Below are 57,671 nucleotides of genomic sequence, written 5' to 3'. Positions count from 1 at the left end.
GCAATAGTGAAATCAGTTTGGCAGCATCCATTACCGAGCCGCCCCCGATAGCTACGATCGTATTGAAGTTAAACTGGCTAACCTTCTTAAAAAGAGCATCAACTTGGGTATAGCTTGGTTCAGGTTTAATTTCGGATTCAATTTGATAAGCAATACCATGTGCTTGCAGGTAATCTTCTAGCGGTTGAACCAAACCCGCTTTTAACAGTCCTTGATCCGTGAAAAGTAAAACATTCGTATTTTTTCTGGTTTGCAAAAATTCACCTAATTTGTCCAGTAAATTTTCACCCAGATATACCCTCTGGGGTAACTTTAAAAAAGCTTCTTTCATCACAGTCTTACTCCTTTTCTTCTTTGACCCAGTCTTCTGTAAACTCGACAAAAGCAATATTTTGTCTGAAATAGGTAAACGTCAAAGCAATTTTGCCGTTTATTGTCGGTTTAACTGAGGGATACGAAAATTCCTTATTCTTTTTATCTTTAGAATTATTAGTGAGGGCATAACCGCTGCCTTCGGCAATATTTCTTACATAGGGCCAAGTTTTACCGTTATCTTCTGAAATTGCCACGGTTAATGGTGCCCGGGGCGCACCCCAAAAAGCAGTTTTAGCAGCTTTTTTGTTGGACGTATCCTTGGCCGTGGTTTTTTCGGAAAATAATGATAGTCTTCTCACTGTTGCATCTTCAGCACTGGACTTATTAAAAGCTAAAATTATGTTGCCGTCAGGCAGCAGTGCTGCTTGAATAGATGAGTTATTATTCGGCAAGTCAATTGCCTTAGGTGGCGTCCAACTGCTGCCATCATTAGAAAAAGAACGGTAGATGTTATCAGCCCAGCGACTTCTAAAAAAGCCTACATATCCCGCGTTATTTTGCAGCTTGACAATACTCATTTGAACGCAGCCCTGACTATCGGGGACTTCGTATTCTTTCCAAGTTTGTCCGCTATCCTGCGAAACCCGGACACAACTGTAATCATAACTGCCATCCCACGGTTTGCCGTCATTTTTAACCACACAATGATAAAGGGGCAAAAGCCACTCTCCATTAGCGGTTACAACTAGCGGATGACGAATAAACAGACCACTTTCACCTGGAAATAGATTACTTTGCAAACTCCATGTTTTCCCATTATCATGTGAAACACGATATTGAATTATCGCCGTATCTTCATTTCCACCAACTTGGGAAGTGTAAAGTAGCCAAATATCGCCATCAGGTGCCGCAAATAAAACCGGATTTTGATCGGAACGACCGGGATTGTTCGACATTGGAACCGGCTTTGACCAGCAATCTGTTCCTGCTCTCAATTCAGCCATAAAAATGGTAATGTCGTCTGTTCCTTCTTCAGTACCTGAAAACCAAGTACACAAGGTATCACCATTAGGTAATATCAATAAGTTGGAAGCATGACTTTGAATTCCCGAATCTGGCAACAACATAGTTCTGTTAAATTTAGCAGTTAAGCTTTCTTGTAATTCCATGATATTTCTGCCTTCTTTCCTAAAGAACGTAATTTATTTAAACCAAACATAATCAAACTCGAATCTCCAAAAGCACCAGCTTTAGAAATCATATTAATGCCGTCAAACTCACCACCAACAACGGTTAATAGCGGCATCCCCAAAGCAACTTCTTCTCTAATTACCGTTCCCTGCGCCTTCACAATTCTTAAAATACTTTGTGCAGTTGTACCGCCAGTAACAAATAAGCCAGAAACGGGAAATGCTTTAATCACGCGGCGGCAAATACCTGCCAGTATCATTTGAATGGTGTTCTCCATTTCCGTACCAACTATGCCAGCATCATTAAAACTGGTCTTGGTTTTTATTAAATCTGCCCTTTCTAGTGATGCGGAAGATACCAGGGCCAAATTTCTGCCTTTTTTTAAAATGCGTACAGCCTGGTCAACGTATTCAGAATAATTTTCTGTTTTATAAATTTCATAAATCGGCAAGGCAATGATAGCCAGCCCATTTTCTTTGGCATAAAGAATCTGTTTTCTAGTTTTACTGCTGACGCTGCCAACCAAGGCAATTGCCGGTGTTGCCACACTGCTCTTTTTGACCATTCCTTCAATTAGACCAGAGGAGCCAACCCAGAGGATTTTGCCTTTTAATCCCTGAAATAGAGAAACAATCTTGCAAAAGTCCTCATCATTTTCGGTATCAAAGCCAAAGCACTTTTTGCTCAAATCCAAGTCTTTGTTAGACCGTAGATCTTTTAAAGAATAATATTGCACGCTATTAACGCCAAAGCTTTGGGCCAAGATTGTTTCAACATTATCCTGCAATACCGGTTTAACGGGATCGCAGGCAAATTCCGTTTTGCGCAGTTCTTTGCCACTAACCAGAACTTTCTTATTAATTACCTGCCTGCCTAGCGCCGGCAAGGCTGGTGCAAAAACAACGTAATCTGGTGCAAAACGGTCGTTAATCGCTCTCAATTCAGTAACAATATTACCCCTCAAAGTCGAATCAACTTTTTTATAAACAAAATCGAACTGGTTCATATCAATTGAATTTAAGATTGTTTTTGTTTTTTCATAAGCCGTTTTTTCTGAGTCATTTCGTGTTTCCGTATCAATTACACAAGAAGTGTGGGGAACAATATTAATTGCTGAGAAAAAAACATTTACTGGCATACCTTCTTCTGTAAGCTTAACACCGGTATCATTAGCACCAGTAAAGTCATCAGCAATTATCAAAAATTTAGCCATTTTTCCACCCGCCATCAGATATTCTTTACATAGATAATCTTAAAATGATTAAGAACAAAGCTGTAATATTTTTTGTTTCACTTTTAAACACTTATCAGGGAATTAAAAATGAAGTATACTAACTCTAAAAATACGTTCAAAATTGAAACGGAGGTTATTATGACTGCTAAAATTCTCTGCATCGTTCCCTATCCCGGTTTGAAAAACAAAGTCCAACACTTTTTTAAGCAATTAACAACAGAAAATGCTGATCTGGACATTCGAATTCAAATTGAACTAGCTAATTTAGCGAATAAAAACAATTTGGCCGCTTTAGTTAAAAATAATGATTTTGACTTATTACTTTCCCGTGGTGGAACTGTCGCTTTTTTGGAAAAACAAACCAATGTACCTGTAATAGATATTGGTATTTCCCAGTACGATATTATTCGGACGATCAAAAGCATTCCCGACTTGAGTAAGTCCGCTATCATCTGCTATGACGCCTTCGATCAAGCTATCTCCCAAACCTTGGCTCAATTTAATATTAAAATGACCAAATATGTAGTACAGAAAAAAATGGATATTAAAAATGCAATGGCAAAGCTTGCAGCAAGCGGTTATCACAATATAATTTGTGATTCAGGCATAATTGTCGCTTCCAACAATATCTACCACCTCAATTCTTATCTGATTGAATCGGGAGACGAAGTTGTCTATCAAGCACTTAAAACCTGTTTTCTCTTACTTAGGGAAAAGGAAACAAATATTAATTACTTCAATCTGCTTTCCGAAACCCTCGCAGCATTTCATAATTACACACTCTTTTTTGAAAAAGATAATTATTTTAACGTTCTGTTCAGCACTAATAAGAAAAAAGCCGCATTTTTGGCAAAAAAGGTGCGTAAAGCGCTCAGTGACGCCACACCGATCGTAACCTGGGCTAATTCCTCCTGGCACGTAGTAGTAACGCAGACAACCAACTTTTCAATTGCCACACTTGATTATTTAGGAAAAGCTCCATCAAGCAGTCAAACACACTTTGATGCGGACTATATCTCCTCAGTCTATTCGACCTGCTATGATAACCAGTTTTTCAAATTACTCAGGCACTATTCTCACCTCCAAGCGCCCGTTGCCATAATCGGTGCAGATGGCCTTGAAAAAGAATATTTAGGCAGCCTAATCTTTAAAGAAACAGACGCTGCAGCTCCAATACAGATTTCTCTGTCAGATCATGAAAGCTTAAGCAAAGCTCTTGCTGATAATGACTCGATATTCTTTGATAATCACCATCTTATTCAGATCACCGGCTTAGAGAAATTGCCAGCCTCTGACCAAAATGACTTCTTTGAATTTATCCGTAAATCCAATTTGGACGGCAGAAACAAGTTGATTTTCTTAATTACCCAGCCTTATGGAACAAAGTTGAATATTTCTTTTCCTGATTACCTCACAGTTAACGAACTCTTTTTAAAACCTTTAAACGCAATGTCTTATGACGTTTTTAATCAGTTGGTACACTCCATTCTCAACGATTTTAATTTAAATACGGGTAAAACTTTTTCAGGAATTTCTGACACAGCATTAGACCATCTATCGAGTTACCCGTGGCCCCACAACTACCGTGAATTTATTCACGTTTTGACTACTGCCCTAGCAGTAGCAGACGCGCCGATTTTAAAGGGCAAAGATATTGATCTAATCTTAACTCAGCTGGCTGTGAGTGAAAAATCACAGCCAGAACAAGCGGCTTTAAAGGCAGCCAGCCCTGCACATCGAGGACGTTCTTTGCATGATATTATCGTCCAAGACATTAAACAAGCGCTCAAAGAAAATAATGGCAATAAAACCAAAACGGCTAAAGAATTAAACATTAGTCGCGCAACTTTATGGCGCTATTTAAAACGGTAAAAACTGGGTTATTATCAAACTGCTGCCAAATTATGCTGGGAATAATACACAGCACATTACAGCAACAACGGTGATATAAATTATTGTTAACGGGATAGTATAGACAAATGTTCTGCCAATTTTATAGTGTCCCTGGGCAACAGCAATACCTATGGCAGTATCCATTGGCATAATAACTGCAGCATTAGACGCAATTACGGTTGCTAAACCTGCAGCACGGGGATCAAGTCCGGAAGCAACAGCCACTGCAATAGCGATTGGCGTTAAAATCATGGTTGTTCCCATGTTCGAGCCGGTCAAGTTGGCCATGATTGTCGCAGCAAAAGCAAAGACAAAGGTAATGACCCAAATGCTGGAATTATTGCCCAGAACTCCTTGTAGTGCTGAACCAATCATTTTGGTTACGCCTTTAGCAGCCATGATATCAGCAAGACCAAACATTCCGCCTAAAAGATAGATAATGGGACTCGACATGCCCTCACGAATTTCTTTAAAACTGATAATATTGCAAAAGTACATCAGGCCAATTCCTACTAATGGGATAACGTAGACAATATTTCCTAATTGATTGGTAAAAAACATGGCAATTGTAGTTACAACAAAAGAAATGTAAATCAAATTTTCCTGCCATGATTTTAAGTTATCAGTCGTTTCTTCTTCTTGTTCTTTTTGATCCTGCCCCGCATCAATTTTTAATTCCTTTTTTGGTAAAACACGATACGCAATTAAGGAATAAACAAATGCAACTAAAAGTGGCACTGCACCGGCAATAATCCAAGTGCCCATACTTACTGTATGGCTGAAGCCAGCGTTAGTAATAAAATTATTTAACGCTAACACATAAACCATGGTCATACCCATAGGAATTTTACGAGCGCTAATATCGACCATTGAAGCCAGCGGCAACAGCATTTGTCCCGATGGTATGCCGCCACCTGCCGGTAAAGTTGACAAAACCAAACAGATTAATAAGGTTGCAGGTCCTGGTTCCATTACTGTCATCAGAATAACAGTGAATAATAGCAAAACTACAAATAGTGTCAGTCCACTTTTGCCTTTTTGAATCTTTAACAAAAATGCCTGTAATTTATGAATGGCACGTGTCCGCGCAAAAAGTGAACTGATAATTACATATCCTGCAGTTAAGATAGTGTTATTGTTAATAAAGCCACCGTATGCTTGTTGTACGGTGGCTGTTCCAGTTAAAACCAAGATTGTACAGGCGGCAACTGGCGCAAATCCAAAATCAAACTTATCAGAAACCATTGCTACGATCATTACAGCCATTACAATTAAAACAATGTACGCTTGTGACATTTTAATGACCTCTCTCAAATAAAACATACCGGTTAATCGCTTACATTGTTTATGCTAATAAAAATCACAGCTAAACTACATTGAATATCGTCTTATTTTTAAACATTATTTACTGGATAAAAAGAAATCACTCGTAAATGAATATTTATCGTCTTATTTTTAAACAATAAACACTAAAACAATTTAATTGGGCAATATAGAATAAGATTAAAAGTATTTTTATGAAAGAAGGTTTTTTATGACTGTTAACGAAAATACTCAGATTGATCCAGAAAAATTCGCATATCATTTTGCGACAGTTGCCAGTCAGATGAATTATTCTCAACAAGACTTAATACCTGAAGCTAAAAAATTCTTGTTAAGTTATCTGACCGCATACTACTTAATAGGTGATTTCAATACTCTTGAAGATACTCAGTTTACTGCCAATAAAAAATTGAGCAGCCTTTCGTTTGATGAAATGGTGGATAAGATCCAGCAACTTAATTCAAAACAAATGCTAGATAATTAACTCAGAATTTAAGAAAGGAAAATGATATGATTTACGCTAATATTAATGATTCAACTACTGCTTTTATTCGTCAAAATCAGTATCTGGATAAGGCTTTTAAATGGCTGCAAGAAACCAATTTGACCAATTTGGCTGTTGGCAGGTACGACATCAGTGATGGCATTTTTGTCAAAATTCAGGAATATAATACGAAAGACGAAAAAAAGGGGCGCTTTGAAAATCATCAAACCCACCTTGATTTTCATTATTTAATTAAGGGTGCAGAAATAACAAGGGTAACTAAACCTGACGGCCTGACTGAAATAGATAATGCACTTGCAAGTCCGGATGACGTGGCGCATTATCAGCGCTTCACTGGTCCGGCAACTTCAATTTGCTTACATCCTGGAGATTATATTATTTTATTTCCTGAAGATGCTCATGAAGCTTGCTTAGATTTAGACGTTAATGAAAAGCCATGTAAAAAGGCGGTTATCAAGGTACCAATTAAGTTGGTGCAATAATTTATTAGACAGAAAAAGGGCTCCGAAAGCGACCATGCTTTTGGAGCCCCTTAATATTTTGTACTTAAAAAACTGTTATCAATTATAAATCAGCTAAATTCTTTTTCTTAGGAGCATCCTTAGGACTATTAGCGTCCTGCTCTTTATAACCAAAGAAGTAGGTCAAAGCAAATGCAGCAACAATTGTCACAATGGAGGCAATCCAGAAGTTCAGCAGGTTATTAGGATTGCCTTGCCCAGCTTTAGGCACAAAGGATGGAAATCCGATTAAACTGCCAGTAAAGCCATACATATCAACTTTAAGCAGACCGTTTACCAGACCACCAATGGCAGCACCAAGACTTGAAGTCATAAATACACGACCATACTTTAAGTTAACACCGTACATTGCCGGCTCAGTGATACCAACAGCAGCGGAAATAGCAGCACTTAAAGATAATCCCTTTAAGTCAGGATTATGCTTGGTCTTAAACCAAACAGCCAGGGCACCAGCACCTTGGGCAATCATAGTTACTGAAACAATACCGTTTAAAATACTATGTCCCGTTGCAGCAATATCATTGGCAATAATTGGCACTACTGCCCAGTGCAGTCCGAAGATAACCAGTATCTGGTAAAGACCACCGATGATTAGACCGGAAAGTGCAGTGTTGACAGTTAAGAGCCATTGCAATACTTTGGCAATTCCCGTAGAAATAAATGAAATTACGGGTCCTACAATAATTAAGACTGTCATCCCTACCAAAAATATTTCTACTAGCGGGGTAAAAATTTGTCTTAATGTAACTGGCATCCACTTCTTTATCCACGGTTCAATTTTAGCAGCCATCCAAGCCGCAAAAATCATTGGGAAAATTGAATAAGTATATTGTGGAATATGAATTGGAATACCGAAGAAGTTGGCATTAATACCAACGCCAGCTAAGTAGTAACTGAATTTGCCGCTGGCATAAATTTTTACTAAATCAGGGTAAATCAGAAAACCGCCAATAATAGAAACAACTACCGGACTAGAACCTAATCTTTGAGCAGCTGTAAAACCAACAATTAAAGGCAGAAAGTAAAACGACGCATCCCCCATCGCATTGATAATAGTGTAAGTTGGCGAAGCCGTAGACATGTGGCAAAAGTTAGTTAAAATGTTAAGAATACCTTTTAACATACCACTGGCGGCTAGCAAACCAATTACTGGCATCATAGAGCCGGTAATTACACCTATTAACTGGAAGAAACCATTTTTAATCTTGCCACCAATAGATTGATTAGTCTCCGGAGCAGGAGCAGCAGCTGTAGTCTCACCCTGTCCCGCGTATTTTGGTCCAAGTAGTTTGATTAATTCATCGTAAACGTCTTCTACCGTTTGACCAATTACTATCTGATATTGGTTATTTGCACGGGTAACATCTATTACTCCTTTAATGTTGTTAACCTCGTCATCCTGCGGAATACTATTATCATTTAAGGTAAAGCGCAGACGAGTAAAGCAGTGCATAACACTTTTAACATTATCAGCGCCACCAACTGCCTTAACAATTTCGCGAGCTGTAGTTTGGTATTTATTTTCTTTTTTGTTAGTGGCAACTGGTGCTGACTTAGTCTGTTTCAATGTAATAGTGGCTGCCGATTCACCGGCAGACTTAGTGCCCAGAGCAAGATCGATACCAGCTAAAATATCAGCGGTATTAGTAATCGCCAGAATGACGGTATCATCTTTTTGGGCATCTTTAATTGCCTGCAGATCCATTGTCCCTAATTGCTGCCCTGCTTTTACTTCAGAGCCGGCTGCCACTTGCAAATCAAACGGTTTGCCGTCAAGTTCAACGGTATCTATACCTAAGTGAATCATCACTTCCACACCATCTGCAGTTTGCAAACCAAGTGCGTGCTTTGTTTTAGCAACCATTACCACCTTACCGGTTACAGGCGAAACTATTTCTCCTGCGCTAGGTTTAACAGCAAAGCCTTCCCCCAATTTTTTCTGAGAAAAAACCGGATCATTAACATCTTCAAGATTAATGACCTGACCGGCAACAGGTGCCAGTATTTTAATCGTATTACTCATAATTAAACCTCCATGAAATTACTGCATAAAGGGTCGTCATATATTGATAACGCTTTCCTAAAAATTATAGTTCTTGTATAGACAAGTGTCAACATTTTGATTATTATACTGTTGTAATAGTATTTTTATATTTATTAACTATACTAGACAGGTTATAATTTTAAGCAAGGTGGTATGATTAAATAAAAAAAGGTGGATCTTAAATAATGGCAGTTAAGTATATCCAAATTGCAGCTGATTTAGCGAATAAAATTAAACACGAGCAATATGCAGCCGGTGATTTTTTACCAAGCGAACCGACATTATCACAGTTATATAATGTTTCACGTGAAACAATTAGAAAAGCTTTGACTGAACTGGCAGACGCCGGTTTAATTCAAAAAATACAGGGTAAAGGTTCAGTGGTTATTAATGCCGCTCGCATTGCCTTCCCAGTTTCTAATATTGAATCTTTTGACGAACTCAACAAGCAAAAACAAATGCACGCGGCAACTAAAATTATTGAGTTAACAGATGCACGTGTGCCGTTTACCATCAGTAAACATTTATCCTTAACAGAAACTGCTGCGACTTATGTAAAACGTTTGCGCTTGATCAATCATGAACCAATAGTAGTTGACGAAGATTATATTTTAAAAAAATACGTGCCCCAAATTTCGCCGCAGCAGGCACAAAGCTCGTTATACCACTATTTTGAGCATGATTTAGGGCTTGAAATTGATTATGCCACTAAAACTATTACGGTAGAGCCAGCTAGTGCAAGTGTAATCAAGCAGTTGCAGCTTACCAATACCAATTTAGTCGTAGTAGTACGCAGCTTAACTTACTTAAAAGACACATCTTTTTTTCAGTACACTATTTCGCAACATCGGCCTGATAAATTTAAGTTTGTAGACTTTGCGCACAGGAAAAACAAAAATGGGGGTCTTATTCTATGAGTTTGGCAGATAAAGTTATTTATCAAATTTATCCCAAATCGTTTTATGACAGTAATGGTGACGGTATCGGGGACTTAAGGGGGATCATCCAGAAAATTCCTTATTTAAAGAAACTAAATATTGATATGATTTGGTTCAATCCTTTTTTTGTATCTCCCCAAAATGATAATGGTTATGATATTGCCGATTATTATGGTATTGATCCGTTATTTGGCACAATGGCTGATTTTGAAGAATTAGTCGCTAAGCTTGCGCAAAACCATATTGGTGTGATGCTTGATATGGTGTTAAATCACTGCTCCACTGATCATATTTGGTTTAAAAAAGCTTTAGCTGGCGACGAATATTATCAAAAATTTTTCTACATTAGAAAACCTAAAGCAAATGGCAGTTTGCCTAACAACTGGACGTCTAAATTTGGTGGTTCCGCTTGGGCACCGTTTGGTAAAACTGGTAAATACTACCTTCATTTATATGATAAAACTCAAGCCGATCTTGACTGGCATAATCCAGCAGTTAGAACAGAACTCTTTAAAGTAGTTAATTTCTGGCGTGATAAAGGGGTTAAAGGGTTTCGCTTTGACGTGATTAACGTTATTGGCAAAGATGAACAGCTTACTGATGCACCTAAAAACACTGCCAGCAAGTTAATGTATACGGATCAGCCGGTAGTCCACCAATATCTAAAAGAATTAAATCAGAAGACTTTTGGTCAGGAACCCGATACCATTACAGTGGGTGAAATGTCATCAACGACCATTGCTAATTCTGTTGCTTACACTAAAAAAGAAAATCATGAACTCTCAATGGTTTTCACTTTTCATCATCTAAAAGTTGATTATCAAGATGGACAAAAATGGACCAAGATTCCCTTTGATTTTTCTGCTTTAAAGAAGGCCCTAAATGACTGGCAAGTAGGAATGAGTCAAGGCGGCGGCTGGAATGCTCTGTTTTGGAATAATCATGACCAGCCCTGGGCTCTGAGCCGTTTTGGTGATCCCGTACATTTTCGGGAAAAATCGGCTGAAATGCTGGCTACTGCGCTGCACCTTTTACGCGGTACCCCTTATATTTATCAGGGCGAAGAAATCGGCATGATTAATCCTAACTACCAGAAGATAACCGATTATGTGGATGTAGAAACACTTAATGCTTATGATGACCTTAAAAAACAAGGCTTAAGTGACGCCAAAGCTCTGACAATTATTCAGGTGAAGTCGCGTGATAACAGCAGAACGCCAATGCACTGGGATGATAGTGTTAATGCCGGCTTTACTACTGGTACTCCCTGGCTGAAGCCTAAAGATCAAGAACAAATTAACGTGGCGGCTGAACTTGATCATGGTGAAATTTTCCCCTATTATCAAAAGTTGATTTACTTGAGAAAACATTATCCCATTATCGCTAAGGGGAGCTATGAACCCATTGATTTGGATCATCCGCAAATTTTTGCTTATTGCAGACTTTATCAGGGACAAACCTTACTAGTAATAAATAATTTTTATGGGCAAAAAGTAACCTACGATTTACCCGGTTCTTATCAAGGACAAAAAGCGCAAACTTTAATTAGCAACTATAATAGGAATTTAAGCGCAGTACCAAAGACTTTGGCTTTACAGCCTTATGAATCGCTGGCTTTGTTAATATAACTAAAAGAAGGACTTTTTTTGCTATGAAAATCTAACTTAGAAAATACTGCAGTCAAAAAATTACCATCAGAATTTAAGATGAATTGCTCATGTAGCACTATTATTAATTTGAATAAAAATGAGGTGACTTAAAAATACTATTTAAGTCACCTCATTTTATATATAAGTAATACGCTTCAGCTTGATACGCCAAGCAAACCTAACCAAAATAGTTTGTTTAGCTCAATCAATTTTATATCTCTTATAAATTAAAAGTATAGTTACTCTTGATTTAACAAGATACTGCCTGACGCATTCTCTTAAATGCAATATCAATATCATCTGTATCTGCCGCCTGCAGCATTTGGTTAAGGTTACCTTGAAAAACACACTTTTTGTTGCCAACGAATACAATGTGCGCCTGCAAAGAGTTTAATTTAGCCAACTGGTGCAAAGTCATAATTACTTTTTTCTTTTTTTCAACAACTAAAGATTCAACTAAGTCTAAAATCAAATTTTCAATATAACTGTCAATTCCACTAAGAGGTTCATCGAACAAATATAATTCCCGTTCCATTATGCTAGTACAATAAACCATAACACATTGATATTCACCACCGGATAAAGACCTTAGTTTAGTATTTATTAATTCTTTTATGATCTCATTATAAAAACGAACTTGTGCATTAGTGACTGCAACAGTATGATCATTCATTGCTTTAAAAAAATTTATTACTTGTTTTACTGTCAGTTCATCAAAGAAAGACATGTTTTGAAATTTATAAATAATATTAGACATAGAAGGAAAATCAATCATAGCCGCAGCAGGACGATCAATAAAGCCATAAATTAGGTTAAGTAAAGTCGTTTTACCAGCACCATTACTACCAATGATCACATTTAACTGATCGCCAACAAATTTTGCGTTAAAATCGGCAAAGATTTCTTTCTTTTTATAAGAGAAGTTCAAATGCTTAATTTCCATATTGTCACCTTCCAACTATTTTTTTTCAAAAATTGTAGAAATATTTTGTTTTGCAATAAAAATCATTCCAAATAGGACATAAATTAAAATAACGAGCAATAAATTAATAAGATTTGCCCAATTTACTCTAGAAAACATCATTTGCATTATTACTTCATACCCAGTCATTAGGTATTTAACAGGCGTACATAGCAATAATAAATTTAATATTTCGTTTTTTGCTTCAAAAGCTGACACCATGAAAGAGAGCAAAATAATTAACGTAATCACAATATTGTAAGTTTGCAACCTTAATTTCACTGTAAGTAAAAAATATAAGCCCATAGTTAAAGGTAAAACAAATACAATCGCAGCTATTATTGTGGTCAATAGTAAATAGCCCAGATAAGCAAGGGACTTAAACATTAGTGTGGTGATTAAGTTAAAAAGGAATAATTCTATTATTAAAAACGTCCATTGTGATAAAAATTGACTAATCAGTACTAGATACTTTGAATTGGTCACCATGTAAATAACTTTATAATAACCATAATCACGATACTCAACCATTGCCAGAATCACTGAATTTAGAGTAGTTGTTAAGGCAATATAGGCAAAATAGTAAGCACTTGCGCTAATTAGTTTATCCTTACTGACATTATAATTATTAATCAAGACCGGAGCATTAGATATAGCAAAATATATAACTGGAAAGACAATGTTAAACATTAATGCAATTTTGTTGCTAAAAGCATTAATAAGGAAAATCTTGTAGAGCGCATAAAACTTTTTTTTCATAGAAATCTCCGTGAATATTACCTAACATTTTTGAAATAGATTAAACTTATCGCCTAAAAGATGTAACCCCAATTTAGCTAAGAATCAAAACTCAGAAAATTTTCATTTGAAATAGATTCTTAGTTTAGCAGCAATAGTCAGTTTACTCTTAGCCTTCAATGTACGATAAATTATGAAAATTATATGTTATTTTACCATATTGGTCAATTAAATCTCATATTTTTATTATTTAAGGTCCTAAAAAACTTGCTAAAAAGGCCGCATAATAATATTAGGTAGTCCAACCTGATAATGCCAATTTAATTCACCAGGACAAATTTGATAATCATACTAAAGCTGACAGTATATTGCTTAGATAATTTAGTCACAAAAATACCCCCAAATTTGTTTTAAATTTGGGGGTCATATCAATTGGGATAAAATTTTTTCTGTAATTCCAGTGGAATCGCTAAACTATTTATACATTTATATTTTAGCATAAGTTGCTTAAACATACTCTAGACCCACAAGGCTAAATTTTAGCCTTATTTACAATCAGACAACTAAAAATTACCGATTAAAAGAGTAGGAATATTAGCAAAAACTTTGTTATCAATCCATTGCTTCAATTGAATAATTGATTCTTGATACAATCGAGTCTTACTTTGATTAAGTGAAGACAGCGGAAGAGAATTCCATTTACACATAATTATTGACACTCCCAATTAAAAGGTAAAATATGTTTAAAAAGTAAAATAACAATTTTTAAAGTTGCGGGTCTCAATCATTTTTCAACCAATAAATTTAATTATTATTTTTTAGGAATGTATCATAATATCAAATTAAATATAAATTTTAAGTCTTGCCATCTTGTTATCTATCTTCATAAGAGGCTGCTACATCAGCTTTTAGCTTTTCACCAAAAAAGGACAAACGACATGCAGCCATTTGTCCTTTTAAACTGTTTATTATTTAGTTTGATAGTCATCAACTATGGTCTTAATATCCTTTTTATATACCAGCTTTTCAGTATCAATTATATCCTAATCCTTTACTCTATTTTCTTCATTTAGCCAGTAAATTCTACCATCATCCGTTCTCTTTAAAAGATGGTTTTCAATTAAATCACGTCTTCTGGTAACATAATCCGCCACAAACCGCATTAAAATTAAATTTACTTCCTGCTCAGAATATTTTTTTGTTGGTTCAAATTTAGTTGCCAAATACTTTAAAATTAACAACCGGTTTTTGGCTTTACCAGGCCATACTTTAACAACACCATCAGCGTCAATATAACGCATTAATAATTTTTTATTCTCCATTTTTTTCATTCAAATTAATTATTCGATCAAACAACGACTTTTCAGTGGCAGAAATTTTATGAGCCACTTCAATTACCGCTAAATTAGGCTTTTTTAATAACGTTTTATGAATTGCAAGTGACAGTTCTGGGTCAAGCGCGCTAGTAGCTTCATCAGCGAGCAATACAGGACGTTCAGACAAAAAAGCACGTGCAATTTCAATTCTTTGGATTTGCCCTCCGGATAAATTTGCCCCCTTTTCACCAACTTGATAATCCCAGCCTTTTTCATTCACGAGTTCAGTTAGTCCCGCCGATTCAACTGCTTCAGCCAAACTTTCTGGGGAAACCTTTCGACCTAATAGAATATTAAATTTGATTGTATCATCAAAGATAAACGGCTTTTGGTTAACGTAACTGAAATTATCGTGGGCTGCGGCCCAATTACCGGTGACGTCTTCATCATCAATAAAGACATGACCCGCATTAGGCTTAATTTTTCCTAACATTAAATTTAACAGCGTGGTTTTGCCCCAACCACTAGGTGCCATAAGTAAGATTTTTTCGTTCGGAGCAACTGTCAAATTAAGGTGAGTAAAAATCGCCTTGCCACCTTGACTGTAAGTTGCATCTTCAACTTTCAAACCAGTAAATTTACCAGTTTTCGCATTTTTAGTACTGTCAGCTGAAAAAGACAGAGCCTGCTCTACTTTATCCCACATCGGCTTAGTAGACTTAATAGCATTTAATTGCTGAAAAATATTAACTATCGGGTTAATAAATTCATTGGATAGTTGCACTATCATAATTAAAGTACCAACACCGAACTGTCCTTGCAGCATTAAGATGGCACCTACTAGAAATGGTAATATAAAGCTAAAAATATCCGCAAAAGCCATAATAACTTCTCCTGCAGCAGCTTGTGTGAAGTTTAAGTTCTTTAATGCTTCTTCCATTCTCTTGGCACTATTAACGACTTTAACAATAGTCGAACTTTGGGCATCGTATAAGCCGACAGTTTGCGCCCCGTTTAATCCGTCATTCACACTTTGGGTGTATGCGACGTTGTTCGTTTCCCAAACTTTTGCTTTAGCTTGAATTGTTTTGGTAAATGCTCTTTGCACTAGTCCAGGAACTAAAGTTGTTACCATAAAAATTAAAGTTAAAATCCAAGAATTGATTAGACCAACCACAACTGACAGTACAAAAGAAACTAATTCTGCAATAATCATTAGTTCATTTGTAGTCTTAGACGTCTCAATTTGTTTCAGATCGTTGGTCATCAGACTTAAACCATCCTTTTGTGAATCACTACGCTGCTCAATCAGATAGCTCATGGTTTTCTCTTTAAGATAAACATTAACATCTTGAATAATAGCGCATTTGATATAGCGGTATACAAAGTTGGACAGCATAATGATTAAGATGGTTGCAGCACCAATACCGGCAATCTTAATTAAATTAACACTATTACCCTGACGGTACTGCGCTGCATTTAGCATGATCTTAGTGACATACGCAATTACCACATTGCCAAATGCACTGACTATTGCTAAAAGTATGTAGGCACCAAGTTTCCATTTAGGTGCAAATTTTAACGAAGATTGCATTTTGTTACTCCTTTTTTACTATTAAAAACCGTTGTAATGTTTTAAATTAAGCATATTAAAGCATGAATTATTTTTGAGATTTTTTTACTTCTCATATATGAGAAAAAAGTGCCATAATATCTTAAAAAGGACAAAAACATCATGCAATCAGGGAATGAATTTAAACAGTTAAGAAAAATGCAGCATATTACCCTTAAAGAAGCTGCCGCAGGCATTTGTTCCATTCAAATGCTTTCTCGCTGGGAAAATAATCAAGGACACATGGATTTTAACCGGGTATTAAAATTGTGTGAAAGAATTAGTTTATCGGCAACTGAATATATTGCGCTTGCTAAACTCGACCCGCAGGATCATATTGCCCAAGTTTTAGAAGAGTCTTGGAGTAACCACGACAAAAACTATTTGAAAAAACTGGCTCAAGCGGCATTAAATAAATATCAGTCAAGTCAAGATCCTTTTGACTTGGACTATGCAGCAATTGCCTGCAGTTTGTATTATAAGAGTTCTCAGCACAATATTTTTCCTATTGCCCAACAAAATGAGTTAAACCGCCAATTAAACAAAGTAACAGTTTGGGGGCATGAATTTCTCTCACTCTTTGCCAACATCATTCCTATTATTAGTCCCAGAATTATCTATCAGACCGCTGCTCAAATCAGCAGCAATATTTCCTTTATTAAAAAAGCGGGAGAAAATACCTTCCATTTCGGTATAGCAGCACTTTTTGAAGCAGTCATTGGCTTAATTACCAGAAATCAATTTAAACTTGCAGACCAACTACTTACACGAATAAATCAGATTGACTTGTCAGATAATGAAATGCTGCTAATCGTTGGCCGCAATTTCCTAAACGCCATTTTGACATTTCACAATACCGCCAATGATACGGCTGCTATTTCGATTATTCACTTTTTAACTAGTATGAATATGCAGACTACGTCTACTTATTTTTTAAAGATATTAAACCAGGTTAGAAAATTTTAATTATAGAATTTGTTAAATAAGTCCTCGATATCAATTCTTTCAACTGAATATTGAATATCAGAGTCAACTAAATCCGTTAAAATTTGCGTTAACTTTTCCTGTTCAATTTTTGCTAAAGGTAACAAGATCAAGTTATTGGGCAAAGTTTCGAAATCATATCCGGAAAGTATTTTTACTGCTTTAGGACTGGACTGCATTTTCAAATAACGATTATGTTGTTCTTTATTATCTAAATCTTCAATTATTTGACCGTGACCCATAAACAAAACCCTGTCTGCATACTCCTGTAAGTTGGACAAAAGGTGTGAAGCCATAATGATCAACTTATTCTCACCCTTTAGATCAAGAAGCATGTGCGAAATTAAAGCTACATTCTGAGGATCAAGACCATTCATTACTTCATCTAAAAGCATTACAGGAGAGTTAGCCGCTACTACCATCGCAAAACAAAGCCGCTGCTTCATTCCTAATGAATAAGTTTCAACCTTGTGGCCAACATAGTCTGCCATTTGCAAGTCAGTAATTATTTGCTCGACGGGCTTTTCAGAATTATGCCAAAGATCGGCGTACAAGTTAAGATGGTCCCTTCCCGTCATAAAAGGAAAAAGGTCGTTTTGCTCAGGAAAAGAACAAATTTCTTGGTGCAATTTAATCGTATCTTTTTGAGTCTGATAACGCGTACCTTCATACTCAATGAAGCCTTTTTGCGGGGTCAAATTATGCAAAATGACATTAATTAAAGTTGATTTACCCGTTCCGTTAGGTGCAACCAAACCCACTATTTCTCCCTGTTTGAATTGCAAGTTTATACCATCTAAAACAACATTTTTGCCAAAAGCTAATGTAACATCTTTTAAATTTAGCATTTTAATCACCACGCCTAACTAAAGGTATACTTCTAATTTGAGTGAACAAAAATAATAATATTTCAATTGTAAGTGCCAGGTAAAGCAGCGGTTTGATACCCGCAGTAAAACCCCAGCCAGGTACATCCATTAAATATGCCAGATTTCCCGTTGTACTATCGCCAATAGAGAAATACGTCATAGGCAGCTTTTCTAAAACTGGATAAACAAAACCCATTCCTAGCGAAAAGTAAAGCATTTTCGCACTAATGGCAAACAAACTACTAAGTATTCCAGCAACATATTCATTGCGTAAGACAATTGATAACAGAATTGTAAGCCTGATAAAAATAAAAGTGATAATGACGGCAAATATCATAAATTGCAAATAATACATACCCAATGTTTCAGTTCTGAAAGTAGGTATGTAGTTTATTTTTCCTAAATAATCAACCGTATTCAACTTTAATGAACCTAAGCCATACTTAGGGGCAATGCAGAAAAGAGCAATTATGCCCGCTACAACAAAGTTCAGCAGAACTCCTACCTCAACGACTCCGGTTTTCAACCATAAAATCGTGCGCTTAGTTAAAGGAATATTTTCTAAAACAGTGTAATATTTGCGGTCATTAGTCACAATATCAGCAGTAAAGAAACATACCATCACCACTAGTAATAATACCGTCCAGCCCGAAAGAGAATTTTGCATTACTTGTAAAGCGGTGCGTTCTTCTAGAATATTTTTATTTAATGGTGTTTTTTTATCCTTATTACCTGCTAAAAGTGCATTATACAAGTGAAATGTCCGTTGATAGCCATAATGTCCTTCCATATTAAAGTTGTCATTTTTATTATATGCAGCTGGATATAAAAAGTTCTGATTGCCTTTTTCAAAAATCAAGTCGTCAATGTACTTGTAGCGCATACTAGCGTAGTGGGCATAGGCGTTCATATCATTTTTCTTTAAAGCTCCCAGCAGTTTGCGGTCGTATGCTAAAACTTTTGGATAAGTGTATACAGCATCAATTGCTCCTCTACTAGGAGAATAATGATATCCCGGCTTGCGCGCAAGTACGAACTCCTTACGCGCTGCTTTAAGAAAGGCTTTATAGTCAATATATTCTTTTTGAATTGGCCGGGGATCGACTTGTTCAATTACCGTATGGTTAGGCACGGAAACCAAGCCGAAATAAAACGATAAAACTATAGTGATAATAAATAGACCGACATTTTTAGGATTAACTAGGAACGCCTTTAATTGAAAAAGAAAATAACGCCATTTCATCTTTGTGTTCCTCCCTTATTGATTAAATATCTAAACCCTGCAACTAATGTCAAAGACCAGATTAATAAAATGATAGCTCCCGTTACCAAATTTAAACCGGCAAAGCCCGTTTTGCTTGCTACAGTACCATTAAGAACATTGTTAACATTAAGGTACTCGGATGGCAGCCAGACAATAAACTTAGAGAGCTGATTAGACGCATAGGATAAAACATATAGCGCAATCCCAATAAATATGCTTAAGTATACGTTCTTGGTTAATTGATTTAAAAATAACGTTAAACTGGTAACAAAAATGACTAATACTGCCGTATAAAGTAAAAAGTAGACACAATCCAGCCATACAGGGATTGCTCTAATTTTATTGAAATAAAAAACATTCGGGTAATTCAAACTCCGAAAACCGTTGCGAAAACCCGCGAAAAGATATGCCCCAATTAAGCCGATAAGTACGGGAATCAAGACTAAAACCAGATTAATCAGGATTTTGCCTTTCACTTCGTCTTCTACACGATACGGAATATTGCGTAAAATCGTATCATGGTCTAGTTTGATCATCCATACATCACTAGATATCAGCAAAACATAAAAGAAAATAAAAACAGCTACAAAATTTAAAATATAAATCAAATATGTTACAGATGACTTAGAATTCATCGCTGCTGGTATGTGGTGGCGGTAAAGGTATTTGTAAGTCACCAGCCTTTGATGTAATTGATACTTTGGTGGCACATTTAAAGTGCTGGCTCCCAAATAATTATTACGGTAACCCTTTAGCATGGTTTGAAATAAGTCGATTGAACTCTCTAAATAGGTTTGCGGTGTATTAAGGACTTCTCCATTTTGTAAACCGTCAATACAGGCTTCTTGATTATTTAGATTGTAATATGTCTCTTTATATTCTTTTTTATGTAATGAATTACTATCAAAATAGCTAATATTAATCTCCAGTGAATCATGGTATGACTGCCACTGTCGGTAATTATCTCCCAGATTTTGAGTTTCAACCACTAGGACAAAGAGAACCATAAATAAAACTAGTGCCACCATTAGCAATATGTTTTTCCTGGATTTCCGTGCAATATTAAAATTAGCTTTAAAATATGTTCTTTTCATAAAAAGCACCGCCTGACTTTATGAAATTAACCAGTGACTGTAAAAAGTTATTAATAATAATCTTATCATATTTTTATCAGCTTAATTACATGTATAGCATAATAATTTTTATTACACTATCACCAGAGCGCGTTTAAAAGCACTCTTTTATAAAAACCCAACACCAAAAAGCAGCCGCCAAACTGCATTTAGCGGCCGCTAAACAAACCAACACCAATCAAAAAAGTCATCAATTTAATGTAAATAGGCACATTATTACTAAAAAGCAAAATATACACGGCACCAAAAATCATGCTAAGCAATTAGCACAAACAGGGGAAAACAAAAAGTCTAATTTCTTGCTGGTAATTATTGGTGTGTTAATCACCATAACAGTTGCTGCAATCAAATGGTTTAAAAGAAAACAGCCAGCAGAATAAAAAACAAGTTCAGAATTGAACTTGTTTTTTTTTACTTAGTAAACTACTTGCCAATTAATAGTTCTGGAAAATCTCTCGCCGGGAACTAATGTAAAGGAAGATAAGCTATAGCCACTTTCAGGAGCGGCTTGTGCCTCCAACGTTATACCATCATGCCTGCCGATATTTTTAGCGGCGCCCTGATGGTTAAAAGTATTCGCGCTAAAAACGACCACCGCTTGTGCATCCGTAGACATGATTAACTTCCTGTTCGTTTTGGTAGAAGACAAGACAGCTGCTGGCTTATAACCATTAAGAATAAAGGGATGATCTAACCCATTACGATTTTTTATTTGCGGTTCTGCTGTAGAATTTATGATAGCGCCTAATCTCTTAGGCTTGCGGAAATCAAAGACAGTATCAGCTACCTTTGCCATTCCCATAATAGGCATAGTTGCATCATCAACTGGTACATAATAATCAGCGTTAAGCTGTAAATTTAAATCTTCAACATTACTCTGTGGACCATCCAACCTGAAAAATGTGTGGTTGGTAGGGTTAAACAAAGTCGTTTTATCCGTAAAAGCAGTGATATTATAATTCAGATTATTATCATTATCTAACTGGTAAGTAGCAATAATCTTCATGTTTCCCGGATAATTATTTTCTCCATCAGGATCAAATAGAATTAACTGTACACTAGCCGTATCTTTATCACTAGTTACTTTAAAATCCCATGGTTTGTTATCAAAACCTACTTCTCCACCACCATGAAGTGAATTCTGTCCGTCATTTAATTTAAATTGGGTAATTTGGTTTCCGTGTTGCCATTTACCATCCTTAATGCGACCTGCAACTCTGCCAACTGTCCCACCTAAGAAATTTCTCTCTGTAGCGTAATCTTTGGGAGTTGCAAGAGACATAATAATGTTTTCCCATTTATTATTGCCTGTAGGAATTTCCAACTTTTCTAAAGTGGCACCATAATTAAGAACTGTAGCTCTAACATCGTGCTCATTAATCAAAGTTATTTCACAAAGGTCCTTGCCATTCATTCTGTCATATTTCTGTACTAAGGTTTTCATTTAAACTACCTCCTTTACTATCTAGATAGTTAAAATTAAATCATTTAATATTGATAACTGTCCATGAATTTCTAGGTAAATTAATTTCCAACTTTTTTTGTTGCAAATCTAGCTTAATACTATCATTATCATTCAAAATGACGCGACTATTATTTTCAGCAGTATTTTGCGCGTAAAAATTGTCATCATGCAGTGTTTGCGCCTTAACAATCTCCGAATATTTATGATCAGCCGGTAAAGCTATTTTATAATTAATATCTTCATCTGTTGAGCGATTGACGATAAAGATAGCTAAGGAATTATTCGCGCAATAGACACTCACTGAGTCAATGACGTCTATCGTGCCATATTTTTCATTCTCTAGTTTAGGAAAAGTAGACACTTCTGTTAGCACCTGTCCGTTTTTGGTCAAAGAAGCTGTTTCAGCAAACGGATAGAAGGTGGTTTGGCGGTAAGCAGGAGCGTGTGCCGGCGCCATAATGGGTCCAATCACATTAACCAGTTGGGCAATGGATGCAGCTTTTACCCGATCAGCATGTTTCAACAAAGTGATTAAAAAATCTCCTACTACAACTGCATCAGTTACTGTATAAATATCTTCCAGTAAATGTGGTGCAACCGGCCAATTATTTAGACCTTCTGGAACTTTGCTTGGCTCTGATCCTTGATACCATACATTCCATTCATCAAAAGAAATATTAACTTGATGATTCGACCTTAACTTAGCTTTGCTGGCATCAATACAAGAAACAACCTCATCAATAAAGCGATCCATATCAACAGCTGAACCCAAAAAAGTAGCTAATTTACCGGGATCAGCGTGGTAATAGGCATGACAGGAAACAAAATCAATCTCATCATAAGCATATTGCAATAAAGTATCTTCCCATTCACCAAAGGTTGCCATCCCGTGATTAGAAGACCCACAACCAATAAGTTCCAAATGAGGGTCCATTTGTCTCATACCTGCAGCCACTCTTGCCACTTTTTTGGCATATTCAACTTGATCCAAATGACCAAGCTGCCACTTACCGTCCATCTCATTTCCTAAACAAAATAAACGAATATTAAAGGACTTTTGGGCACCATTTTTTATTCTCTGGTCTGCTAAAGCAGTACCGCTGGGAATATTGGCATACTCTAAAAAGTCGAGTGCACTTTGTAAACCGCGCGTACCCATATTTAACGCGGCCATAAGTTCTAAATTGCCTGCCTTTTGTAGCCATCTTTCCATTTCATGCAAGCCAAATTGATTAGTTTCTGTAGAATGCCAAGCCAAATCTAGTCGTCGTAGGCGCTTATCCTTTGGTCCTACGCCATCTTCCCACTTATAGCCAGAAACAAAATTTCCTCCCGGCCACCTAACAGTCGTTATCCCCAGTTCTTTTACCAGCTCTATAACATCTATCCTAAAGCCTTCTTCATCAGCATATTCTGAATCTGGATCATAAAGTCCGCCGTAGACACCTCTACCAAGCTGTTCTATCAAAGTACCAAACACTCTTGGCTCAACTTTGCCTACAATCGCGTTATCATCAATCTTCGAACTAGCTTCCAACATCTTTTCTCCCTCATCAGTTTAAAAATCAAATTTATTTTCTTCTAAATGGAGTAGTTTTACCAAAACAATAATGCCTAAAAAACCAATAAAGGCAGCCATTGCTACATCAGAAAGATAATGTTTTTCCATGACCATTCTGGAAAAACCACCGATAATTAAATAGGTAAAACCAATATATTTCCAAATTTTTTCCCATTTTGCGTTATTGGTATTAACAAACAGCGAAAAATAAAGTGCCATACTAAAGCACCTGGTATGACCCGATGGAAAAGATGCAAAATCATCAGAACCTAACATGCCGTTGACCATAAACCATGATTTAAACGGTTCGTTTTTAGTCAAATTCATAAATGGACGCGGTCTGCTAACAATATTTTTAATTTGATTAAGTATTTCTCCTGTTGCTGTATCAATTACAATTCCAGCTAATCCAACGATTACTAGTCTTGCAAGATCACGGTCACTGACTTTTTGGAGCCAAACCAGCTGCACGGTTTTATGAATGAGATAAAAAGCAATGATATATAGCACAACAAAATAGAGCTCTTTATTAGTAACTATAAATGAATAGTCATTGCCAGCACCTACCGGCAAGTTTTTAGCAGCATTAGCAAATGCTTGTCCCATTTGACTTCTGGCTTCGATAAAAAAATCCCAGGTTTTGGTTAAACCAAACATAAAACTAAAAAGCAGCGTCATATATTTCAACAGACGATTTTGCAGCCTGGTCCCTTTTTGGAAAATGACTTCTGCTCCTAAAAAACACAGCACTACATTGGGAAAAGCACCCATATCTTGGATAATAGCTGCCCACCATTCATTCTGGTTTCCCAGTAACTGAGAAAGTGGTTGATCCCAAACAGTACCAATAACAAATAATATTAAAATGACAATCAGGGTAACGATAATTGTTTTTTGGGAAAAAACTTTGTAATCTGACCCCAATTCCTGCTCAGTATGCATAATTAATCAATAACTTTTTTAACCTTTCTAGACTTCAATTATTAACTCTTTTGCCAATGGTTGGTTGCCATGGTAGGGAATTATTGCCAGTTGCTTTTGTCTGTTATCTTTGACGTAAATACTAGTTTTAAACGTAGTAGCAAGATAATGCCTTTCTTGGCCGCATTCTTTTACGACATAAAATTCTGCACCCTTAACTTCTGGCCAGGATAAATGAATCATACCAATGCGCTGGTCAATAATTGGTCTTAAATCTTGCTTAAACTCTTTTAACTCAAAGTATTTTGCACCGATAATACTGCTTAAATGCTGAGCAATAATTTTAGCCAAGGCGAAAGCACCAAAAGAACAAAAATGAGTTATATCATGCTTATCTTCACTAAGGTTGGGATAATCTGCTTTACTTGTTTGTAAATAAAGCATGTGTGCTGCATCCCAGCCTAAATAATTCAATAACGCTGTTGACTCTTTGCCCAAATCAATCAGCGAAATATTTTTTTGGTGACTAACTTGCAACATAACTTTGCGGTAATCATCAAAGCAGATACTAAAACGCTTTGTTTGGTCATTATATTTAAATTGCGCTGGCGGGGAGACTAAAATTGGAATTGCTTTTCTTGCCAATGCACTATCTATGTATTGCACTAAATATTCAGCGAATTTTTTCGGCGCAACATAGCGGTTAGGACGATACGACGTGGCATCGTTATCACCGAATTGAATTAGTAAATAATTCCCCGGGGCAATATCTTTTAAGATTGCCTCAAGTCTTGCCTCTAAGATAAATGACTTGGAGGACCTTGCTCCCATTGAGCGATTATCGACAAAAGCATTTTCCCATTCATAAATTGTCGCTTGCGGATAAAAAGATGACGACTTTATTTTTACCGTCTTTCCCTTTAATTGGTGATACAGTTCTGCTCCCCAGCCTGATTGCGGATATTCTGTTAAAGAATACGTTTGTGCAGTAGAGTCAGAGGCAATATAAATACCTATTTTGGTGCTTGTTGGCTTTAACGCCTGTTGCTTTAACTTTAAGTAATTCAAATAAACTGTTGCTGGATGCGCTTTTTGCGCATTATCAGGGCGATTATGAGTAATCAAGGATAAATCAAAAGTGGTCTGTGACAATGCAATTTCCAACTTCACCCTTACCTGCCCTGCAGCTGGAACCAATATGGTTTTTTCGTTAATTTGATTGATAACAATATCTACTTTCTGATCAACTTCTTCGTAATTTGCCACAGTTAAGAAAAGCTGATAGTTGGCATTAGCAACTTTAAGCACCAAATGTACTGTTTCAGCGTAAGTGTAATGCGGACAAGTTTTGACATCATCATTTAGCGCTGCGCCAATTTCATCCCACGATTTATTGGTCATTTTTAAGCCCTCTAAATCAGTCTTTACGGGATAATTATTAGTAATTTGAATAGATCTGGGATAATAAACCTGCTCGTGCCATCCTGCAGCGGGTTTAGGGTATTCACAACAATAATATTCCGGAATAGCAGTTAAACTTTTTTTCTCAAAATCAAGTACAATGTCTTTCATTTTCACCACTACTTTTTAATACTTCGCGTAATGTCCATAACTTTGTTATTTCCCCAACATCTTTCATACGGCATTCCGGTTAGATTCTCGACAACCGCCTTAGTATTAGGAGTGACGTCCTTTTTGGCGCCGCCATTTCTAAGCCGTTTAATCTCCTGCAGAATAATCTTATGATTTTCCACATTCAATTTACATATATAAGAAAAGGCTATGCCCAAAAGCAGCAGAACAATCGGGACAATGCAATATAAAATTAGCAGTGCCTTGACCGTGGTTGGCGCTTGTACTTTGGTACCGGCCTTAAAGCCGGTCATTTGTAAAATAATGCCGATGATTAAGGTAAAAAGTGAATCAAGAATAGTATCAATAGTAGTGTTTACACCGGCATATTCTCCTTCTCGCCTTTTGGCAGTGACAATTTCATCTACATCGGGCAAAAAAGTGAAGATATATTGCGAAGAATTGACCACGCCAGTAATCCCAAAGTTTAACGCTACCATGGCAATAATCCACCACATATTTAAATGTGCCGGTTTTAGAACGGCCAGCATGAAAATACCAATAAAGACAACGATTGCGCCCCAGGCACCCACACGGTATGAAAACATACCATTTGTTTTGGCCTGCAGCCACATGAAGAACACGAGAAAGATAATGCCAAAAAAGTAGCCTACACTCGTAGAAACAGCAACTTCTGTGGGGCTTAACAGTAAGACAAAGATAATGAAGTACGTATTAATGTCTCCCCGAATAGTCCGAAACAGTTCCTCACACTGCCACATTAACAAATACGTCCAATAAGATTTTATTCTGATAGCACTAATAAAATTCCAAAAAATATTAACCAGACGCTTCCACAAACTAATCTTTTTTTGTTCAAGCACTGTCGACTCATCAACCGGTCTTTCATAAACCGAATTGTAAAAAAGAATGAGCATCAATGTACCTACAATATCGTAGACTACAGCGGCAATTACAAAACTATTAACGTTATTTTGTCCACAAAGCTTGAATATCCAAGCAATAAATAAAGAAGCAAATATTCCGGAAGTAGCAGCTCCAGCCTGATTAAAACCTACTAGCTGTGCCCTTTGATCAGAGTCTTCCGACATTTCTGATGTCAAAGTTAACTGCGAAGTTGACAGCATCGGGGTAATAAGAAAATATAGCAAAAAGAAAATAAAATATAATGGTTGCGGCATCCCTGGAATCCACATAAAAATATAGGTCAAAGACTTTAACGGAATTCCTATTAAAAACATTGATTTTCTACGCCCATGTTTGCGCCCAAACTTTGTCTGATACAAACGGTCAGAGATATAGCCATAAATTGGGGTTAAGACAGCGCCAATGATCTTAGCAGACGTAAACATTAAAGTAACAACCACAATCGGAATTTTAAGAAAAGTCGTGTAGTAATACATCAACCATGTAGTCACCAGTGTGATCATTACATTAGACAATTGAAAAGCCGAAAAACCAATTTTGCGCCATAAAGGAATTTTGACTCCTTCACCACCTGTAGAAAGGTACTGGGTGTTTTTCTTTTCTTTACTCATAATTTGCCTCCTCATACCGAAAAAGCACTAATTAATTATTGATTTAACTAAACTTATAGTGTCATACATTAAGTACCCATCAGTTACAATACTAATAACATTATTATTTAAAATTGCAGCGGCAGGTAATTTTATCTGCCATAGATGATAACCGCCACTTTTCATGGCTGAACGGTAAGCGGCACGATCATTCGGGAAAACTTTAGTTGCTATTGTAGTACCATTTAAAGCGATTTTTACCGTGCAGCCATTATCATTTGTCATATCTTTTTGAGATGTCCCGGCAAAAGATAACTGCAATTCATAGTCCCGACCATCGAATTGCAGGGATTTTTTACTAAAGTGAATTTGCCATCGACCACGATCATTTTGCAAATAGTACCATTCTGCATCTTTTTCAATGTCGTAATCCCAGTTTGCAGGAACCAAATCAAGCCAGCTATAATTTCGCAGCTGCTCACTGAATTTCATCCCGGCTGTAGTATGAGTACACAGACCAATTTGCCAAATAGTTGTTGTTGTCCGCTTAATCTTTAACAAGCCCAGATTTAAATTGTGATCAGTAACTATTACCTCTTTTAAAAGATGTGTTGCCAAATCATCTGCATAATTTTCATAGACATATAGGAAATATTTGCCGGGTCTGATGTGAGCGATATTAAACTCACCCGCAGCATTCGTATCCGTATAGTACATAAAACCAGCCTTTTGCTGATTAAGCGGCACCTGATCCGCCCTGGTATCTGTCAGAATGACCGTACAGTTTTGATGACGATATTCTGAATAGATTTTGCCCTGTACCTGATAAAGAGTTTGGGCATAATCAGGGTCTTTAACCCAATCATAAGGCCAAGCCGTTTTTTCATGATCCGCTCTTTTTTTAGCATCGGCTAAGTCACCATTATTTAAATAAATGCACCAGGGGCCAAAAATTTTATTAAAATCAGGCTGGACTTCAAACACGCCCTTGCCGAAGTGCTCACTGACCATATAATTGAGAACTATCGCATCATAGTGGACCAGCAAATCTTGATTAAGGGGACCGCAACCATAAGCACTTTTATCTGGTAAAATTAGCCAAAAACCTAATTTTTGACCAAATTGGCCCCACAAATCTGTCTTGCTCAAATAGCCGGCATAATCATATTTTGAATAAATCATGCTGCTGTCATAAAGCGAGCCATCCGGCATGAGGTAAGTTTCATCTTGCAATTTTTGCCCCTGCATCATGTGCGCAGAAGTTGGTTGCAAGCCAGTTCGTTCGCCGTTATAACTCACAGGAACTAAAGAGCGATTTAAGCGGTAAACCGTGCGTAATTCATTAATATTAAAATTGCGGTGCACGTTATTCCATGCTTTGACATAAGAATAGATTGCGGGATCGTTATTATTAATAATAATATGATATTCAATACCTAATTCGTTTGTATCATCAATATATGCAATATGTATTCGTGCGGCAGATTTCTCAATAATTTTTAGGGCCGACGGCTGCAAGTTAACAGTTTTTCCAGCCTGATGATAGTCACAATAAAAGCTATGCCTTTTATCGGGATCACCCGGCTCGCCCGCAAGATTGGTAAGCAACTCCAACCCCTGATAACGTAGATGCTTTACTTTGCCTTGCTCATCAAAAGATACTTGTAATTGACCATTATCAATTAAAGCTGCGCGTGAATTTTTGCCACTAATTTTTAACCGTAGATTCGCTTTCATTTTTAATTCACCTTTTTAAAAAAGACCAGATAAAGCACAGGCTCTACCTCGTCTTTAAAAGCAAATGATCAGCATAACCCAGACCTATAGGCGCAGCTGCTATAACCAAAATGTGAATACTATTTATTTACTTTTTGTAAAACCAATTTTGCCATGCCTAGAATCCCTGCATCATTGCCTAAACTTGCTAATTTAATAGTAATGTGATTTTGAGCGCTAAAATAAAGATACTTATCCACAGCCCGTTCAACTCTTGCTCTTAAAAATTCACCAGCAGCAGCTACGCCGCCACCAATAATAATTTCTTCCAGATTAAGAACGTTCGCGACATTTGCTAAAGCCAAGCCTAAATAATCACAAGCTTGATCCACCACGTTTAAGGCTAAAGGAGAGTTTTGCTTTGCCTGGTCAAAAATTTCTTTTGCTGTGATTGAGACTTCATCTTGTCCGCTCTCTTTTTGATAAAGACGTACTATTCCAGTGGCTGATGATACCGTTTCAAGGCAGCCGCGATTACCACAAGTACATTTAAACCCCTTTGGGTCAACGATAACATGTCCTAGTTCACCAGCAGCACCAGCAAACCCATGAACCAGCTGATCATTTAATACAATTCCAGCTCCTACACCAGTCCCTAACGTAACGTACATGAGGTTGTCTTTACTGGTGCTATCTTGCCACTTCTCGCCAATAGTTGCAGCATTGGCATCATTTTCTATTACAAGCGGTATATCCAAACCTTTTTGCAGCAGTGCTAGGATATCCGTATCTTTATTCCAACCTAAATTGTTGCAGTCATAGACAGCTAAAGTATCGGGTCTTACCGATCCCGGAATACCCAAACCAACACCTAAAAGGTGCTCTGCACTACTTACTCGCCGTTTTATTTCCTGAACAATTTCTGCCATAACGGTTTCTGGTGCAGTTTTTGCAGGAGTAGCAATAGACCATTGCCTTTTTATGTGACCGGTTCTAGTAACCAAGCCGAACTTAATCGTTGTTCCTCCAAAATCAATGCCAATTACAACATCTTCCATATTTATCGCCGCTACTTACTAAAATTTTAATTTGTTAAACCACCAATTTTTAAATAGCTGGCAGTATTAGTCGGCACTTCTTCATTATCAACAGTTAATTTTTCTGGTCTTACTTTGAAGTGTCGCCCGTCAGCTACTACTACTCTTTTTACATCGTCTACCTTAAAACGTTGAAGTAAATCAGCGCTGGAGGGTAGCTTACCGTTTACTGTAAAACAAGTAATAAAAACAAAGTGGTTCGTGCCGTTACTAATAAATTCACGGTCCGTTTCGGGACCAAACTTAGTTTTTACGATCGGATTTGAAAAGTGAATAAAGCAAGCAGCATTGCCTTTACGAAAGGCTAACCAATTTTCACCAGCTAATTCTTCATCAAACTCCCAGAATGGATAATAGATATGAATAAAAGGTAAGTCATCCTTAGTTAAATTATAAGTCATAAACATGTAATTTTTATACTGATTGATTTGAGGTTCTCTATTATTACCTGCCCAGTAACTTGGTTTATGATCACCGCTATACTTACGCTCACCCGGATTTGTAATCCAGACGTTTGTAATCATGTCTTTCAAAGCAATATTCATATTATGCTGCTGCACTCCGTGCTGACCAACTTGGTAGTTAATCACGCTAGCCATTGCGTATGCGGGAGTTTTATAGATATATGAATGAGCCTGATTAATCCCTTGAAGATACTCAAATTTATATGGTTTAGTCGGAATAAAGTACTTTTTGAGGTTACCTTGTGGTACGTAATCCGAGAGTGAAAACGGGGCAGCATCTCTTAAGGCATCATTAAAACAGCCGATATTAAACGCGACTTTAGCTAAACTGGCAATTTCACTGAGAGAGATATTTTTTAAATTGTGTTCATAAACGCGACCATAAGTTGAGGCATAATTTTTACCAAATGAGTTGATCGCAATGATTTGGAAACAAAAATCCAGTCCTTTTTGCGCTAGATTTCTGATACTTTCATCCGGTGCCGCATTGTATAAACTAAATAGTCCAATTAAATCAATTGGCATGTAAGTTAACGAATTCCATTCAGCCAGGCCATACTTGAAAAACTCATCAAACCAGTCTTCAATTTGCTTTTTACCCAGTTCATATTGTTCTTTACCTTTATGACCACTGACCGTGAATTGTTCACTCGGATACAGATAACCGGCAAAATAGCGTGCAATATGGAATAAGAATGCGTGATTTTCACTGAAATACCACATGACGTCATTGCCCGGCTCATCTATCCAGTATCTGAACTTTAGTGCTGTTTCCTTAAGCGTCTGCTTAATTTCTGGGGACATCTTGTCCGGATACTTAATCATAAAGCTTAACAAAGGCGCCAAAATAAAGTCGGAACAATCCCCATGATTATTGACTAAATTAAGTGCACTTTCTAATTCAAAAGGCAGCTTATGCCCTTTTTCATAAGTAAGTGGCTTATTCAGATACATCTTTGCCATAGCAACATTAATATCATCAAGGTTTTGCCTAGCATAATATTCTAAAGCTTGTCTTTTACGTTCTGCCAGCGTTTTACCAGTAATCACATTTTCATAGTTTTTAGTATTATAAACTGTTAACGTAATAATTCTGGTAACCCACGAACCATCGGGCAACTTAACTCCAAATTCAACATTGGTTAAAGAAGCAAATTGAAAATCATACGTGTTGCCCATTACATATTCATGTGCACCTGGCGTAATTGTTACTTTGCGCTCATCCTGCTTGAATTCGGTAATATTGCCGCTTTGCATATCACTATACGGATCTTCAGCAGGTGGATTAAACCTAATTCTTAGAGCAGTATCTACTGGTGAATCTACAAAAAACTTTATGTCGCCTTGAGCGTAATAATCCTTCAAGAAATGAATAGATGCCAGTAAATGTTGTGCATGTTCAAGAGCAGCAGCATCTTTAACCGGAATATGACCATGGAGCTTTTTAGTGCCTAAATTGACCAGAGAAAAGATAAAATCAGCGTCTCTTTCAGCTAAATCATCAAAATAAACAACTATTTCATTAGTACCCTGTGCTAAAGACAATTCGCAGTTCTTAGCCTTAGTTGTATTCCGCGTATAATTTTTATAAGTTACTTCCAACTTATCATTAACCCATATTTTCATGCCGCCAGGTGTTGACATTTGGAATGGAACTTTAGCATCTTCATCCATATCAATATAAGTTTTAGCCCAACATCTTAAGATTGTCGGTACCGGAACTTCAGTCGATAAAGTAATAAAGTCATCCTCAAAGCCGGAATACACTTTAGTATATTTGATATTCTTAGCTAAATCTTGGTGGTCAATTACTTTATGAGTTAAAAAATAAGCTCTACCCGGATACTCATTATCAATGCCTTTCATTTCATACTCATAAGGGCTAGGCCGAAGCCCACTGCGAAATTTTCGTGGCGGAACTGTAGTTTGGCGCTCATAGGTAATTGGTGAAAGTAGAAAATTAGTTAAAGATTCATTTTGTGAAACCGTAAATTTCTTAGAATCCATTTAAATATTTCTCCTAACCTTTTTATTTTTTGTGACCGCTTCCATGTTTTTAATTTAGCATAGTAATTTTAGCAAAACAACTTTATTCACAGATAGTAAAACTAGACCGCTTTTAAAAAATAGTTATTTTATGGCTAAATTATTAAGCTTTTTTGTTATATTTAGGTCTAGACCATTTTCGCAAAAATGTTTTAAATAAAATATATAAAACCAGTTTAAGTATACTAAATTGCTATCCGCAGCCAGCTTATTTTACAAAAAACTTTTTAAAAACTTCTGGTTTTTTGAACAAAATATGTTTACAATTTTCAGTGGAACCGCTTCCTAATAGTTTAATAGATTCGATTTATAATAGATTTAGGGGTAAGAATGTAAAATGAATAAACTTTCGAAACGAATTTATACTAAGCGGAAAGTCACTCTTTGGACTGCTATCTGTTATGGTTTAACTGATTTCAGTAGTGGTGGGGCGCAAGCCGTTCAGTCAGCATGGATGCTCTACTTCTTCACATCATTCTGCAATTTATCTGCTACACAAGGTGCTTCAATTATTGCTATTGGTAGTTGGGTAACTGCAGTTTTTGGTTTGGTTGCTGGTGGTATTACCGACAACTTTTATCACACTAAACTAGGAAAAATATTTGGCAGACGCCATTTCTTTTTAATCTTTGGTTCACCATTAATTCTTTCCTACATTTGCCTGTGGTTCGGCGGTTTGAACTACTGGTACTACTTCTTTGTTTATCTAGCATTTTTGCTGATCCAACAAATGATTACTGTACCTTATTCAACTCTGCCAAACGAAATGACTACCGACTTTAATGAACGTACGTTACTTTCTACCACCAGGTTGGTCTTTGCCGCATTTTCAAACTTCTTTGCCAACTTTATTCCCGCACAACTCTTTAAGGTGTTTGGGCAACACAGCGCTATGGCGTTGACTCTTAACGCTGTCTTCTTTGGTGTAGTCTACTTGCTCGGCCTCTGGCTGACAGCGTTTAATACTTGGGAAATGCCAGTTGACCAAGTTGAAAATGTGGCTGACAAGGAAGCTGAAGAAAACAAACAAAAAAAGCATCAAAAAGTTCACGGTTCTTTCTGGAAGATATTGGGAAGACAACTATTGGATTATCTTCGCGTATTCCGGGTTAAATCATATACTCAGCAAATTTTGATTTACCTGCTGTCATTCACCGGCTTTGATGTTATGAGTATGGTCTGGACTTATTATGTTATTTTCTGTCTGCACGGCAGCGCCTCAACTGCCGGTTACATCATGTCATTTGCCGGTTTCGGTTTTATTGGTACTTTAATTGGTGGCTGGGCTGTTGTTAAATTCGGTCCTAGAAAAATTTATGGCGTAACTTTAACAATTGACTTGGCTACATTTATCATTCTTTATGCTCTAGGCAAACTGCAACCCAAGAACACATTCGTATTATTATTTATCATCATGATGCTCTTCATAATTTCCAGAGCTATTGACTGGTTCCTTCCTTGGAACATGTACCCATTTATGCCAGACTTAGGCGAACTGCTCACTGGCGAAAACAAGGCTGGTACTTTCCAAGCAGTTGTTAGTTTTGTCCGTGGTTTAACTTCAGGACTATCCGGTATATTTGTTGGTATGTATCTTGATAACAACGGCTTTGCCAAAAATGCAGCTACTCAGCCAATTGCTACTCAAAATGCAATTTTAAATGTCATTTTGTTTGGCTCTGGTATATTGATTTTCTTAGCATTACTCATCTCATTTGGTTATAAACTAAATAAGAAGAGCCATACCATAATAATCAACGAAATTGCCAGACTTCGTGCCGGCGGTTCTAAAGCTGATGCTACTGATGAAGTAAAGCGCACCACTAAAGACATTATTGGTGTTGATTACGATAAAGTTTGGCCAGAAGCTAAAAATTCAAATAACTAAATTTTAATGATTTAAGAGATCGGAAAAACTTTTTCCGTCTCTTATTTTTTATAAAAATAGAGAAAGTGTTAACAAAATGACGGCAAAAATTAAAAACCCTACTTTAGATTGGCTCAGCGATCCGCAAGTTTTTCAAATTAATCTCCTGCCAGCGCACGCGGATTTTGCCTTTTATCAAAATCAAGCAGAATTTCAGAGTAAAAAAACCAGTTTAAAACAAAGTTTAAATGGTACTTGGAAAGTGCATGTTGCTCAAAATCTTTCTACTGCACCATTAAATTTTTACAAGAATGATTTTAATGATAGTGGCTTTTCATACGTTAAAGTCCCTGGGCAATTAGAATTACAAGGATTTAATCATCCTAAATATGTTAATACGCAATATCCGTGGGATGGACATGAGCAGCTGGTGCCTCCCGCTATTCCGCAAAAATTCAATCCGATCGCAAGCTATGTAAAGAGATTTGAACTCAAGGACAATCTGAAAAATAAAAAAGTTTTTCTCTCTTTTCAAGGTGTCCAAACAGCTTTCTATGTCTGGTTGAACGGTCATTTTGTGGGCTATAGTGAGGATTCATTTACTCCCAGTGAGTTTGATATTAGTGATTATTTACTATCTGGTACCAATCGCTTGGCAGTGGCAGTATTCAAATATTCCAGTGCCAGCTGGCTAGAAGACCAAGATATGATTAGATTGTCTGGGATATTCCGTGACGTCTACCTTTACGCCGTACCCGCTACCTATATCAAGGACCTGCATTATCAGCCTATTCTTAACGCCGACTTTTCAGAAGGCAAGGTTAGTGTTACTGCTGAAGTTGAAAATAAAAATGAACAAACCAAGTTTCGCTTTGAATTATTCGCTCCAGACAAGCACAAAGTGCTTGAGCAGACTTTATCTGATAAAGAACTAGCCCAAGCAGTATTTAAGGTGGCTCACCCTAAGTTATGGAGTGCAGAAGAACCTAACTTATACAACGCTGTTCTTAGCATTTTTAATCAGGAAAATCTTGTTGAAATCACATCTACTCAAATTGGTTTTAGAAGATTTGAAAAAAAGAACGGCATTATGTTGTTAAACGGAAAAAGGATTGTCTTTAAGGGCATTGACCGCCACGAGTTTGATTACCGCTTTGGTCACAGCGTCACCAAAGAAGATATGATATTCGACGTTAAGTTTATGAAGCAGCATAACATTAATGCCGTCAGGACTTCCCACTATCCTAACCATCCTTTCTGGTATAAGCTTTGCGACCAATATGGTATCTACATGATTGATGAAGTTAACTTAGAAACCCATGGCTGCTGGTTACAAATTAATGCTTTAGGAAAATCTTGGAATATTCCCGGCGATCATCCTGAATGGCTCCCAGCAATTATTGATCGGGACAATTCTATGTTTCAGCGGGATAAAAATCATCCGGCAATCCTAATTTGGTCTTTGGGAAACGAATCATACACAGGTAAAGATTTAGTCGCAAGTGCCAACTGGTTTCATCAGCATGACCAATCAAGATTAGTTCACTATGAAGGCTTCTTTAGGGGCGGCGCAAACCAGGAGTATTCTGACATGGATACCCACATGTACTGGAAACCCCAAGATATTATTAATCAATTGGAGAAACACACTGACCGGCCCTTTATTCAGTGCGAATACATGCATTCAATGGGTAACTCGACTGGTGGTATGAAATTAGATACAGAACTTGCAGACAAGTACCCCAACTACCAAGGGGCGTTTATCTGGGACTTTATTGACCAAGGTCTTTTAACAACCGATCCGCGCGGGCAGAAATGTATTTCGTACGGCGGTGATTGGACGGATCGACCAAGCGACTATGAATTTTGTGGCGATGGCATTCTGCTGGCTGATCGGACCCCTTCTCCTAAAGCGGCTGAGGTTAAGCAAGACTATTCCAATATCAAAATTAAAATTGATCAGGACGGTTTTACCATTAAAAACAAAAATTTATTTATTAATACTTCTAATTTGATTTTTACTGCCAAAGTACTAAAAGACGGCAAGCTTTTAAAAGAACAAGACTTTAACCTAGTTGTCGAACCAGGAAAGAGTTTGCAGCAGTCTTTGCCATGGTCAACTGGTACCCAACCCGGAGAATATGTTGCAGAAGTTGCGGCTAAACTTAAAAATGATACTCTGTGGGCGCCAAAGAATTATGAAATCTGCTTTGCCCAAAAGTTAATTAAGTCTATTAACAAACCAGCAACTCAAAAAAGCAAACTTAATTTGGTTAACGGCAGTACCAACATTGGTGTCAGCGGAGAACACTTTAGCTTACAACTATCAAAGGCCAAAGGCGGCTTGAGTTCCTATAAATATGACGGACAAGAATACATTTCCGAAATTCCCCAGTCCAGTTATTGGCGCGCATTGACCAATAATGACGATGGCTACAATGGTGGCTTTGAACTTGGTATGTGGTCTATTGCCGGCAAATATCAAAAATTAATTGATAGTGACATTGCACAAACTGAGACAACAGTTACGATGAGCTTTAAATATCAATTGGCTCTGCCCGAAAAAGTGTTTAATACCATCACTTATACGGTAACTCAAGACGGGGCGGTAACAGTTACTCTTTCTTATCCGGGACACAAAAATTTGCCTAATATTCCTGCTATCGGAGTGGATTTCAAGTTACCGTTACAATTTAACCATTACGAATTTTACGGTTTGGGACCAGATGAAAATTATAGTGATCGTAATAATGGTGTTAAACTTGGAATTTTTAAAGGTAATGCTCAAGATAATTTCACCCCGTATCTAGTACCGCAGGAAGCGGGAAATCATGGTGCAACACGCTGGCTCAAAGTGTACGACAACAATGGCCGCGGGTTAAAATTTACTGCACTCAATGAACCATTTAAGCAAAGCGTTCTGCCTTACAGTGAATATGAAATTCAAAATGCATATCATCATTATGAGTTGCCTCAACCATACTGCACGAGAGTCAGAATTCTGGCCAAACAAATGGGTGTTGGCGGGGATGACTCTTGGGGTGCACCGGTTCACGCACAATACCAAATTAAGGCTGATAGCCCAATTACACTAACTTTTAAGTTCCAAGGTTTCAGTGACAGCCACTAAATATTTGAACTTAATAATTTTGGTTTTACATAAAAAACAAAAACTTATTTTCTATCGTAAGAAAATAAGTTTTTTTATGATGTCATATCTTAAACATAATCATTAAAGTCGATTACAGTATCATACCGCTTTAATTCTGCCGGTTCATAGTGGTGAATAACCTCAATGAAAGTGAAGTCTGAAGCAAACAAGTAATCATGAATTGCTTGAGAAGTTGCCTTATCTAATGAGGCATTGACTTCGTCTAGTAATAAAATTGGTCGTTTGGCTAAGATAGCCCTTGCCAGTTCAATTCGGGCTAATTGCCCACCCGATAATTGATCAGCATTATCACCTAATTGATAGTCAAAACCTTTTTCTTTAACCAGCTGCCCCAGTTCCAAATGTTCGCAAACCTCTGTTACCTTTTCTCGTGGTATATTCGCACCTAACGTAAGGTTAAACCATAATGAGTCGGCAAAGATGACCGCACTTTGGCTTGAATATGCAAACAGGTTGGTAAAAGTGCCTGGTTGTACTGCTTTTTGATTAAGCAACTCTTCTTGTGCCTGGCCGTAATCACCATACATTAAATATTGAAGCATGGTGGATTTACCAGAGCCGGACGGTCCAATGACCGCAACTTTTTGTCCTTTTGCAACTACAAAATTAATTTGACTAGCTAATTCTTTACCCTGACGCTTTAAAGTCAGATTTTTCACTTCTAATTGCTTAAAGTCATCAGTAGCAACACCATTTTGGGGTTTTTGCTCACCTTTAGCAATAAACTGCTTGATCTTGTTAAAAATACCCTTAGTGGTAGATAAATTGTTTCGTTCATTTAAAATTTGCAGAATAGGATTAACAAAAGAGTTAGAAAGCTGGGTGATGGCAAATAATGCTCCCAATGTTATTTGACCATTGACTACCAATAATGTCCCAAAAGCAAATGGTAGTAAAAAGGCACTGGCAATCGCAATAACATTAAGATAGGTATTAGTATTATTATTCAGCACATTCATTTTGGCCAGTTTTTCTTCCAAGCGATCAACGACACGCTTATTCTGCTTAACAGCATTGTCTTGCTTGCCGTATAAGTTAAAAGTTCCGGTACCAGCTAAAATATTTTTGGTTTGGCTAACATACTTGTCGTTAGCCTTAGTCCAATCACCTGAAGCCTTTTGAATTGGTTTTTGGAAAAAGTTGGAGACGATTGTAGGGATTGCTGAGCCCACGAAATAAATTAAGGTAACAAACCAGTTTAAATATAAAGCATAACCCAGCGCCAAAATAACGGTATAGGCATAGATCAGAATTTCAATTTCAGCTTCATAACGATTAGTTTCTAATAACTTAAAGTCGTTAGTTAAAAAACCTAAATCAGAGCTGTCTTCTTCTTTATTTAGCAGCATCCCCTTTAACACTTTAGTTCTCAACTTAGTGTTAATTTGCTTAACTGCATCGGTTTTTAAGTAATTAAATAGTAAGCCTGAAATTAAGATTATAGTCAGCGCTACTATGATCTGCGTTACTAAAGAAGGTAAAGCTGAAAATTGTCTCTTAGTTGCCATATTGATCAAATTACTAAGCATATAAGCAGCAAAGATATTTAAAGTACTGTATATCAAACCGAAAACATTGAGCCAAAAGAATTTTAAATGTGAATAGTTATGGTAAATCATTATTTTTCTCCCTCAGTTTTGTTAATAATTTTTTCATTCATAAAGATGATAAATTAATTAAACTTGAGAAAGGCTTTGATTACAATACTATTTAACTAAGAGGTCACTATCAGGAAAGCAAGTGGAAAAAATATTGTACTAAAATACAATGCCTTTTTTGCTGTTTTTAATTTCTAAATTCATTAGTAATACCTATAATTATCTCAATTAAAAATAGTATGTTCCACAATATAATCAGTGTACAGCATACAGTAGTCAAAACAAGTACCAAATCCGTAAAGCCTTGAGTTTCATACATGAACGCCGCCCCAATTAGAAAAGCCAGGCTCAAAATATAAATTAACCAGCTAGCTATTTTATACATTTGGTGATCAGTTTTCACTATAATAAACTCATCACGCTCATCTTCATCATCGATCTCTCCATCTTCAGTTTTAGCCTTATAAAAAAGATAAACAGCAACACTAATAGCAAAAACTGCATAAATAATATTTTTCGGTATACTGTTTTGCCTTTGGTGCTGCAAAACTGCTAAACTGATCAGCACCAACTCAAGAAGTGCTAGTAATACAAAAAAACACGCTGCGCAATAATATTTGATCTTTCTTTTCTTATTCTTTTTCATTTTCTAAGTACTCCTCTAAACAAAACAAGGTTGCAATATCAGTTCTAAAAACTTGCGCTAGTTTATACGCCAAGATGAGTGAGGGTTTATATTTCCCCTTTTCTACTGAGATAATCGTTCGTTCAGTGACACCCACTTTAAGAGCAAGCTCACGCTGCGTTAAGTGCAGCTTTTTCCTATTTTCCTTAACTAAATTTTTGATAATCTCACCTTCTTTAAAATATGAAGTATACTTCATGTAGTTAGCTTCGTATTATGTTACGACAAAAAAGCCAAGCAAAACTTGGCTTTTAATTATTAATAATTATAGTAACTACTTATTTACCTGATTTATCAATCTGTGATCTCGGAAATAGGAAATGAGGTTCTGAGCAGCTTCAGCAGTAACGGATATGCGGGCTTCTTGGGTTCCTGCACCCGCATGCGGTGACAAAACTACATTGTCTAAAGCACGCAAAGCTGATGGTACTTCCGGTTCGGTTTCATAGACGTCTAAGCCTGCCCCGGCAATATCTCCGTTTTGCAATGCGGCAATCAAATCAGTTTGTTTAATCAATTTGCCCCGAGCAGCATTGATGATATATGCTGTCTTTTTCATTTGCTGGAAAACTTGTTTATTGAAAACGCCAGTTGTTGCAGGTGTTGCAGGAGCGTGCAAGGTTATTACATCTGCTGTTTTGACTAGAGTAGCAAAATCGACATAATTAACTTTCATTTTTGCTTCTTTTTCAGAACTTAACTGGTGCCTATTATGGTAAATGACTTTCATGCCAAAGACTTGCGCGTATTTTGCTACCTGAGAGCCAATGCGTCCCATACCATAGATGCCAAGTGTTTTTCCTTGAAGTCCCGTACCCATATTTTCTGGTTTGGAAACACTAACCCATTTTCCTTCACGAATGGTTTTATCATAAAAATGCAAACGCCGAACAGTTGCTAGAATTAGGGCAAAAGTCATTTCGGCAGTAGGAATCAGAACGCTTTGGGGACAATTAGTCACCACGATCTCTTTCTGTTTAGCATATTCGATATCTATGTGGTCAAAGCCGACACCAATAGCAGTAATAATTTTTAAATTGGTGCCCGCATCAATCAGTTCCCGATCGCCTTGCAACCCCATGAGTATGAGCCCATCATATTCTGGTAAATGAGCTAAAACCCAATCTCTGCCAGCTTTTTCTGGTTTACAGTCTACGGTAAAATTCTTTCTTAACTCAGCTAAACCAGCTTCTGGGACAACACCCGTTACCAAAATTTTTATCTTACTCATTTTCTAACCCTCCGTTTCTTAACAGCGTGAGTCTTCTATTTGTTTTCAGGTGAACGCATTTTAGTTTTCAGTATTTTAACGCCTTAACTCATTATTAATATAAAAGTTAATTATACTTTAGTAATAACTTACATGCAAAATACCCAGTAAGATTTAAGCGTACCGGGTATTCTACTTCTTTAGGTTCTTTTGCGCGCTCAACTTTTGTAAAAATAATTACTGGATTAGCAATAGCCAATTTAGCGGTGCTTTGCCAAAAATAGTCATTTTCATTTGCTTCTTCATCAAAGTGGATGTTACTTTTTACAGTTATTGCCCCCAAAAAGTTATTGGTGCAGGAGAAAATGACAATTGTCTTTGCTGATTGCCTACTCAATTTGCCCAATCATAGTCGCACAAGTTTATTTATGTCTTATTTATTTCTGGTCAATCTTAAAATTACACTGACTGCCGTTATCGCAATAGCAGCTACAATTAACCAGCCAAGAGCATTTTGCGGTCTATTATGTGTTATAACCGGTCCCATGCTCCACAGCTGATTGTTAGCGACGGCCATAACAAAAATACCAATCACGACAACCCACAAAATAATCGCTAATATAGTAGTTAGTCTTTGAATATTTTTCATTATTATTTTCTCCTGCCTAAAAAATTATTTTACTATTTTTCTAGCATCACGTGCTGGACTTATATCTGTTTTAGCACAAAGCAGGAATTAATTTTCTTAAAAAATACTTAATTTATAGTATCAAATTTTACCAGACTTGTACCCGCTTATCTGGATCAAGCCACATACCATCATCCTGGTTAACATTGAAAGCTTGATAAAACTCATCTTGACATTGCACCTGCACATTTGCTCGAGCCTGAGAAAGTGCATGAACATCAGACGCAGCAATTAATTGCCAAAATTCGGGCTTAGCGTTTGTTGCCCAAATCCGCGCATAGTTTTCAAATAAAATTTTGGCGTCTCCCCCTTCTTGCTTGTTAGCTGCAACGGCTACTGTTAGACCACCCTGATCCCCAATATTTTCCGAAACTGTCAATTTACCGTTGACTTTGCTTGTACCGACTTCAACGCCATCAAACAGCTTAATTTCGGCTTTGATTCGTTTATTAAATGCAGCATAATCCTCATCAGTCCACCAGTTTTTCATATTACCTAATTCATCAAACTGTGCCCCGTTGTTATCAAACGCATGTGAAATTTCATGTCCTACCACTGCGCCAAAACCGCCATAGTTAGCTGCACGATCTTGGTGTAAGTCATAAAAAGGCTTTTGTAATAATAGTGCTGGGAAAGTAATGTCATTACTTTGTGGATTATAACAAGCATTGGCTTCTACTGCTGACATTTCCCAAAGTGAATTATCAACTGGTCTGTTAACATCTGCAAAGTTAGCCCTAAGTTTAACTTGATTATTGGCTTTAATATTGCTGTATAAGCTGCCACCTGCTAAAGCTGCTGTTACTTTGAACTCGTCATAAAATCTTTGAACATGCTCTGGATAAGCAATTTTTAAGACTAAAGTATCTAGCTTCTTTAATGCCTTTTTCTTAGTGGTATCTGACAGCCAAGAATTGTTTTTTAAATGGTCTTGATAAACCGCAATCATATTTTTAACTATTTTAGTAGCATCAGCTTTGGCTTCAGCGCCCAAATATTCTTTGCCATAATACTGACCAATAACATCACCAAACATTGCAATTGTTTGGTCATACGCAAAACGCTCATCTGCAGCTAAAGAATCTATGCCATACATTGCTTTTCTTAGTGGTAATCTTGCTTTCCGAAATTCACGTGACAAATACCGCGCTGCTTGATTAATAAAATGACCAATTAGCCAACCCTTTAATTCGAAGAAATATTTTTCATTAAACAATTCATCAAATTTATCTAAATAACCTGGTTCAGTAACATTAACTTTCTTAGTGGTCTCAAGACCAGTTTCTTTCAGTAAATCAGCTAAATGAATATTTTTACTCTGGTTTGTAAATTCTGCTACACTCAGAGGGTGATATATGTTTTCAACTTCAGAGTTATATTCTGCTGATTGATAAACCTGCGCCAAACGCTGGTCCAGCTTAACTGCTCCGTTAGCGTATTGTTCTGCTTCAGACTGCTTAACGCCACTCATTACCAATAGATTAGCAGTTTGCTTTTGCCAAACACCAAGCAGGTTAGTGGTTTTTTCATTACCATAATAACTGGTATCAGCCAAAATCAAATTTTGCCGGTAAAAAGTGACAATATTCAACTGTGCATTTTTGAAATCTGGCTCCACTTCAAATTTGAACGGCAAGTTATCCATTAGTAACAGTTTCGTTAAATTCTCATTGACATCAGCTAAATTATTGAGGCTGGTTAAAAAGGCTAAATCTTTCTTAATTGGGGCAGCACCTTCGGCCGTTCTTTTTTGCTCGTCTTTAGCTACCCGGTAAAACTCTACCGCTTTATTAAAATTTTTAATGTGCGGAATTGGCTTTTGCCCGCTTAAAAAATCAGTAAAATCTTTTACTAAGTTTTTGCGAGTCTGCTTCTCTGCCACGCTAAAGCCATCAATGATTGGTCTACCAGCAGGAACAGGGTTTTCTTGCAGCCATTTTGAATTAACCGCTAAATAAAGGTTATCTTGCTCACGAATATTTACATCAGGTTTAGTAGAATCGCCAAAGCCACCACGAATATTAAATTTAGTCATTTGTTTTTCTCCTTATTTTTAATTTTTTATTAGCTTAATGTTACATTCAGATAGAAAAGCAAAGAGGAAATTGTCGTATTCGACATTTCTAATTTTTCGTTATGGTAGTTTTTAAAAAGATTGGACGCTATGCTGCTAAAGTTAGACATCTTGCCAAATATTTTCGTCATTACTATTAATTTGGTTCATACTAGTGATTAGTAGTATATAATACAATTTAGTGGTAAAAATAGGAGAAAGAAAATGAAACTAAAGAAAAGAATTTTCACAATATTGGCATTAATCGCTGTAGCTGTTGGCGTCGGAAGTGTATGTAACACTCCAAATACTGCTCAAGCAAAAGGAGTTCCTACTGTTTTTCCTAAGAACATGCGCGGAACTTGGTACCAGTATTATACTGACGGAGTTGAGAAAGATCTTAGTAAAGTAAAAATAACTAAAACAACGTATATTTTAGGTGAATATACACCTAAAGTAATACATAAATATATACCACATGATAAACCGGATTTTGAAAGAGCTGATTGGATATTCATCCCCGGTTATCAGAAACAAAGAGGTATTACTTGGTTAAATGTAAAGCAATGGAACGAACCTGCTGGCATCGGTATACCAGATACTGGTGATGATGGTGAAGACGGCGGCTGGGGTGAAAATGGCGGTGAATTTTTCAACGTCTCCAAACTTAAGGGCCACCAGGTATTATCAATTGCAAACACGATTGATGGAACAAGTATACATAATACGTCTCACTGGTATCGCTCAGTTAAACTTGCTAAAAAGTTGAACAAGCGCCACTATAAAGGATTTTTATATTAGTAAACGTTTTTTTAAAAATAGGAATTAGAACAATAAAAGGCAGATAGTTCACTTAACTATCTGCCTTTACCTTACTATATTGTGATCTTAGCAACTTAACTAGAAACTTTATTTTTTCTTTTCTTGAAAATTGCAATTTTAAGTTGAACACCCTACTTGATCTGATAGATGCAATCTAATCTTCTTTCATATAATTCATCGGGTGTGTGTAGGCTAAGATCTTGCGGGGCAGGTTATTGCACCAGTCCTCAATGCCATAGATTTGCCTTAAGTCATAATCCTTGATGGACTGACCTTTAGGAATGAAGCGCCGGATTAGCCGGTTGTGCCGCTCAACCCCGCCCTTCTCACAAGAAGTATAAGGGTGCGCGTAGTAGACCAGCGTCTGCGCTGCTTCTTCTAACTGGGCTAAATCCGCAAACTCAGAACCATTATCCGTGGTAATGGTCTTAAAGACTTCGTGCCAGTGTTCCTGGTATTGGCTGCGCAAAACTTGGATAATTACGCGGTCTTGCAAAGAAAGATGTTGGCCCTTTTGGTGACTAGATATGGTAGAATTAAGGGAGTTCATTGGTAACTTCTTTCTAGAATTGATTGGGTTAATTACATTCTATCAAAGAAGTCCAATGGACTTCTTTCATTTTCTAATCAGGGCAAGTGTTCAACTTCATTTTACAATTTATCCTAAAATAAAATTAAGCTAAAAAATCAATATAAAAATGACAGCCTTTTTAGACTGTCATTTTTATATTATTCGCTCCTAGTTTACTTGAGTTTGACTCAATTTTAGCTTACAAATATCCTTAAAATAGTATAAATAATCAAAATAAGTCATTGATTTGGCAATAGTACTTTATAGTTATTCAATATGCAAACAGTATTTGTTATAATTAATTTAGAATTCAAGCAAATTGTTTTGAGGGCGGTTGGCTGTTGATCCGGAAAGGAGATGGTGCCTATGGCACGAAATCTTTTAGAAAGAGAAGCAGTTAATGAGCGTTTACCAGGCATTACAAATAATGTTGGCATTCGCCACGTTTATTATTGTGTTGTTGGATTATATCAATAATCACAAGAAATAAAAAAGACCGTCCCAATAATACTTTAGCAAGTTGGGGATAGTCTTCTATCTCTCACACAGCTAACCGCCTTTTGAGCGGCTGCTTGTTTTCAAAGAGGTCTTGTTAGTGGCAAGACCTCTTTTCTTTACAGTTACATTATATCATGACTGAATTAATTTTGCACAACGGGCTGAGTAGTGATTGCGACTAGCTCTGTCCAGCTCCTGATCGACATGCGATCAATGCCGTCTTCTTTGCTTAAGCCAGTCCATGAATTTTGGCGTGTTAGATACTTACAAACAACTTCAATTTTAAAGTAGTCAAATATTTAGTCATAAAAAAGTGCTCCTAATAGTCAGGTTATTGACTAACTATTATGGAGCACTTTAGAATTTTGATCGTCTTTTAAAATCTAGAAACTATTTTTAGATAAGTTTTATATGATAAGGCTCGTTATGGATCAACTATTTAACAAGATCAACTTTATAAAAGTTTACGCTCTTGATGTATTTACCTTGGCCAACTCTATAAGCTGTCTTCTTGTACTTCTTTAAAGCCTTATATTGATCACCGTAGAAAGTCACAGTTGTACCCTTCTTGAGAATCTTACGTGATGCCTTCTTACCATTAGACTTGTAAATGTAAGAGTTTCTCTTCAACTTAGCCCTGGTACCAGTAACATTTCTTACACGAACATATTCATCCTTATCTACTACCTTATAGAAATGTTGACCATTAAATGTATAAACCTTTAGCTTATCATTTTCAACTACAAAGTTAAGGAAACTATATGCTTTGGCAGTCTTAGAGGTCTTCTTAATGTCCTTAGTGTAAAGAACGGACTTGAACATTACCTTAGTTGATTTACCCTCTTCTTTGGCACCCTTATTTTCCTCATTAGCCTTATTCTTATCTGAAACAGTTGTATTTGCACTTGCTTGTGAACTAGAATTATTAGAGCTTGGAGTGACATTAGTTGACGGAATTGATTCAGTACTCTTAACAGTTAATCCTTTTTCTGCTTTAGCTAATGCATCAGTTGCAGCCTGAACATTTTCCAATGTAGCATTCTGATCTGCTAAGACTTCCTTAGCCTTGTTTAAAGCTTCTTCATAAGCCTTCTTAGACTCATCAGTATAGCCACTCAAGTCCTTCTTTTCGCCAGCAGCAACACTTGCTTGAAGCTTTTCTTTAGCATCGGATAAATTCTTGTCATCTGCGTTAGGCTCAGTTTTTTCATTAAGATCCTTAATCTCTACAGATTTCACATCAGATTCATTGCCATATTTATCAACTGTCTTGAATTCAACAGTTCCATTTTCAGTGACTTTGAGTCCGTCAGCTGGCACATCCTTGAATGTCTTGCCAGCATCAACACTGTAAACTACCGTTGCATCAAGTTCCTTGGTAGTAGCTTCAATGATAGCAGACTTGCCATCTTTTGCTACGGTTTGCTTAATATCAGGCTCATCTAAGACCTTTTCTGGTTCATAGTAAACAACTAAAGCTTGAGTAGTTTCATTGCCCTGAGAATCAGTTACTTTAATATTAAAAGTATTTTTACCCTGCTTCAATTCAACTTCATGCTTAAAGTCCTTCTTGAAGACTTCCTCGCTGTGAAAATCTACATCACCCCAGGCAGATTCAATGTTATTATCATTGATAGATAGATCATAGAACTTGTAGTCATCAGTGACAGTACCAGAAATTGTATATTTATCCTTGTTAGTGTAGACAGGACCATCATTATCTAGGGCTAAAACAGGTGATTCCGCATCTACATAGAAGCTTAGTCTCTCTTGAGTAGTTTCTCTAACAGTTGAATCACCAATCAAAGCAGATACAATTTTAGCACCGTGAGTACCAACATTTAAAGTTACTTCAAATGTCTGATCAGAATTGATCTTGACGTTCTTACCATCGATTTGCAAAGTAGTAGTTGGTCTCTTTACCTTACCAGTAATAGTCAACTCGCCAGTTTTAGGGTCATAGTTTTTGGCATCAGCACTAACGTAGTTGGTACCCCATCTGATGCCGTCATCGAATGTAACGTCACTACTTTCTACAGTTGTTTTACCACGATCACTAGACTTAACTTTTTGTTCAACACTGGATGAATTACCATCTTCATCAGTTGCCACAATATTAAAGTCATTTTCACCAAAGCTTACTGCTAAATCAGTAGAAAAGGTATGGTCATCATTCAGATCAACTGCTATGTCATCTTTGCCATCTTGCTTAATTACTAATGACTTAGTATCAGCACTGACCTTACCTGAAAGCTTAACAGTATCTTCAGAGGTTTGTGCCAATTCAGCTGTTGAATCCTTGCTTACATCGTAAGTATCAGTCTTATCAACGGTTAAGCTTTCAACCTTAGCTGGGACAAGACTAACTGTAATTTCTTTTTCTTTAATGACGGTCTTATGGTCAGCATCAGCATAGAGGGTAACCGTTGTGTTGTAATCATCGTTAGTAAGAGGAAGCTTAGCAACAAATGTCTTGTCATCATCACTTTCGATATCTAAGTCGTGGGTCTTGCCATACTTATCAGTATAAGTACCATATACCTTGCTTGAGTATGTACCTGAGAAGACAAAGAATTTAGTGTCAAGGTCGTATCTGTCAGTTGTTGCAGAGATCTTATCTGGTAAACCGCCATCTCTAAGAACCAAGCCAAAGCCGGTTTCACCTGGCTTATTGCTTTTACCTGAAGCAGTTTCTGCATTTGAAGCATTATCAAATAATGCTACAACAAAGTCATTACTACCTGCTTGTAAAGCTTTTACCTGTTCAGGAGATAAGTCGATTTCAACCTTTTGGAAGCCATCCTTATCTGCCTTAGCAGTTGGATCATATGTTAATTGACTGAAGACACCGTTTACGGAAATATTTGCTTCACCACTCAAGCCACTAAGATCATCCTTAGCTTCGACAGACAAGTAGTAGCGCGTCTTTTCTTGGCCATTGTCATCCTTTTCTGTACTTGATTCTAGCTTGAGGTTCTTTAATACCGGTTTAACACTGTCTACCTTAACGGGAATATCGTAATGCTGCTCCGTGTTTGTGCCATCAACAGTAGCAGAGATTCTGTAAGTATATGTTCCATCAGGTACTTTAACTGTCTTGTTAGCTTGTTGGTCAAAGTATGTACCATGCCACTCGGGAGCTTCATCAAAGTAATTGTATGTTTGAGCTGGTGCATAGTAGTATGACTTAGTGGCATTACTCAATGAAGCTAAAGTATTAATTACTTTACCATCTTTATCCAAAATTTGAGCCTTAACGTTATTAGCATTTCTGTATAAGTAATAAGTTGGTTTAAACCATTGGAATTGAGCATGATCCGCTGTAGAAATTGCAAATTTTGAAGAATCAAATACATAATTACCGTTTTCATCAATGCTTAGACCTGGATTACCATTAAAGAAGTCATTACCGACGGTTACAATAGTACCCAAGATATTATTGTATGGTTGGAATACGTCTGGATCATTTAGGCTAGCAAAAATTGGCAGGTCTGAACTTGCCCAGTCGCCAAAGAATCCCATGTATGGTAAGCGTAATTGTGAACTGTCTGATCCATTAAAGGTCAGGAATCCTTCAACATACTGATTTTCTTTAAAATCAGTCGGTAGTGTTAATGTAATAGTAAGTTCCTTAGTTGAATTTGCAGGTATAACTATATCACCATCAGCTTGAACTGAAGCACCATCGATTTGCTTGTCATACAAAACTGAACCACTATCAGTAGCAGAAGTATAAACATCTGATTCTTTACCATTATTGGCTAACTTATAAGTTAAATCCTTATTGGTTCTATTGATAAACTTAACTTGAAATTTAAGATTTCTATCTGTGAAGCTCTTAAGCTCAACACCTGGATAGCCGTTGCTACCAACAACGGTTGAAGGATTTTTAACTAATGCCTGAATAGCAGCTTGTGCATTGATGAATCCTGCACCTTGTCTACGAGGTGAAACAATCACATTATCATGACTAACATCAGGTTGAATACTTGCAGTATTCATTTCCAAAGTTTTGATAAATGCTGTTCTTTCATCTGGACTCATTTTTTGATAAATTTCATAGAAAGAACCCTTTTTATCATTCATTGCTTGACTAGCAAGTGCTTGTGTACCAGCAATAAACGGAGAGGCCATAGAAGTACCTGACATGTTAGTATAGCCATTATTGTTTTGAGTAGACCAAAGATTTCCACCTGGTGCTGAGATATCTGGCTTAAAGGCCAAATTAGAAACAGGACCATATGAAGTAAAGCTGGACATTAAATCTGTCTTAAGGGCTGAATTATCTAATGGCTGGACAGCAATGCTTACCTTTAATGTTTCATCAGGATGTTTATCAACATATTCTACTAACTTGCTTCCAGCATCCCCTGATAATCCAACAGTAGGGAATCCAGCATTAAGCTGAATGTTAGTTAATGCACCAGCTTGATTATTAACAATAACTAAACCCGCAGCACCAGCTTCTTGTGCAAACTTTTGTTTATCTGTAAAAGCAAGGGTCCCACGCTTAACAATGGCAATTTTACCCTTAACATCAGATGTATATTGATTTGCAGAACCTAGACCTAATTGTCCATTTTTATCTTTAACAACGTAGAATTGCTTGTCATTAAAAAATGAACGATCGGTACCTGCTGAAAGTTGTGTAGTTTCTGGACCTGCTACTACAGTTTTACCATCAGCTGAAGTAAAAGTTATACCATCAGTAGTAACTTTACTATTCTCCGTTGATGCTACCGTTGTGGCAGTTCTGGCAGTACCCGGACTGCCTATAGTTTCCATGTCTGGATTGCCATAATATGCCTTGTTGTTGCCATCAGCCTTTGAGTTTGAGGTCCCGGAGTTACCAGCAGAAATTACAGCGGCAGTACCTGTCTTAGTGGCACGGTCAACAGCAGCAATTTCTGGATCATCATCAGTTTGCTGACCAGAAGTAGAACCTAGAGACATGTTCAAAACATCAGCACCAAGTTTAGCTGAATCATCAATTGCTCCAATGATGTTAGTAGAATCAGTAGTAGCAGAACTAGCTGAATTAGAAAAGGCTTTCATTGCTAACAATTGCGCTTCTGGAGCAACACCTACAACCGAATTAACAGAATCTGAAGTACCATTGGCAGCTACGATACCCGCAACGTGCATACCGTGTTGTTGACTAAAATTATTATCAGTAATATTGTCATTGTTATCTGAATAGTTATGGCCATATGGGACCTTTTCAGTAAAGTAGTGCCCATAACCAGCTTGTTTAATGAAGGCAGCAACCTTTGCTCTAGTTAATTTCGCTTTAGATTCATCACTCAACCGTAAATCCTTATGATTAGGATCAATACCTGTATCGATGATAGAAACTACAGTGCCTTCACCTTTGTATTTATAATTATTCCAAACTGCTGAAACATTGGCCATATCATCAGCTGAAGAGTCATTAGCATAGTAGACTTTTGCCAAAGTTACTGATTTAACGCCTGGAATGGCTCTTAATTTTTGAATATCTTTAACCTTTGCTTTAGTAGCAAAACCGTTAACTACATAACCATAGCTTTTGCCAATTGCTTGGTTGGTAATTGCCTTTACTTTTGCTTTAACTGAACCCTGTTGTGCAATTACTTCTTTTGTAGCCTGTTCAATTTCTGCACTACTTGAATTTGTGCTTACTGAACCATTTGTAGCTGCAGGTGCAGCAGACAATTGAACAATTACATCAACATACACAGTTTGCTTTTCGTTAGAAGTTAAATGTTTAAGATTAACTCCTTTTGCAGCTAATTGCGCTTCAATTGCTTTGTTTGTTATGCCCACTGTAACTGATTCTGTTGCTTTAGAGCTGTTTGCAACAGTTTTTGTTTGACTGTCAACACTGGCTTTAACATGCTGTTCAGCATTAGAGAATACAGATACGACAGATAGTGCAGCAGCGCAAACTAGCACTCCAACATACTTATTTTTTTTCATAGCTAGTCCCCCAACCTAATTAATAATAGTGTGTTTGCCTGATTAAATTAATAACATCATCAATTAATTAGATATTATATAGTATAAAATTAAAAATAACAATCGTTTTATTAAAATTTGTTATTTTTAATTATTTTAATTCCTTCTTTTCGTAATTTATGTGCTGCTTTGCCTGCTATTGTAGTGGGCTCTAGTTTATTACTTGTTATTTTTTGTGATTTTATTGAATTAAAAGTTGCAATCTGTTTTAATATTTTTAATAATTAGATAAAATCTTCATTGGAGGAGATAAAATGAATAAATTATTAAAAGGGATAATAGCTGCCGTAACTGGTATTTCCTTACTAATCTTAGCAGGCTGTTCAAAATCAAATAATGCAGAAGTTGCTCAATACGGAAAAGACAAGAAAATTACGCAACAAGAGTTTTATAAGGAACTCAAATCAGCTCCTTCAAGTAAAAATGTTTTAGCTAATTTGTTAATTTATGACGCTCTAAAAGCCCAGTATGGCGAAAAGTTGAATTCTAGAGAAGTTACTCAGGAATACAATAACTATAAAGAGCGCTATGGCTCACAATTTGATGAATTTTTAGCACAAAATTCATACACTAAGTCATCTTTTAAGAGGATGATTCAAATTAACCTACTTAGTGAAATTGCATTGCGGTCTCAAATCAAACCCACAAGTAAACAATTAAAGGCAGAGTGGAAAACATATCAGCCGAAGATTACTGTGCAGCATATTTTAGTAACTAGTCAATCAACAGCTAAAGAAATTATCAATCAATTAGAAAATGGTAAAAGTTTTTCAAGTTTAGTAAAAAAATATTCTGTAGATAGTTCTACCAGCACTAATGGCGGAAAATTAGCACCTTTTAATCAAGAAAATAAAAATTTGGATTCTACTTTCAAAAATGCTGCATATAAGCTTAAAAATCGTGAATATACCAACACCCCAGTAAAAGTTACTAATGGCTATGAGATAATAAAAATGATTAACCATCCAGCTAAAGGGAGTTTTGAAAACAATAAAGCAGAACTAACAAATAACCTTTATGCCAAATGGGCTGCAAATTCTACTGTTATGAGAAATGTAATCAGCCAAGTTTTGAAAGACCAAAGCGTCAAAATTACAGACAAAGATTTAAAATCTGCACTAGATCAATACAAAGGATCTACAAAATCAGGGTTAAATTAGAATCTAATTGCTTATAAAATCAACTTGAATACTTATTAAAGAATCAAAGTTTCTTTAAACAACTCATCAATCAGTTCTCTATCATATGAACTGATTTTTCTTTTTCTCAAATAACTGTCTTATCACTAGTCGTGTAGCGTTTGTGAGTGACAACAATGCTTTTGGTACGCTTGTTACTAAAGCTGGGTATATCGAAAGACACAGCATCCTTGAATAACAAAAAGGCAGATAGTTCACTTAACTATCTGCCTTTACCTTACTATATTGTGATCTTAGCAACTTAACTAGAAACTTTATTTTTTCTTTTCTTCAAAAAACGAGTTATTGCTGTATATATAGCAATGACCATAACTACAGACACATAAACTGTACCCAACATGATTTCTGTGAACCAAAAATCCTTTATTGCGCTTGCCTCATGAACTCCAAAAATCATTGTGCCAAAACTATAATATGCAGAAAAAAGTGTGATCAAAATCAGTCCGACCACTATAATCAGTAATAAACTTGTTAGCCAATCTAAAAACTTTTTGATGGAATTCATATTGTCACACCTTCTATTCCGCTAGTGTATATAGCCAATGCTTACTTAAAATAGTTTAATTGCAAAAGTTTATTACTGCTTTAAGATTTTTCTTACCAAAAGTATTTTTTTACTGAATTACTTTAATTTTATCAAAAAACACTTTTCAGACCAACCTGTATTTAGACATAAGCCCCTTTTTGTAAATTGTACATCTTACGATAATCAGCATTCGTTCTGATTAATTTTTTATGTGCATCAAAGCCCAGAACCCGACCATTTGGTAAAAAGAGAATCTTATCCGTGTATTTCACGGCTGACAAGCGTGAGGAAAAAGTGCTGATGCCCATCTGCTTTTTACGGACTTGATCCACATCTTTTCTAGTATTCTAAAAGTAACGAACTTAAATAATCCAGCTTTCTCGTATTTTTACTACGGGTGACCATTGTTTCAAAGGCTCTTGTTGAATACGGTAATAGTTCAAACTTTGAGGAACCATGACTAATAGCAGTAAAACTGCAATCCATCAATTATAGCGTGCCAAAAGAAACAGCATAAAAAGTAGAGTTAAAGCAGGCTGGATTACTGCCACTCCAAACACGATCAAATTTGCTGGTCACCATGAAGCATCATCTTTTAACATCTTTAAATCACCATAGTAGGAGCTGTCATCAAAAATACTAAGAGACGGTAGATCCTGGGATTTAGTCATTAAGCTGACATTGATAAAACCCGTTAATTTATTGGTTAAAATGTCTTGAACAGAAGTAGCTACAGGTGTCAATAGCTGCGTTAAAGCGGTAGTTATAAGCCAAATTATTATATTAGCAACAAAATTTTGGTGATTGGAAACATCATTAATGACATTTTGCCCCGCATTGACTACAAAAACGGATGGAATTGCTTGAATAGGAGCCAATAAAAAAACAAAAGCAGTTAATATGCGAGCTGCCTTGAAAAATAATTTATAAGTTGATAAAAGCAGACCGAAGTAGTGCTGAAAAAAGTTATTATAGAAAAAATGATTTATAGAAACATCAGAAAGTCTCTGATATTATCGGTGCAAAATAATTAAATTCTGCACCGATAACTTGTTTATTACACTGCTTTAGTCATTTGCAATATAGCGACTTGTTTTTCCTTTGCCTACTAAACCTATTTTTCCTTCTTTACGCAACCTAGCTAAAGCATGTTTAATAGTACTTTCACCATATTGCGGTACCAAATTCATTAGTTCTTGTCTAGATAACGGTTTTAAACTATTAGTAATTTTACTCAATAGCAATGATTCCGGATCCTTTTCCGTATTACTAGTGAAATCAATTCGTGAATCTAATTCACGGTAAGCTTGCAATACGATACTCAAAAAGTAGTCAACATATGGTCTATAATCGTTTTCATTATTAATCCATGCTTTTCCTGAACTTTCTAACAAAGTCCGGTAATATTGTGCTTTAGTCTTTTCAATTAATCGTTCTAAACTAATATACTTACCGACTCCGAAGCCTAATTGTTGTAATTCAAGTAACATTAACAAGCGTGACATTCTGCCATTACCATCTCTAAATGGGTGAATTGATACAAAATCCAACATAAATGCTGCCGCTAGTATTAATGGTGGGAGGGAATTATCACAAATTGCATTATTATAAGTTTCACATAAACTTTGGACTAATTCAGGTGTGATATATGCTGGTGGTGGAGTAAAGCAAGTTTCTTTATGACCATCTGCAAAGGTAGTAATAATTGCATTATCAATGTCCTTAAATTGACCACCCCAGTTGCTTTCAGTAAAATCGAACAATTGTTTATGCAATGCCAATATATTATTGGGCGTAATCTTGATATATTTATAATTATCATGAATTACTGCTAAAACATCACGATAGCCAGAGATCTCTTCTTCACTCCGATCTTTCGGAGTCGTTTTTTGCTCCATTAATTTCTTAAGCCGTGCATCACTTGTTGCAATTCCTTCAATTCGATTTGATGAGTCTGTACTCTCAATCTTTGCGACTACCAATAGCTTATCCATTGTGTCTTTTGACTTTAAGGAGATATGATCCGTTTTACCTTTGAGCTCATAGATCAGATTGAGTTTTTCAATCATCTTCGTGGTTACTTTCAAACCATTTAAAGTTTGATAATCAAAAACTTTCAAAATATTATGTCTCCTTTATAAGCTAGTTTCTTCCTACATATTTTATACCAAGTATCAGTGCATTGAAAAGATTGTCGGTGCAAAATTCAATTATTTTGCACCGTAAATTTGTTTATTGCTCCGAAAATATTTGTCATTGCACACAAAATTAGCCTTAACTTATCTGCGTGAAATGCTGATAGGTCAAAGCTAATCGAGTCAAATGATTCTTCTGAATAAGACTATTACTCTAGCTGACATTATCATATAATCATCTGTTTTTTTATCTTTTTAAAAAAATAAAAGGCAGACATAAAAAATAATATAAATACGAAATACGAAATTAACACTTCCCATGTTAATGAAAAAGTAGTGTTTAAGGAATGCTCATTCATATTTGTAATTATTTTCAGTCCTAATGCGGTAGTCTTGATACTTGAACTGTTAATACTAAACAGCTCTATAATATAATCAATCATAAATGCAACCAGATATATACTACTTCCCGCATTAAAGGCTTTATAATAATTCATGATTTTTCACATCCCTTTTTTTAAAACAAAGATTAAAATAATTAATAAAAAGACTGTTAGTGTACAGTAATCTGATTTTTGCTATAAGCAATGTCAAAAGAACTATCACACTTGCTATAAGCTAAAAAATATAGTTTCATCACACTACCATAAGCTTTAGGTACAAAAATCCTAAAATAAATAAAATGAAAGCCCATTGGCATTATTAACCCATATAACACGTTACTAGTTATAAAATTTGTACCAACTATTATTTATAAATTTATATGTATTTAATACTAGCATTAAGCAAATCTTAAATCAACAAAATAAAATTAACAATAATACTATTAATTCAGCTAGTGACAGCATGTTTTTATTAATATAACTATATCTATTGGCTACTGGATTGAAAAATATAAGTAAGTAACTATCTACTTGATTATGATATTGCTACTCCAAATAAGCCTAATTTTTAAAGTGAATTATTTTGTTAAATATCGTCTTTTCCTTAGGAATAAGATGATGCGCTACTTCAACAACTTTTCAAAGATATTCATGCAAAAGAGTATTATGAATTTTCCTTGAAAGTACCGGATCAAGCGAAGTTGTTACTTCATTTGCTAACACAACTGAGCGCCTATAGAATAAGGCTCTAGCAATCTCTATTCTGAACTCAAAGAATTTCTTGGTATACAGCGTTTTTACCACGCACCGTATATCTTTACCGTATATCTTTAATGAACAAAAAATAACCTTAATTTATCAACAGAGAACATTGATATTTCAAGGTTATTTTACTAATTTTACTCTTCCGAATGCGACTAGAAGTGTAGAGGCTTATTACCCATAATTCTGTTACAATAATATTTTATAGCCATAGTCAGTGAGACTTTGTGTTATAAATTGTGGTAACAACACTTGAGCTTCAATTCTAAATTAATGAGGTGTTTTTATGAATTTTTGGTCAATGACATCCGTAATCATTGCATTTATAGCATTACTACTTTCTCTTTACTCTGCAATTAATACTTGGATAGAAAGGCATCGTAAACCAGCTATCCAACTAAAATGGATGTATTCAGTTGCTAATCAACTAAACATTGACCTTGTAATTTCAAACATGGCTTCTATTCCCGTTGCCGTGACTAATATACAATTAAGCTATAAATCGAAAAAAATAAATTCAACCATGTACCCAGTTTTATTTACATCAATACAAGCTCCCAAAGAAACTCACAGCTTAGTTGCTTTTTCTGATTCTGTTCCATTTAATGTTTCACCTCATTCAGCAAAAGAATTCA

At 36.3% G+C, this 57,671-nt stretch carries 44 protein-coding genes and 2 pseudogenes (2 of these 46 running past the window's edge); 13 read left to right on the top strand and 33 right to left on the bottom strand.

What is annotated here, in order from left to right; translation table 11 throughout:
• The 3 genes in view from H3T47_RS02305 to H3T47_RS02295 are tightly spaced (at most 7 nt apart) and all read right to left on the bottom strand, a layout consistent with a single transcriptional unit that may run on beyond the window.
• A protein-coding gene (locus H3T47_RS02305; RefSeq protein WP_199282417.1) for an iron-containing alcohol dehydrogenase crosses the window boundary here: on the bottom strand, positions 1 to 331 show its beginning. 824 nt of this gene lie to the left of the window's left edge; 331 of the gene's 1,155 nt are visible here — the first part of the coding sequence; the start codon lies at positions 329 to 331; the stop codon falls past the left edge of the window.
• 7 nt (positions 332 to 338) lie between these two features.
• A complete protein-coding gene (locus H3T47_RS02300; protein WP_199282416.1) occupies positions 339 to 1,484 on the bottom strand; it encodes an exo-alpha-sialidase in 1,146 nt (381 codons plus the stop codon).
• On the bottom strand, positions 1,463 to 2,719 hold the full coding sequence (locus H3T47_RS02295; protein ID WP_199282415.1) for a four-carbon acid sugar kinase family protein: 1,257 nt from the start codon (positions 2,717 to 2,719) through the stop codon (positions 1,463 to 1,465). Before H3T47_RS02295 ends, H3T47_RS02300 begins: the two co-directional genes overlap by 22 nt.
• A 159-nt stretch (positions 2,720 to 2,878) precedes the next feature.
• Between H3T47_RS02295 and H3T47_RS02290 the strand changes: the two genes are divergently transcribed.
• Positions 2,879 to 4,612 carry a PrpR N-terminal domain-containing protein gene (locus H3T47_RS02290; RefSeq protein WP_199282414.1) on the top strand — a complete coding sequence of 578 codons (1,734 nt, stop codon included), beginning with the start codon at positions 2,879 to 2,881 and terminating at the stop codon, positions 4,610 to 4,612.
• Positions 4,613 to 4,642: 30 nt separating this feature from the next.
• On the opposite strand, the gene H3T47_RS02285 is transcribed toward H3T47_RS02290, so the two are convergent.
• Positions 4,643 to 5,929, bottom strand: coding sequence for an SLC13 family permease (locus H3T47_RS02285; protein ID WP_199282413.1), 1,287 nt, complete (start codon positions 5,927 to 5,929; stop codon positions 4,643 to 4,645).
• A 238-nt stretch (positions 5,930 to 6,167) separates the two neighbouring features.
• Between H3T47_RS02285 and H3T47_RS02280 the strand changes: the two genes are divergently transcribed.
• Both H3T47_RS02280 and H3T47_RS02275 read left to right on the top strand, forming a co-directional pair.
• Entirely contained in the window at positions 6,168 to 6,440 is a 273-nt protein-coding gene (locus tag H3T47_RS02280) for a hypothetical protein (RefSeq protein ID WP_046326511.1), read from the top strand.
• A gap of 26 nt (positions 6,441 to 6,466) precedes the next feature.
• Positions 6,467 to 6,943: a YhcH/YjgK/YiaL family protein gene (locus H3T47_RS02275; protein ID WP_199282412.1), complete on the top strand. Its 477-nt coding sequence runs from the start codon at positions 6,467 to 6,469 to the stop codon at positions 6,941 to 6,943.
• Between the two features lie 82 nt (positions 6,944 to 7,025).
• Here H3T47_RS02275 and H3T47_RS02270 read toward each other — a convergent pair whose 3' ends face one another.
• Positions 7,026 to 9,005, bottom strand: coding sequence for a PTS glucose transporter subunit IIABC (locus H3T47_RS02270; protein ID WP_199282411.1), 1,980 nt, complete (start codon positions 9,003 to 9,005; stop codon positions 7,026 to 7,028).
• A 206-nt stretch (positions 9,006 to 9,211) separates the two neighbouring features.
• On the opposite strand from H3T47_RS02270, the gene treR reads away from it, so the two are divergent.
• Together treR and treC are read left to right on the top strand one after the other, a co-directional pair.
• The gene (gene treR / locus H3T47_RS02265; protein ID WP_046326508.1) at positions 9,212 to 9,943 is read left to right on the top strand and encodes a trehalose operon repressor; all 732 of its coding nucleotides are present in this window, start codon (positions 9,212 to 9,214) and stop codon (positions 9,941 to 9,943) included.
• On the top strand, positions 9,940 to 11,592 hold the full coding sequence (gene treC, locus H3T47_RS02260) for an alpha,alpha-phosphotrehalase (protein ID WP_199282410.1): 1,653 nt from the start codon (positions 9,940 to 9,942) through the stop codon (positions 11,590 to 11,592). The genes treR and treC overlap by 4 nt, the downstream gene beginning before the upstream one ends.
• Positions 11,593 to 11,863: 271 nt before the next feature.
• On the opposite strand, the gene H3T47_RS02255 is transcribed toward treC, so the two are convergent.
• The 5 genes from H3T47_RS02255 to H3T47_RS02235 all read right to left on the bottom strand — a co-directional run bounded on the left by H3T47_RS02255 (position 11,864) and on the right by H3T47_RS02235 (position 16,222).
• Positions 11,864 to 12,556 carry an ATP-binding cassette domain-containing protein gene (locus H3T47_RS02255; RefSeq protein ID WP_199282409.1) on the bottom strand — a complete coding sequence of 231 codons (693 nt, stop codon included), beginning with the start codon at positions 12,554 to 12,556 and terminating at the stop codon, positions 11,864 to 11,866.
• Between the two features lie 15 nt (positions 12,557 to 12,571).
• Positions 12,572 to 13,333, bottom strand: coding sequence for a hypothetical protein (locus H3T47_RS02250; protein WP_199282408.1), 762 nt, complete (start codon positions 13,331 to 13,333; stop codon positions 12,572 to 12,574).
• Positions 13,334 to 13,875: 542 nt separating this feature from the next.
• Positions 13,876 to 14,019 (bottom strand): hypothetical protein, encoded by a 144-nt coding sequence (locus tag H3T47_RS02245; protein ID WP_199282407.1) that lies wholly within the window; start codon positions 14,017 to 14,019, stop codon positions 13,876 to 13,878.
• Positions 14,020 to 14,355: 336 nt separating this feature from the next.
• Positions 14,356 to 14,634: a DUF2087 domain-containing protein gene (locus H3T47_RS02240; RefSeq protein ID WP_199282406.1), complete on the bottom strand. Its 279-nt coding sequence runs from the start codon at positions 14,632 to 14,634 to the stop codon at positions 14,356 to 14,358.
• Positions 14,624 to 16,222, bottom strand: a complete 1,599-nt coding sequence (locus H3T47_RS02235; protein WP_199282405.1) for an ABC transporter ATP-binding protein — start codon at positions 16,220 to 16,222, stop codon at positions 14,624 to 14,626. The genes H3T47_RS02240 and H3T47_RS02235 overlap by 11 nt, the downstream gene beginning before the upstream one ends.
• Before the next feature lie 141 nt (positions 16,223 to 16,363).
• On the opposite strand from H3T47_RS02235, the gene H3T47_RS02230 reads away from it, so the two are divergent.
• A complete protein-coding gene (locus H3T47_RS02230; protein ID WP_199282404.1) occupies positions 16,364 to 17,206 on the top strand; it encodes a helix-turn-helix transcriptional regulator in 843 nt (280 codons plus the stop codon).
• On the opposite strand, the gene H3T47_RS02225 is transcribed toward H3T47_RS02230, so the two are convergent.
• From H3T47_RS02225 to H3T47_RS02215, 3 genes are read right to left on the bottom strand one after another with little or no spacing between them, the layout of a single operon-like run.
• Positions 17,203 to 18,072: an ABC transporter ATP-binding protein gene (locus H3T47_RS02225; RefSeq protein ID WP_199282403.1), complete on the bottom strand. Its 870-nt coding sequence runs from the start codon at positions 18,070 to 18,072 to the stop codon at positions 17,203 to 17,205. The genes H3T47_RS02230 and H3T47_RS02225 overlap by 4 nt on opposite strands.
• A 1-nt stretch (position 18,073) precedes the next feature.
• Positions 18,074 to 19,336: a tellurium resistance protein TerC gene (locus H3T47_RS02220; protein ID WP_199282402.1), complete on the bottom strand. Its 1,263-nt coding sequence runs from the start codon at positions 19,334 to 19,336 to the stop codon at positions 18,074 to 18,076.
• Positions 19,333 to 20,451, bottom strand: coding sequence for an ABC transporter permease (locus tag H3T47_RS02215; protein ID WP_199282401.1), 1,119 nt, complete (start codon positions 20,449 to 20,451; stop codon positions 19,333 to 19,335). Before H3T47_RS02215 ends, H3T47_RS02220 begins: the two co-directional genes overlap by 4 nt.
• A gap of 149 nt (positions 20,452 to 20,600) precedes the next feature.
• Here H3T47_RS02215 and H3T47_RS09400 point away from each other — a divergent pair, with 149 nt between their 5' ends.
• On the top strand, positions 20,601 to 20,870 hold the full coding sequence (locus H3T47_RS09400) for an LPXTG cell wall anchor domain-containing protein (RefSeq protein ID WP_084608666.1): 270 nt from the start codon (positions 20,601 to 20,603) through the stop codon (positions 20,868 to 20,870).
• Between the two features lie 35 nt (positions 20,871 to 20,905).
• Here the strand turns inward: H3T47_RS09400 and H3T47_RS02205 are convergent, their stop codons facing one another.
• The 8 genes from H3T47_RS02205 to H3T47_RS02170 form a co-directional block, all read right to left on the bottom strand.
• A complete protein-coding gene (locus tag H3T47_RS02205) occupies positions 20,906 to 21,934 on the bottom strand; it encodes an aldose epimerase family protein (RefSeq protein WP_199282400.1) in 1,029 nt (342 codons plus the stop codon).
• Positions 21,935 to 21,974: 40 nt separating this feature from the next.
• Positions 21,975 to 23,495: an alpha-N-arabinofuranosidase gene (locus tag H3T47_RS02200; RefSeq protein WP_199282399.1), complete on the bottom strand. Its 1,521-nt coding sequence runs from the start codon at positions 23,493 to 23,495 to the stop codon at positions 21,975 to 21,977.
• Positions 23,496 to 23,513: 18 nt separating this feature from the next.
• Positions 23,514 to 24,458, bottom strand: a complete 945-nt coding sequence (locus tag H3T47_RS02195; protein WP_199282398.1) for a phosphatase PAP2 family protein — start codon at positions 24,456 to 24,458, stop codon at positions 23,514 to 23,516.
• A 27-nt stretch (positions 24,459 to 24,485) separates the two neighbouring features.
• Positions 24,486 to 26,009, bottom strand: coding sequence for a hypothetical protein (locus tag H3T47_RS02190; protein ID WP_199282397.1), 1,524 nt, complete (start codon positions 26,007 to 26,009; stop codon positions 24,486 to 24,488).
• A gap of 8 nt (positions 26,010 to 26,017) precedes the next feature.
• Positions 26,018 to 27,568 (bottom strand): MFS transporter, encoded by a 1,551-nt coding sequence (locus H3T47_RS02185; RefSeq protein ID WP_199282396.1) that lies wholly within the window; start codon positions 27,566 to 27,568, stop codon positions 26,018 to 26,020.
• 27 nt (positions 27,569 to 27,595) lie between these two features.
• Positions 27,596 to 29,284 carry a polysaccharide lyase family protein gene (locus tag H3T47_RS02180; protein WP_199282395.1) on the bottom strand — a complete coding sequence of 563 codons (1,689 nt, stop codon included), beginning with the start codon at positions 29,282 to 29,284 and terminating at the stop codon, positions 27,596 to 27,598.
• Between the two features lie 119 nt (positions 29,285 to 29,403).
• Positions 29,404 to 30,321, bottom strand: coding sequence for an ROK family protein (locus tag H3T47_RS02175; RefSeq protein ID WP_046326493.1), 918 nt, complete (start codon positions 30,319 to 30,321; stop codon positions 29,404 to 29,406).
• Between the two features lie 26 nt (positions 30,322 to 30,347).
• Entirely contained in the window at positions 30,348 to 32,831 is a 2,484-nt protein-coding gene (locus H3T47_RS02170) for a hypothetical protein (protein ID WP_199282394.1), read from the bottom strand.
• A gap of 376 nt (positions 32,832 to 33,207) precedes the next feature.
• Between H3T47_RS02170 and H3T47_RS02165 the strand changes: the two genes are divergently transcribed.
• Positions 33,208 to 34,758 (top strand): MFS transporter, encoded by a 1,551-nt coding sequence (locus H3T47_RS02165; protein ID WP_038520491.1) that lies wholly within the window; start codon positions 33,208 to 33,210, stop codon positions 34,756 to 34,758.
• 76 nt (positions 34,759 to 34,834) lie between these two features.
• A complete protein-coding gene (locus H3T47_RS02160; RefSeq protein WP_199282393.1) occupies positions 34,835 to 37,867 on the top strand; it encodes a glycoside hydrolase family 2 TIM barrel-domain containing protein in 3,033 nt (1,010 codons plus the stop codon).
• A gap of 89 nt (positions 37,868 to 37,956) precedes the next feature.
• On the opposite strand, the gene H3T47_RS02155 is transcribed toward H3T47_RS02160, so the two are convergent.
• The 7 genes from H3T47_RS02155 to H3T47_RS02125 all read right to left on the bottom strand — a co-directional run bounded on the left by H3T47_RS02155 (position 37,957) and on the right by H3T47_RS02125 (position 44,125).
• A complete protein-coding gene (locus H3T47_RS02155) occupies positions 37,957 to 39,528 on the bottom strand; it encodes an ABC transporter ATP-binding protein (protein ID WP_199282392.1) in 1,572 nt (523 codons plus the stop codon).
• A 166-nt stretch (positions 39,529 to 39,694) separates the two neighbouring features.
• Entirely contained in the window at positions 39,695 to 40,153 is a 459-nt protein-coding gene (locus H3T47_RS02150) for a hypothetical protein (RefSeq protein ID WP_199282391.1), read from the bottom strand.
• Positions 40,140 to 40,391: a helix-turn-helix transcriptional regulator gene (locus H3T47_RS02145; protein WP_199282390.1), complete on the bottom strand. Its 252-nt coding sequence runs from the start codon at positions 40,389 to 40,391 to the stop codon at positions 40,140 to 40,142. Before H3T47_RS02145 ends, H3T47_RS02150 begins: the two co-directional genes overlap by 14 nt.
• 75 nt (positions 40,392 to 40,466) lie before the next feature.
• Positions 40,467 to 41,423, bottom strand: coding sequence for an NAD(P)-dependent oxidoreductase (locus tag H3T47_RS02140; protein ID WP_199282389.1), 957 nt, complete (start codon positions 41,421 to 41,423; stop codon positions 40,467 to 40,469).
• 106 nt (positions 41,424 to 41,529) lie between these two features.
• Positions 41,530 to 41,799 carry a hypothetical protein gene (locus H3T47_RS02135; RefSeq protein ID WP_199282388.1) on the bottom strand — a complete coding sequence of 90 codons (270 nt, stop codon included), beginning with the start codon at positions 41,797 to 41,799 and terminating at the stop codon, positions 41,530 to 41,532.
• 36 nt (positions 41,800 to 41,835) lie between these two features.
• Entirely contained in the window at positions 41,836 to 42,051 is a 216-nt protein-coding gene (locus H3T47_RS02130; protein ID WP_199282387.1) for a hypothetical protein, read from the bottom strand.
• Between the two features lie 127 nt (positions 42,052 to 42,178).
• Positions 42,179 to 44,125 (bottom strand): M13-type metalloendopeptidase, encoded by a 1,947-nt coding sequence (locus H3T47_RS02125; protein ID WP_199282386.1) that lies wholly within the window; start codon positions 44,123 to 44,125, stop codon positions 42,179 to 42,181.
• Positions 44,126 to 44,368: 243 nt separating this feature from the next.
• Between H3T47_RS02125 and H3T47_RS02120 the strand changes: the two genes are divergently transcribed.
• Positions 44,369 to 44,944, top strand: a complete 576-nt coding sequence (locus tag H3T47_RS02120) for a hypothetical protein (RefSeq protein ID WP_199282385.1) — start codon at positions 44,369 to 44,371, stop codon at positions 44,942 to 44,944.
• A 152-nt stretch (positions 44,945 to 45,096) separates the two neighbouring features.
• Here the strand turns inward: H3T47_RS02120 and H3T47_RS02115 are convergent.
• A pseudogene (locus H3T47_RS02115) lies at positions 45,097 to 45,434 on the bottom strand (IS30 family transposase); the annotation flags it as partial.
• Positions 45,435 to 45,936: 502 nt separating this feature from the next.
• Between H3T47_RS02115 and H3T47_RS09395 the strand changes: the two are divergent.
• The gene (locus H3T47_RS09395; protein ID WP_081945396.1) at positions 45,937 to 46,026 is read left to right on the top strand and encodes a putative holin-like toxin; all 90 of its coding nucleotides are present in this window, start codon (positions 45,937 to 45,939) and stop codon (positions 46,024 to 46,026) included.
• Positions 46,027 to 46,469: 443 nt separating this feature from the next.
• Here H3T47_RS09395 and H3T47_RS02105 read toward each other — a convergent pair whose 3' ends face one another.
• Entirely contained in the window at positions 46,470 to 51,992 is a 5,523-nt protein-coding gene (locus H3T47_RS02105) for a S8 family serine peptidase (RefSeq protein ID WP_199282384.1), read from the bottom strand.
• A 293-nt stretch (positions 51,993 to 52,285) separates the two neighbouring features.
• On the opposite strand from H3T47_RS02105, the gene H3T47_RS02100 reads away from it, so the two are divergent.
• Positions 52,286 to 53,191, top strand: a complete 906-nt coding sequence (locus H3T47_RS02100; protein ID WP_199282383.1) for a peptidylprolyl isomerase PrsA — start codon at positions 52,286 to 52,288, stop codon at positions 53,189 to 53,191.
• Between the two features lie 280 nt (positions 53,192 to 53,471).
• Here the strand turns inward: H3T47_RS02100 and H3T47_RS02095 are convergent, their stop codons facing one another.
• The 3 genes and pseudogenes from H3T47_RS02095 to H3T47_RS02080 all read right to left on the bottom strand — a co-directional run bounded on the left by H3T47_RS02095 (position 53,472) and on the right by H3T47_RS02080 (position 55,876).
• Entirely contained in the window at positions 53,472 to 53,735 is a 264-nt protein-coding gene (locus H3T47_RS02095; protein WP_199282382.1) for a hypothetical protein, read from the bottom strand.
• 314 nt (positions 53,736 to 54,049) lie between these two features.
• Positions 54,050 to 54,745 (bottom strand): annotated as a pseudogene (locus H3T47_RS09390) (ABC transporter ATP-binding protein); the annotation flags it as partial.
• A 78-nt stretch (positions 54,746 to 54,823) separates the two neighbouring features.
• Entirely contained in the window at positions 54,824 to 55,876 is a 1,053-nt protein-coding gene (locus tag H3T47_RS02080; RefSeq protein ID WP_233335812.1) for a Fic family protein, read from the bottom strand.
• A gap of 1,446 nt (positions 55,877 to 57,322) precedes the next feature.
• Here H3T47_RS02080 and H3T47_RS02075 point away from each other — a divergent pair.
• Positions 57,323 to 57,671 carry the 5' portion of a hypothetical protein gene (locus tag H3T47_RS02075; protein ID WP_199282381.1) on the top strand. 206 nt of this gene lie beyond the right edge of the window, so 349 of the gene's 555 nt are visible here — the first part of the coding sequence; its start codon is at positions 57,323 to 57,325; the stop codon falls past the right edge of the window.

This window comes from Lactobacillus sp. W8093 (assembly GCF_016100925.1).
In the GTDB taxonomy this organism is placed as follows: Bacteria; Bacillota; Bacilli; order Lactobacillales; family Lactobacillaceae; genus Lactobacillus; species Lactobacillus helsingborgensis.
The sequence above is the reverse complement of the archived record's forward strand: the minus strand, read 5'-3'. Positions and strand labels throughout refer to the sequence as shown.

Excerpts from the sequence above, each read along its gene's own strand:
- H3T47_RS09395 (WP_081945396.1), top strand. The coding sequence starts at position 45,937 with ATGAGCGTTTACCAGGCATTACAAATAATGTTGGCATTCGCCACGTTT.
- treR (WP_046326508.1), top strand. The coding sequence starts at position 9,212 with ATGGCAGTTAAGTATATCCAAATTGCAGCTGATTTAGCGAATAAAATT.
- H3T47_RS02215 (WP_199282401.1), bottom strand. The coding sequence starts at position 20,451 with ATGAAAAGAACATATTTTAAAGCTAATTTTAATATTGCACGGAAATCC.
- H3T47_RS02140 (WP_199282389.1), bottom strand. The coding sequence starts at position 41,423 with ATGAGTAAGATAAAAATTTTGGTAACGGGTGTTGTCCCAGAAGCTGGT.
- H3T47_RS02250 (WP_199282408.1), bottom strand. The coding sequence starts at position 13,333 with ATGAAAAAAAAGTTTTATGCGCTCTACAAGATTTTCCTTATTAATGCT.
- H3T47_RS02155 (WP_199282392.1), bottom strand. The coding sequence starts at position 39,528 with ATGATTTACCATAACTATTCACATTTAAAATTCTTTTGGCTCAATGTT.
- H3T47_RS02200 (WP_199282399.1), bottom strand. The coding sequence starts at position 23,495 with ATGTTGGAAGCTAGTTCGAAGATTGATGATAACGCGATTGTAGGCAAA.
- H3T47_RS02255 (WP_199282409.1), bottom strand. The coding sequence starts at position 12,556 with ATGGAAATTAAGCATTTGAACTTCTCTTATAAAAAGAAAGAAATCTTT.
- H3T47_RS02195 (WP_199282398.1), bottom strand. The coding sequence starts at position 24,458 with ATGCATACTGAGCAGGAATTGGGGTCAGATTACAAAGTTTTTTCCCAA.
- H3T47_RS02160 (WP_199282393.1), top strand. The coding sequence starts at position 34,835 with ATGACGGCAAAAATTAAAAACCCTACTTTAGATTGGCTCAGCGATCCG.
- H3T47_RS02145 (WP_199282390.1), bottom strand. The coding sequence starts at position 40,391 with ATGAAGTATACTTCATATTTTAAAGAAGGTGAGATTATCAAAAATTTA.
- H3T47_RS02235 (WP_199282405.1), bottom strand. The coding sequence starts at position 16,222 with ATGCAATCTTCGTTAAAATTTGCACCTAAATGGAAACTTGGTGCCTAC.
- H3T47_RS02165 (WP_038520491.1), top strand. The coding sequence starts at position 33,208 with ATGAATAAACTTTCGAAACGAATTTATACTAAGCGGAAAGTCACTCTT.
- H3T47_RS02270 (WP_199282411.1), bottom strand. The coding sequence starts at position 9,005 with ATGAGTAATACGATTAAAATACTGGCACCTGTTGCCGGTCAGGTCATT.
- treC (WP_199282410.1), top strand. The coding sequence starts at position 9,940 with ATGAGTTTGGCAGATAAAGTTATTTATCAAATTTATCCCAAATCGTTT.
- H3T47_RS02180 (WP_199282395.1), bottom strand. The coding sequence starts at position 29,284 with ATGAAAGCGAATCTACGGTTAAAAATTAGTGGCAAAAATTCACGCGCA.
- H3T47_RS02120 (WP_199282385.1), top strand. The coding sequence starts at position 44,369 with ATGAAACTAAAGAAAAGAATTTTCACAATATTGGCATTAATCGCTGTA.
- H3T47_RS02185 (WP_199282396.1), bottom strand. The coding sequence starts at position 27,568 with ATGAGTAAAGAAAAGAAAAACACCCAGTACCTTTCTACAGGTGGTGAA.
- H3T47_RS02300 (WP_199282416.1), bottom strand. The coding sequence starts at position 1,484 with ATGGAATTACAAGAAAGCTTAACTGCTAAATTTAACAGAACTATGTTG.
- H3T47_RS02245 (WP_199282407.1), bottom strand. The coding sequence starts at position 14,019 with ATGTGTAAATGGAATTCTCTTCCGCTGTCTTCACTTAATCAAAGTAAG.
- H3T47_RS02290 (WP_199282414.1), top strand. The coding sequence starts at position 2,879 with ATGACTGCTAAAATTCTCTGCATCGTTCCCTATCCCGGTTTGAAAAAC.
- H3T47_RS02105 (WP_199282384.1), bottom strand. The coding sequence starts at position 51,992 with ATGAAAAAAAATAAGTATGTTGGAGTGCTAGTTTGCGCTGCTGCACTA.
- H3T47_RS02175 (WP_046326493.1), bottom strand. The coding sequence starts at position 30,321 with ATGGAAGATGTTGTAATTGGCATTGATTTTGGAGGAACAACGATTAAG.
- H3T47_RS02190 (WP_199282397.1), bottom strand. The coding sequence starts at position 26,009 with ATGAAAGACATTGTACTTGATTTTGAGAAAAAAAGTTTAACTGCTATT.
- H3T47_RS02220 (WP_199282402.1), bottom strand. The coding sequence starts at position 19,336 with ATGAAATGGCGTTATTTTCTTTTTCAATTAAAGGCGTTCCTAGTTAAT.
- H3T47_RS02150 (WP_199282391.1), bottom strand. The coding sequence starts at position 40,153 with ATGAAAAAGAATAAGAAAAGAAAGATCAAATATTATTGCGCAGCGTGT.
- H3T47_RS02230 (WP_199282404.1), top strand. The coding sequence starts at position 16,364 with ATGCAATCAGGGAATGAATTTAAACAGTTAAGAAAAATGCAGCATATT.
- H3T47_RS02240 (WP_199282406.1), bottom strand. The coding sequence starts at position 14,634 with ATGGAGAATAAAAAATTATTAATGCGTTATATTGACGCTGATGGTGTT.
- H3T47_RS02170 (WP_199282394.1), bottom strand. The coding sequence starts at position 32,831 with ATGGATTCTAAGAAATTTACGGTTTCACAAAATGAATCTTTAACTAAT.
- H3T47_RS02205 (WP_199282400.1), bottom strand. The coding sequence starts at position 21,934 with ATGAAAACCTTAGTACAGAAATATGACAGAATGAATGGCAAGGACCTT.
- H3T47_RS02275 (WP_199282412.1), top strand. The coding sequence starts at position 6,467 with ATGATTTACGCTAATATTAATGATTCAACTACTGCTTTTATTCGTCAA.
- H3T47_RS02125 (WP_199282386.1), bottom strand. The coding sequence starts at position 44,125 with ATGACTAAATTTAATATTCGTGGTGGCTTTGGCGATTCTACTAAACCT.
- H3T47_RS02295 (WP_199282415.1), bottom strand. The coding sequence starts at position 2,719 with ATGGCTAAATTTTTGATAATTGCTGATGACTTTACTGGTGCTAATGAT.
- H3T47_RS02130 (WP_199282387.1), bottom strand. The coding sequence starts at position 42,051 with ATGAAAAATATTCAAAGACTAACTACTATATTAGCGATTATTTTGTGG.
- H3T47_RS02095 (WP_199282382.1), bottom strand. The coding sequence starts at position 53,735 with ATGAATTCCATCAAAAAGTTTTTAGATTGGCTAACAAGTTTATTACTG.
- H3T47_RS02225 (WP_199282403.1), bottom strand. The coding sequence starts at position 18,072 with ATGCTAAATTTAAAAGATGTTACATTAGCTTTTGGCAAAAATGTTGTT.
- H3T47_RS02280 (WP_046326511.1), top strand. The coding sequence starts at position 6,168 with ATGACTGTTAACGAAAATACTCAGATTGATCCAGAAAAATTCGCATAT.
- H3T47_RS02285 (WP_199282413.1), bottom strand. The coding sequence starts at position 5,929 with ATGTCACAAGCGTACATTGTTTTAATTGTAATGGCTGTAATGATCGTA.
- H3T47_RS02100 (WP_199282383.1), top strand. The coding sequence starts at position 52,286 with ATGAATAAATTATTAAAAGGGATAATAGCTGCCGTAACTGGTATTTCC.